The organism is Chryseobacterium sp. LJ668 (assembly GCF_019613955.1).
Lineage (GTDB): Bacteria > Bacteroidota > Bacteroidia > Flavobacteriales > Weeksellaceae > Chryseobacterium.
In genome coordinates, this window is record NZ_CP080443.1 from 2674045 (window position 1) to 2731715 (window position 57671).

The window sequence follows — 57671 nt, forward strand, 5'->3', positions numbered from 1 at the left end:
TGGTTTAAATACCGATGCTTCTTTCAGGTTTGAAAGAGGCGTAGACCCGAATATTACAAGAACTGCCATTACTCATGCGATCAAAATGATCCTGGATCTGGCGGAGGGTAACCTTGTAGGAGAACTTTTGGAAGAATATCCTAAGAAGATTGAAGACAATTATGTGATCATCAGATTTTCAAAAATCGAACAGATTTTAGGCACAAAAATTCACAAAGAAAAAGTAAAAGAAATTTTAAAAGCCCTTGAAATTCAGGTCCTTAATGAAATTCAAAATGGTTTTGAAGTTTCCGTTCCTGCGTACAGAGCCGATGTGACAAGAGAAATCGACGTTATTGAAGAGATTTTAAGAATCTACGGATATAATAAAATTGAGGCCCCACAAAAGTTTTCCTTTACCCCTGTAAAACTAAGCTCAAACGATCAGGATGAGCTGGAAAACAACTGGGCAAGGACTTTACAGAGCTTAGGTTTCAATGAAGTGATGAACAATTCATTAACTTCTGTAAAAGATGAAACGGATACCGTGAAATTACTGAATCCTTTGAGCAATGATTTAGCCTTCATGAGAAAGTCTTTACTGGAAGGACTTTTACAGAATGCGATTTATAACATCAACAGAAAAAATCAGGATATTAGATTTTTCGAATTTGGAAAAATTTATCATAAAAGAGAGAAGTATGAAGAGAGAAAACAGCTAGCTCTGTTGGTAAGCGGTAGAAATGTTGCTGAAAACTGGCTGCAGCCAAAATCTACAACAGATTTTTATCATTTAAAAGCTTTTGTGAAAGTTCTGCTAGAAAAATTAGCAGTCGATTATAAAGAAGTTGCTTTGTCTGACGGCCGTTTTTCAGATGCTCTGGCTTATGAATCTAGAGGTGAAACTCTGGTAAGAATAGGAAAAGTTGCTCCTCAAATGCTGAAAGATTTTGATATTGATCAGGATTGTTTTTATGCAGAAATCGAATTGGAATTGGCCCAAAAATTACGTGCTGAGAATGAATTGAAATTTAAAGATATTCCAAAATTTAATAAAATCAGAAGAGATCTGGCTTTGTTGATTGATAAAAATATCACCTACCAGGAATTGTATCAGACAGCGAAAAAGAATAAATCACCTTTCATTAAAAATATCAATTTATTTGATGTGTACGAAGGCAAAAATCTTCCCGAAGGTAAGAAGTCTTACGCGATGAGCTTTGAATTGTTAAATGAAGAAAAAACTTTGGAAGAAAAAGAAATTTCTGCAGTGATGGATTCTTTAATTAAATCTTTCCAGAAAGAATTTAATGCAGAGTTGAGATCATAATTTAAAACAAACAGTAATCATAATATAGCGGACTTTTTATAGGTCCGTTTTTATTTTAAATGAATCTTTAAACTTCAGATTGCGATACCTGTTATTTGGTAAGAAATATTTGCAAAAGTTATGAGTCAGATAACAATAAAATCTTCTGAAACCTGTTTAAATAATATAATTTCCTTAAATTTGGTTTAAATCAAAAAGAAAAAAATGAAAAATCTTTTTTTAAGTTTTTGCACAATTGCCGTTTTGGCATCGTGCGGAACGATGTCTAATACTGCATCTTCAAAAGTTGGAAAAGCTCAGCCATCCATCTCAAACTCGAAATGGACTTTAGCTGATAATGTGAAAGGTAAAACACCTACTTTGAATATAGAAGGCACAAAAGTAAACGGTAATGCCGGTTGCAACAGCTACTTTGGAACATTGTCTTCTGACGCTGCTACAGGAACTTTCACGGCTTCTCAATTAGGATCTACCAAAATGGCCTGCGAAAATATGAGTGTTGAGCAGAATTTTATGTCTATGATGCAGAAAGCCAATAAATATGTGGTTTCCGGGAACACTTTAGAATTATATCAGGATAATCTCTTATTGCTGAAATTCAATAAAGCAGAATAAAATAAAAAAGGAACTCAAATTTGAGTTCCTTTTTTTATGAGTAATAAATATTAATTATTCTTCCTCTTCGTCGTCGTATTTTGCCAATTCTTCATCACACCATTTGAATGCAGCTTCCACAACTTTTGTAGCTTCATCTGCCATAGTTTCTTCATCGTCGCCCTCTAGATCATCTAACCATTCAACTTCTTCTTCCTCAACATTCAATATGAATCTTGGATATTCTGTATGAACTACAAATAAATCTTCAGGAAATTCCGAATTGTCCGCTAATAAAAACTTTGGTAATTTCATTTTTTTAATGTTTAAACTTTCTCAAAGATAAATAAAATTATTGGTATTTGTTCTTGTCAATTTTAATTTTTTGTAAAACTTTATGCACCGTAAGCGTCGTTTTTTGCAGGGTGTCGGAAGGTTTGATGGTCAACGAAATATCAGAATTTACTGTACTTATGATCTCGGCAATTTGTACTTTTTCGAGATCTTTTTCTTCAATGATATAAAATTTTAATGATGCTTTATCCAGTTTCTCATTCTTTAGAAAATCCGCTGCATTTTTTCTGTTTTCAAGATAATTTCCTCTGGAAAGCCATGTAAAAAGCATTCCCGAACATAAACTTAATATACCAATCAGATACACTTTTGTATCGAAAATTTTAAATAATTTATTAAAATAAACCAGCCATAATCCTAAGATAAATGGAGCTAATAGTCTGTAATCTAAAGCATTTACAGGATAAAAGTACTGAACAAAATAGGAGCAGATAATCCCCGAAATTCCAAGAACGGTGTAATAAATTTCAGTATCGTTGAGTTTATTCTTTATCAAAACATACACCATCATCATCATATTTAAAAAGCCAATTCCATAAATGGCATAATTAATTTTTCCGCCATTAGGATCGGCGATATGGATAAAAGGATTAAAACTCGTCATTAATCCCTGAAAAAGTTCCGGTAAAAGCTTAGAAGTAGGATACAGACCGATGATTAACGAATCTTTAAGGTAATCTTCATTAAAGTAATCAATGTAAATTATTCTAAATAAAACGACAAATGCCAAACCGATTGCTCCGGAAAATATAAAAGCCGATCCGTATTTTTTTCTCCGGAAAATGAGACCGAAAAGTCCCGTCCCGCCAATAATGAATAATGAACTGTATCGTATATTGTATAATAAAATCAGGGTGAGCGAAATATAAAAAACGGCCTTCCACTTTGGTAATTTTTCCGTAATCGTTAAGTGGGCAACATACAGTAAAATCATCACAAATGGCAGTATAAGCGCCTCACTCATCGTAAACGAGAAGATAGAAAGAAAACTAAACAGAGAGCATATAATTATAGATTCTTTCAGGTAAAAATTCTTTTTCCAGGCAAAGAAAACGATAAAAAGAAGAGCAAAAATACCGACAGCTTTACTGCTCCAGAACTCATCAAGACCAAAATAGGTCAAAAGTTTGATGCTAACAGGATATCCTGCAGGAGTAGTAGTGTTGTCAATGACCGGAAATACATGAGCGAATCTCATATAGTTAATAGAATCAGGATTTACACGGCCTTTCTCATTGAGTAAAAAACGCAAAATGGTCATCACTACAGTAATGATGACCAATGATATCTGAATATATTTTTCTTTAAGTTTCATTTAGGCTGCAGGTATAGATCGCAGCCAAAATTAACCTATAATTCATAATTCTGAAACTATTTGGCAAACATTTTTGCCACTTTTTCAGCTTTTTTACTTTCTGAATAATCATAAAATCCTTCGCCGGACTTTACTCCCAGTTTTCCTGCCATTACCATGTTGACCAATAAAGGATTTGGAGCATATTTAGGATTTTTGAAGCCATCATACATTACATTTAAAATGGCCAAACAAACATCAAGACCGATAAAATCAGCCAACTGCAGTGGCCCCATCGGATGAGCCATACCTAACTTCATTACTGTGTCAATCTCTTCAACTCCGGCAACTCCGTTGTAAAGCGTTTCGATCGATTCATTAATCATCGGCATCAAGATTCTGTTAGCAACGAATCCAGGATAATCATTCACCTCTACAGGAACTTTTCCTAAATTTTTACTCATTTCGTAGATAGCATCAAATGTTTCTTTAGAAGTAGAGTATCCTTTGATGATCTCAACCAGCTTCATAATCGGAACAGGATTCATAAAATGCATTCCTATTACTTTGTCTGCTCTCTTGGTTGCGGCAGCGATTTTAGTAATAGAAATTGAAGAGGTATTGGTTGATAAAATACAGTTTTCCGGAGCAAATTCATCCATTTGAGCAAAGATTTTCAGCTTCAGATCCTGATTTTCGGTTGCTGCTTCCACTACTAAATCTGCATTGGTGACTGCATCTTTCAGCGTTGTAAAAGTCTTGATATTTCCCAAAGTCTCCGTTTTCTGTTCTTCAGTAAGGTTTCCCTTTGTAATTATTCTGTCAAGATTGGTAGTGATGGTTTTCAATCCTCTGTCTAATGCATCCTGTGATACGTCAACTAAGTTTACACTAAAACCGCTTTGTGCGAAAGTATGTGCAATGCCATTTCCCATGGTTCCTGCGCCAATAACTACAATGTTTTTGATCATTTTTTTATCTGTTAAATTATTTTTTATAAACTGTAAGGTTTTTGATTGAGGCTAAATCTGACTTGGTGACGGTTTTCGAAGATTCAAAATACACAATGCCATCACTGTTTTCATTTCTCTTTGTATTTTGTGACAAAATAGCGCTCTTAAGCCCTTTCATAAAATTGGTTTTCTGTGTTTTAGAAAGTTTATCAATACCAATATAGAGATTAAATTCTCCCTCTCTTCCTAATCCTGGTTGTTTGAGAATTTCAAAAGCCTTTGTTTTATTCTTCTTTTGAAATTGTGAGAGATAATTGATCACAGGATCTGTTGAAGGGGTACCACAGCAAATGCTTGAGTAACTTATCTCAAGATAATTTTGATTTTTTTGTGAGAAAAACAACCCGAAAGTAAATAGGGCAGCTGTTATTATAATTTTTTTCATTTTAATGGTTTAAAATTAAGGTTAAATTTTTACTTATTAAAATGATCCCAGACTGTTTTTGATATATCCGAAATCATCTTACAGTTTACCTCAGCCGTTTCTGTTGAGTTACTGACGAATACAGATATTGCATAATGCTTGCCATTCGGTAAAGTGACAATTGCGATTTCGTTTTCAGCGCCTGTAAAACCCGCATCATTTTTCCCCGAAGATCCTGTTTTTCTGGCTACAGGTGTGCCTTTTGGAAGCTGCTCTATTAATTTATTCATACCTGTTGATGTAGAAAGCATTACTTTCATCAGATAACCGGTCGATTTTTTTGTTAATAATTTTCCGTCATAGAATTTTTTCAGAACGTCAACTGCAGATTGGGTGGTACTGTAATTTTCATATTGCACATTCCAGTCTTTGTGCATTTCAGCTTCGTTGTATTTAATCTGAAAACCTTTAACTCCCTTAGAATCCATATATTTTTGAACTGCTTTAGGGCCGCCAAGCAAGTTCAGCATAATGTCACAGCCATTGTTATCACTTTTTGCAACGGTTAATTCCAAAATTTCACTCAAAGGAACTCCTGTATCCCCGTTTGGATATTTGTCACGCAGCGGCGACCAGGTATTTTCCAGTAAATTAGATTTATTCAACACAATTTTTTGATCCAGTGAAAGTTTTCTTTTATCAACAAAATCTAAAACCGCAGCAGCAATATGAAATTTAAATACGCTCTGCATCGGAAGTTTTTTGTCAGCATTTTTATTGTATGTAAAGCCGTTTTCAAATCCTAAGACGGAAATCCCGACGGTTGCTTTTTTGTCTTTTATAATCGAATTGATTTTCTGCTCTAAAACTGATTGCTGAGCGTTCCCGAACACTGAAATCAAAAGAAAAAATAAGATTATTTTTTTCATAATATTTTGGTTAAAATAAATCCCTTTTAGATTCTAAAAGGGATGTGCAATTTAAGATTTTTCTTATCTCAATTCAAAATAATTTAAATTGATAGCGTCATTTTCAAAATAAATCCGGATTTTATTTTCACCTTTTTTAAAGCTGATTTCTTTTGTAGAAATGGTTTTCCAGTTTTCATTTCCGCCGGTGGGATTCAGTGAGATGTTGGTCAATAGTATTCCGGAAGCATCTTCAATCCTGATTTTTCCGCTCTTATTGCTTGCATAGTTGATGTCGAAAGTATACGCTTTATCCGTTTTTGAATGAATAGTATATTGTAGCCATTCCCCTTTGTCAGTTTTTCCGACATAATATTGTTTGTCTTTTGATTGATAAATATCAACCCCATCATTTCTCAGCTGATTTCCAGAATTCCACTCTGATCTTTTTGCCGGGTCGCTCACCCACAAATTAATAAAATCTTGATCATTGTACGCAAAATCCATTCGTCCTAAATCATAATCTGTTGCAAAAATTTTCCCCGGAGCCTGATGGTTTTTAAATGGTTTTGTAGAGTTGTCTTTTGTTTGTCTGAACATCGCATCAATTACATCGTTTTTTATTTCAACTTGAGAAAATTTATAATGATCAGCAATTGCCATCAAAGCTTTTGTAGCAAACTCCTTCGAAGGTTTTTCGCCATCGTTTTTCCAGTAATCCAAAAGCTTCTGATATTCAGGAGTGATTTTCACATTGGTAATTCCGGCGATATTATCAATTTTTTTCATTGGCCAGAATGCATATCCGATATTGTGTTTATCTAAAAGCTGAATCAGCTCTGTAAACCAAACATTTGAATTTTCTCCCGTTTCACCCAGCCAGATCGGCATATTGTATTTTTCACGCAGATCTAAAGCAAACTTGATAGTTTCTTCGTTGTTGTAGTTCCAGTATTTATGAAAACTGAACGCCATATTGTTGTCCCAGATCGGTATCAGTCCGTTATAATTATTTCCCCAGCCGTTTCCTTCGATAATGATCATGTGATTTTTATCAACCTCACGAATCGCTTCTGTAATGTCTTTTTGTAATTTCCATAGGGGAGCATTTGACATTTCATCTGTTCCATTAGGATTTTTTCCTGTGAAATTGATGTTCGGCTCGTTAATCAGATCATAACCTCCCATCCACGGTTCGTCTTTGTACCTTTCAGCTAATTTTTTCCACAGTGCAATAGTTTTCTTTTGATTTTCTTCGCTTTCCCAAAGTGAAGGTTTAGACTTGTCATTATCAGAAATATTAGCATCATTACCCTGTCCTCCCGGAGCAGCATGGAGATCTAATATCAGGTAAATTTTATTGTCTTTACACCATTTCAGTAAATCATCTGTCATTTTAAAACCTTCTTCCAGCCATGTATTTTGACCATTTATAGCTTCTTTTTCAATCGGCAATGTATACAAATTATAGTGCATCGGAAGTCTAATCGAATTGAATCCTGCCTTTTTCAGGAAATCAATATCCTGCTTTGTGACTCCGTTTTTCAGATAGGCTTTGTAAAAGTTGTTCATTCCGTCTTCACCGACTAATTCTGCAATTTTTTCTTTGATTTTAAATTGAGGACCGGCAAAATCTCCGGTTTTCAACATGTAACCTTCCTGCAGCATCCAACCGCCTAAGCCCAGACCTCTTAACTGGATATTTTCATCTCTATCATTGACGATTTTTTGCCCGCTCGTCTTTAATAGTTGTGATGTCCCAAATTGAGACAATAAAAGTGCGGAGATTAGGATGGATCTTTTCATGGTTTTAATTTTTAAAATAGATGGGAGCTTTTGATTGAATTTTAATGTATAAACAAATATATTCAAAAATAGTTGAATGATAATTATTTTAGCTCTAATATCATTAGATAACGACATTGATTTATAATGTAATTTGGGCTAGAGCCAATTAATTTAAATATAAAAAACGGACTAAAGCCCGTTTGCAGTTATCAATATTTCGAATTAATTTTTATAATCAAGAAATCAATTTCATAATCTCCAAGGCCACTTTCAATGCTTCAGTTCCGTCTTCCAAAGAAACTTCTACATTTTTATCCTCGAGAATGGCATCTGCAAAAGAATTTAATTCGTCTAAAATGGCATTATTCGGTTGAATGTTGGGATATTCAAATAAAATCTGGTTTTTTTCGCCTTCCGCATTTTCAATGATCATATCAAATGGAGTCGGGTTTTCGGGCGCATCTTTCATTCTTATTACTTCTGCTTTTTTTTCTAAAAAATCAACCGAAATATAAGCGTCTTTCTGGAAAAATCTGCTTTTTCGCATGCCTTTCATCGAGATTCTTGAGGTAGTCAGATTGGCAACACATCCGTTTTCAAATTCAATTCTTGCATTGGCAATATCCGGGCTTTTACTAACCACACAAACACCGCTTGCATGAATTTTTTTTACCTTAGATTTTACCACATTTAACAAAATATCCAGATCGTGAATCATCAAATCTAAAACCACGGAAACATCTGTTCCGCGAGGATTAAATTCTGCCAGACGGTGAATTTCGATAAACATCGGATTCTGAATATAATCTTTTGCCCCGATAAACGCTGGGTTGTATCTTTCGACATGCCCAACCTGCGCTTTGATTCCGTATTCTCTGCATTTGTAAAGAATTTCTTCAGCTTGTTGAAGCGTTTGTGTGATCGGTTTTTCAATAAAAAAATGAAGCCCTTTATTGATGGCTTTCAAAGCATAATCGTAATGATATAGAGTGGGTGTTACAATATCCAGCATCTCGATCTGATTTAATAATTCATCAAGATTTTCAAAATATTTATAACCGAATTCTGCTTCCAGTTTTTTACCGTTTTCTTCATCTTTATCGTGGAAACCAATAAATTCATATTTATCAGACTGATTCAGAAGTCTCAAATGTATTTTTCCCAAATGTCCGGCGCCTACCAAACCTGCTTTCAACATAGCTTTTAATTTTTGTAAATATAGTAATTTTAGGTAGTAAGAAACAGATGATAGGTTTTAGGTTGATAAATAGTGATTCTTTTTGTTATTTTTGTGAGAACTCAATTATCTAAAATTACTGATCAATAATGCAGGATTCATTCGCACATAAAGGAAAAAGAAAAATTTTGGTTGAATATCTCCGGAAAAAGATCGGGATTTCTGATGAAAATGTACTATCGGCAATGAACGAAGTGCCAAGACATCTTTTTATTGAAAGTATTTTTGAAGATTTTGCTTATGAAGATCGTGCATTTCCTATTTTGGCGCATCAGACGATTTCACATCCTTCAACGGTTGCCGAACAGTCTGAACTTTTGCAATTAAAAGCAGGTGAAAAAGTACTGGAAATTGGTACAGGTTGTGGATATCAAACCGCTGTTCTGTTGGCAATGAAAGGTTTGGTATATACGGTTGAAAGGCAAAAGGATTTATTTGATCATTCCAAAAAAAAATTCAGACAACTGCATTTATATCCAAAGTTTCAGAGTTTTGGAGATGGGTTTGCGGGTTTGCCGACCTTCGCTCCTTTCGATAAAATTATTGTGACATGCGGAGCTGCGGTTTTGCCGACAGAATTATTAAAACAGTTAAAAGTAGGCGGAAAAATGGTCATTCCGTTAGGTCCGACTGACGAACAGGTTTTATACAGGTTTACAAAAGTTTCATTAACAGAGATAGAAAAGGAAGAATTTGGAGCTTACAAATTTGTTCCGATGCTCAATAACACAAACCAATAATTATGATAAATCCCGACATTCTTGATTATAATCAATCTCAAACTGATTCAGATAAAGAAATCTGCAATCTGCTATCTGAAATTATTGACGCAGAATTAAATGATTCAGAAAATAAAATCTGGCATAGTCATCCGGTTTGGTTTTTGGAAGGAAACCCAATTGTAGGTTATAGCAAACAGAAAAAAGGCATCCGTCTTATGTTTTGGAGCGGTCAATCATTTAATGAAGACAAACTGAATGTTGAAGGCGAAAAATTTCAGGATGCTTCTGTATTTTTTAATGATAAAAATGAAATAGCTAAAGCGGATTTAAAGAGGTGGATGGCAAAATCTGTAGAAATTCAATGGGATTACAAAAATATTGTTAAAAGGAAAGGCGAATTGTTGAGGCTCAAATAATTTTTTCGGAACGAAAATTGAACTTTAATCTAAATGAAAATTTAAAATAATCAACATAAGCCTCACTTGTAAAAAATGTGAGGCTTTTTATTTTATTGTAATCTAAGTTAAAACAAATCTAATGAAAGTATTCATCAATAAAAGAATTCCGGAGATCGGTATAAATATGCTGGAAGAAGCAGGTCTGGAAATAGTAATTCCAGAAAATGAAAACATATCTCATGAGGAATGGCTGAAATATTGCCAGAATGCAGATGTAATCCTGAATGTGGGGCAAAATAAGTATGAAAAAGAATTTTTTGAACAGTGTCCGAATGTGAAAGCCATTGCTTTATATTCTGTCGGTTTTGATCATGTCGATATTCCCGAAGCCAATAAAAGGAGCATTCCGGTGGGTAATACGCCGGACGTTTTAAGCAGGGCAACTTCTGATATTGCATTTTTATTAATGCAATCGGTTGCAAGAAGGGCAAGCTATAATTTTCAAAAGGTTAAAGAAAACAACTGGGGAGATTTTGATCCTTTGCACGCTTTAGGTCAAGAATTGTATGGTAAAACACTGGGTATTTTCGGATTAGGAAGAATTGGTTATGAAATGGCTGAAAAATGCCGAAAAGCTTTCGATATGAAGATCATTTATCATAACCGAAACCATAACCGAGAAGCTGAAATAAAGCTTGATGCAAAGTATGTTTCATTTGATGAGCTGATTTTACAATCAGATGTTTTGAGCATTCATGCAAATTTTAAAGATGAGCAAGCCGATCTTTTTAACCAATCCGTATTTGAAAAAATGAAGACAGATGCAGTTTTCATAAACACTGCGAGAGGTGGCTTCCACAATCAGAAAGATTTATACCATGCGCTGGCTGAAAAAAAAATCTGGGGTGCAGGTCTTGATGTTACCAATCCTGAACCAATTTTGCAAGATGATCCTATTCTGGACTTGTCAAATGTCTGCATTTTACCGCATATTGGTTCGGCAACTGTTGAAGCTAGGAACGGAATGGCAAAACTGGCGGCAAAAAATATCATTGCATTTTCAAATGGTGAAAAAATGCCATATTGCGCTAATCCTGAAGTTTATGAATAATTATCGAAGGTTGGAATCATTTTTGTCTTATCATTAACAACACTAAATACTAACATTATGATAGCAGAAGATAACACCAACGAGCAGGAAAGAAAATTGCAGGAAATGGATTACAATCCTGGCGAAGATATTTTCAATAAAGAAGAGCATATTCCTCTGGATGGGGATGGAAACCCAATCATCAATCCCGGTCATGTAAACGATGGGATGCCTTATGGTCTCGATATTCCCGGAGCTGAAGATGATGATAATTTCGAACAGATTACAGATCAGCTTCCCGATGAAGAAAATGATTTCTATAACGAGCTTGATGACGAGGACGAAGAAGAAGAAAATGATGAAGACCCGGTAAGCTAAAAAAAATAAGTTTATAAGCAAAAAAGCTATCTCATAACGAGATAGCTTTTTTTTATTAATAAAATATTAAATATAGGTAAATAAATATTTATGTTTGATTATTTTACATTTAAAAAGTGTTATTTTTGAATAGAATTTATTACTAAATGATTATGGTTTAATTTAAAATTAAATTTAATGAAAAAATATTTATCTGTTTTATTAATACTTATTGGTTTTTTAGCTTTTTCTCAAGCACCGCTTCAGGTTAAAATAAAAGACGTGCTGGGAAACGAAAATTTCCACGTCAGTTGTACCAATGATCTGGATGCTGCAGGATGTCTCCAGCTTCATGTAGAATATCCTGTTTTGAAAGAAACCACAACGTATGCGGTAACGCAGGAAGTTTATAATCCTGCTGTACCATTAAATCAGGGTACGTCATTAAATGCGAATTTTGATGATCTTTTTGCGGTGAAATTAGATCTGCCGTTTTCGTTTTGCTTCTTTAATCAGAATTTTAGTTCATTAGTTGTCGGTTCAAACGGAATGGTGACTTTTGATCTGAGTCAGCTAGGAAACATCAATTATCCCAATGTTTTTTGGGAAAATCCGAATGCAAGTCTCCCAAAAAACTCAATTTTTGGAGTTTATCATGACATGGTATTTTCTGCAGGAGATTCTTCTGAAATTTATTATTCGACGATAGGCACTGCTCCTTACAGAAAATTTGTGATTAATTTTTTTGACGGGAGGGTAGCCGGCTGTACAGACCGATCTTCATCACAGATTGTTTTGCACGAGACAACCAACATTGTTGAAGTTTTTGTTGATAAAAAACTGACTCCATGTCCTACAAGAAAGTTTGAAAATGCATTGATCGGGATCATGAATAATGATGGAAGCTTAGGGTATTCTCCCTTGTCAAGAAACACCGGGAACTGGCAGGCACTACAGGAGGCGTACAGATTTACACCATCCGGAGCAGCAGTTCAGCCGGTGGTAACTTGGACGAATTCTGCCGGACAGGTTGTTGGAAATGGGGTACAGACCAATATTTGTCCTACACAAAATGATACTTTTACAGCGACTGTTCAGTTTAATGTCTGTGGAAGCAGTTTCCTGAATTTTACGGATGATTTTATTATTGATTTTGACGCAACATATCCCGTTGCAAAAAATTATTCTCAGAATTTTTGCGGTAATGCTCCGATTAATATCAATCTGAATAGTTTTAAACCAAATCTTACCTCTCAAAACCCTTCAAACTTCAATTTCAGTTTTCATTCTACGATGCAGGATGCGCAATCGGGTCAAAATCCCTTATCCACAACTTACAACTTAACCTCTAATACTGTCTTTTATGTAAGAATTCAGAATCCGAATGTTCCTGCTTGCTTCAGAATTGCAGTTCTTACCCTTAATTTTCTAGGTAAAAACCTGCTCACTGATACCATTTCCATTTGTGATACCAATAATAATGGTATTGAAAACGGATATGATCTTACCCTTTTAAACAATCAGATTCTTCCGCCAGGAACAACCGGGATTACCTACCATACTACTCAAAGTAATGCTCAAAGCAATACCAATCCCATTGTTGCAGCAGACATTACAGTGACAACAAAAATTTGGGTAAGACTACAGGACGCAAATTGTGTATATGTTTTGGGGCCTTTGAATTTTAGTTTAAAACCAGGAGTCAATGCCAATTCTATCGGTCTTTATAACTACACAATCTGCGATATCAATGATAATAATTCTGAGCCCTTTGATTTTGCACTCAATATTGGACCATTACTTTCAAGTCAGACGGGAGCTGCTTTTTCTGCTTTTACGACATACGCCGGAGCATACAGCGGAACTGGTACGGCTGTTGGAACAATAAAGAATGGTTTACAGACTGTCTTTATCAGGATAGACATTCCGGGTGGATGTTTTACAGTCATTCAGGTTGATATGAATGTAACTTTCACTCAGATTAAGGCAAATGAAAAAAATGAATATATCTGTTTTAATGGAACTCAGGATATCAGTTTCAATTTACAGGCACTTTCTGCAAACATGCTTATATCACCTGCTACGGTTCCGGTAACAGCTTTTTATGCAACGAATGACGATGCTGAAGCTGAGAATAATCCAATTTTGCCTAACCAAACCATAACCACTGACGGTGATTTTGTATCTCAGACCTATTATGTGCGCTTTGAACAGTCTGATGATTGTTACACAATCAGAGCCATCAATGTTTATCTGGTTCATCCCGTGATAGTCAGTTCAAATTTCAGTATTTGCGATTTTAATAATGATAATTCGGAAGTGGTTGCATTAACACCTTTTTCGGCAGCAATCATTGGTACTCAGAATGCGAGTGTATTGTTTTATCTGAATTCTGCCGATGCACAGTCCGGGAATAATGCTGTTACAAGCGCTACAATTAATGGTAGTACCCAGATTTTTGTAAAAATCACTTCTTACAGCTGTACACAGATCTATCCGGTAAATTTCTCTCTGGTTTCTACACCGGCTGTAAACCCGTTAGTAAATATTGCTTTAAATAATATCTGCGACAATAATAATGACGGTATTGAAGCGTACAATCTTACTCTTGCACAACCACAGATTTACAATGGATCTTCAGCCGTTACCTTTACTTACTATACAGCTTACAACGCTGTAACTCATACATTTTCTGGTGAAATTACCAATCCAACGCAATTTTCAGTACAGGGAAGTGCAACAGTTTATGTAAAAGTGAAATTCAATAACAGTGAATGCTTTTCGGCCTCTCAGCTGAATATACAACTTACTTTTTTACCAGTAGTCGTTCTGGCAAATGCTGTTTTGAATACCTGTGATGAAGATTTTAATTTAAGTGAAACCTTCCAGTTGAATGATGCGATACCGCAGATGTTTTTACCATCTCAGAATACGTATGCGCTTTCAGATATTGATATCTCATATTATCTTACCTCCGCCGAAGCCAATGCCGGAAATGCAGCCAGCCAGATTGGGAACACTTACACGACGAATATTTCTTCTGTACAGATTTGGGCAAGATATCAGTCGAAAACTACAGGATGTTTTTCGGTAGCGGCGATCCAGCTCAATACGTATTTTCCGCCAAAGGCAATCAACTCAAGCATAACTATTTGTGATGAGAACTTAGATGGAACATATGAAGTCAATTTGATGAATTTTACCAATTTGTATGTGGATATTCCGAATCCCATGAATACTTTCAGTTTTTATCTGACTCAGCAGGATGCTCAAAATGGCGTGAATGCCATTGCGAATCCTACCAATTTTACTGCACAACCATTTCCAAATCAGATTTGGGTTAAAATTCAGAATATTCCAGGGTGCGATGATATCGCAAGCATTAATTTTATCGTGGGAACTAAAGTCGTTCTTCAAAATGCCGGACCTTTCAATTTAGACAATGTCTGTGATAATGGAAATGACGGAATTGAAAGTGTGAATTTAACACAGTTTCAGCAGCAGATCTATTCCGGGTCTAATGCAGTATTTACCTATTATCCGTCTTTGGCGGCCCTGAATTCGGGAACGAATACAATCACAAACCCTGCAAACTATCAGTTTAATCAAATTTCAGGTTCAAATATTGTTTATGTAAAAGTAAGCGTTCCGGGATTCTGTCCTGAAATAGCGAGCATTAAAATTTCACTGAAGAAAGTACCGATTTTTGAAATTCCGACCCAGTATTTCTGCCCTGACGGAACTTTTACCTATACTTTGAAAGTGGAAGGTCACACGATTATAAGTTATGTCTGGACAAATCCTTCAGGACAAGTCGTATCAACCACCGACACGGTTACAGGAATGAACGCTGTCGGAACTTATTCTGTAACAGTCACATCAAATAATGGATGTTCTTACACGGCAACATTCGAGGCTAAATATTATGATGTTCCTGTTATTCAGCAAATGGTGGCCAGCGGAAATACGTACACGATCACAGCAACAGGCTCACAACCGATCGTCTATTCAATTGACGGAATTACATGGCAGTCGAGTAATGTTTTCTACAATTTACCAACCGGAATTATTACATTCTATGTTAAATATGTTGAAGGAAAATGTATTGTAAAGCAGGATGGAGTAATTTTAGATATTAAAAATGCCATTACACCAAACGGAGACGGTGCAAATGACAAATGGATCATCCGAAACCTGCATGTTTTCGGAAGTAAAATGACCAACGTAAAAGTATTTGACCGTTATCAATATTTGATTTTTGAACAGAATACCAATACTCAGATCATCTGGGACGGTACAATTTCAGGAAGACCAATCCCGACCTCAAGTTATTGGTACGTGATCACACTTCCGGACGGCAGAACATTTACCGGCTGGATTCTCGTAAAAAACACGAATTAAATCCTTTTAAATAATTGATAAAAAACCTCATTGATTTTCAGTGAGGTTTTTTATATGCAAATAAATTATTAGCAGCATACAATTCCCCTCCTCTGGAGGGGTGGATTCGGCCGCAGGTCGAATACGGGGTGGTTATAAAGCAGAATTAAATTTCAAGATTTTACTGTCACACATTCTCAAACCACCCTGTCAAAAATTCTTTCGAATTTTCGCCACCCTTCCAGAGGAGGGGAATTTGTGCGGAAGAAACAATTCCAGTAGACCGTATATTTTCACACATTAGTTGCAGGAATTTTCTAATTTGAATATCTTTAAAACCACAAAATTCAATAACTATCAACCAACAACAATCAAGTATAAATGACTTTCCAGGAACACATACAACAGGGAATCCCATCACAATTACCTCAGCCAAAACCATACGAAACCCACATCAACCACGCTCCGAAACGTAAAGAAATCTTGTCAGACGAAGAAAAAAAACTTGCTCTGAAAAACGCTTTACGCTACTTCGAACCAAAATTCCACGCAGAATTGTTGCCGGAATTTAGAGATGAATTAGAGAAATACGGTAGAATCTATATGTATCGTTTCCGTCCGGATTATGAGATGAAAGCGAGAGACATTGCAGAATATCCCGGGAAATCTGAGCAGGCAAAAGCCATTATGCTGATGATTCAGAACAATCTGGATTATGCCGTAGCACAACATCCGCACGAACTGATTACGTACGGTGGAAACGGTGCGGTGTTCAGCAATTGGGCGCAGTATCTTCTGACGATGAAATATCTGTCTGAAATGACAGATGATCAAACGTTGACCATGTATTCCGGTCATCCGATGGGACTGTATCCTTCGCACAAAGATGCGCCGAGAGTAGTGGTGACGAATGGAATGATGATTCCAAATTATTCCAAGCCGGATGATTGGGAAAAATTCAATGCGCTGGGTGTTTCACAGTACGGACAGATGACGGCTGGATCTTATATGTATATTGGTCCACAAGGAATTGTGCACGGAACAACGATTACCGTTTTGAATGCTTTTAGAAAAATCAATAAAGAACCAAAAGGCGGATTATTCGTCACTTCAGGTTTGGGCGGAATGTCCGGAGCTCAGCCAAAAGCCGGAAATATCGCAGGTTGCATTACGGTGATTGCGGAAGTGAATCCAAAGATTACCAAAATCCGTCACGAACAGAAATGGGTGAATGAAATCCACGAAAATCTGGATGAAATGGTGGCAAGAGTAAGAAAAGCTCAGGAAAATCAGGAAACGGTTTCTTTGGCTTACCTTGGAAACATCGTCGATATCTGGGAGAAATTTGATGAAGAAAATTTAAGAATCGATATCGGTTCAGACCAGACTTCGCTTCACAATCCCTGGGCGGGAGGTTATTATCCGGTCGGACAAACCTTTGAAGAATCCAATACCATGATAGCAGAAAACCCTGAATTATTCAAAGAAAAAGTTCAGGAAACCTTGAGAAGACACGCTTCCGCCATCAACAGACATACCGCAAAAGGAACTTATTTCTTCGATTACGGAAATGCGTTTTTACTTGAAGCTTCCAGAGCCGGAGCCGATGTAATTTCGGAAAATCCTACGATTGGAAGGGAGTTTAAATACCCTTCGTACGTTCAGGATATTATGGGACCGATGTGTTTTGATTATGGTTTCGGGCCGTTCCGTTGGGTTTGTACCAGCGGAAAACCTGAAGATTTGCAGAAAACCGATGATATTGCGTGTGCCGTTTTAGAGGAAATGATTAAAACGTCGCCCGAAGAAATTCAACAGCAGATGAAAGACAATATCACGTGGATCAAAGGCGCTCAGGAAAACAATCTGGTCGTTGGTTCGCAGGCGAGAATTCTCTACGCCGATGCCGAAGGAAGAATGAAAATCGCTGAAGCCTTCAACAAAGCCATTGCCAACGGAGAAATCGGAGCGGTGGTGTTGGGAAGAGACCATCACGATGTTTCAGGGACGGATTCGCCGTACAGAGAGACTTCCAACATTTATGACGGCTCGAGATTTACGGCAGATATGGCGATTCAGAATGTGATTGGCGACAGTTTCCGTGGGGCGACCTGGGTGAGCATCCACAACGGTGGTGGCGTTGGCTGGGGCGAAGTGATCAACGGTGGTTTCGGGATGTTGCTCGATGGAAGCGATGATGCCGACAGAAGATTAAAATCGATGCTCTTCTGGGACGTCAACAACGGAATTTCCCGAAGAAGCTGGGCAAGAAATGAAGGGGCTGTTTTCGCCATTAAAAGAGCAATGGAAGCCGAACCGAATTTGAAAGTGACGTTGCCAAATTTTGTGGATGAGGGTTTGTTTTAAAACTTTTTAGATATGGAAAAAACCTGCTGTGAGGCAGGTTTTTTGTGTTTTGTCATTAATTAATTATTTATTACGAACTAATTTAAAGTTCATATTTTATGTTTTTTCTCTATATACAAAATCACATCTTTAGTTACTAATCTATGAATTGCCGAAATTATTGTTTCCATAATTTCATAATCTGGCTTTTGTCCTTTTACTGGAATTGAAATATTTAATGCGTCAGCATCTTTAGCATAAAAATTTCTTCCATAATTAAATTGTCCGTTGTAAGAAGATTTGTGGATTGCAGAGGTTATAAAAAGTGATGTAAATTTTGGAGATTTTTCTGTATGAATTACTGCAATATGATCATCTGCACCGTATCTATAATTTCTATATTTAGCTGAGCCAAACATATCAATTGTTATACTGTTTTCTGAAAATACAGTTACTTCATTTCCAATAAAATCAGAAACTCCTTCATTAGTTTCTCCTGCCGTAACAAATGGTAAAGTACCTGACACTCGATCTGCACTTCTTAGTCTTTTCCCACGTGTAGATTTTCCAAATAATTTTTCAAGATTAAAATTTTGCCATTCTAAGTTTTTATAATCTTCTAAAGCATGTTTTTCTTTTTCGGTCAGGTTATAATCATTTAATCCGTTTTTTGATAGATATGTGTTTAGTTTTTCAATTCGTTCTGCTTCCAGCTCTGCAACAAAGCTTTCCATAAAATCAATCTATAATATTATTTTTTATAGGCAATTGAACCTTTTCATCTTGTATTTTTGGCCATGTACACATGTTTTGATATCCAAATTTTTTTTTCAAAAAATTGAATGAATTAGCTAGAAATAAGCCTTGGTTATCAGTTATTTTAAATGTAGTTTTTAATGAAAAGACTCTAGCATGGGTTACCATTTTATATGAAAATCGACGATAAAAGGCTAAGCCAAACATATCAATTGTTATTGTACTTTTATCGAAAATATTTGCAATCACATCAGTTTTTCCTAAAACTCCATTATTTGTCAATCCAGCAGTTATTACATAGTTACCTTTCCCATTAATGTGTGTCTTCTGAATATCAAAATTACCACTTGAGCTGATAAATAATTTGTTCAATTCAAACTCACCCCACTTAACATTTTTTAATTTCTCATTAAGTGGGGTATTTACTTTCCCAAAGTTTCATCATTACTATTTTGTTTTAAAAGTGTACTGATTTCCCAAGCCAAATAGTCACTTACTGTTTTTTTGAAGTCTTGTAAAGTAGGCTTTGTGTCTATTATTGACGATTGATTCCAATCCGCGCCATTATTTGGATCAATAGTCCATTCATGATATTCTCTTTCAGTAAAAATATCGAGCTTGTTTTTTCCAAAACGCACTAAATTTACTAATTCATCATATCTTTCTTTCGCTCGATCATTATCTTTTAAATTGCTACTTGCTTTTTTACGATTAGTTCTTATGTATCCATCATTAGTGAAGTCAATGAATTTTACAATGTCATCAGTATGATGTTTTTCATTTACCTTAAAAACATAAATATTTGTTTGTACACTTGCTTTACCAATAAATATATCAACTGGCATTTTAATACTTGCTAAGAGAGTGTGTTTTTTTAATATTCTTTTATTGTATTCTTTAGCTTTTCCAGAACCAGCGGAGTTTTGAATAATAATAGCTGCATAGCCCTTATTCATCATATTGAGAGCTTTTTCTACGAAGTTCATTCCATTACCATTAGCAGAATAAGGTGGATTTAATATAAAAGCATCCGCCGGGAACGTCTTATCCTTCTTTCCATAACCATATTTACCATCAAAATCTTTTATGGAGTCAATATTTAAAATGTTTGAACTACCGTCACCCATTAAAATCATATTGAGAATAGCCAACATGTATACACTTGAAAGCAATTCTAAACCAAGAAGTTGCTCTGCTTTTATTTTAATTTCTTTTTGTATAAGTTCTTGAGGCGATTTAATAGTGTTTTTGGCATCATTGAGCATTTCATTCATCGCTGCTACCAACAAACCCGCTGAACCAGTTGCAAAATCCCATACGTAAGAATCTTTATCTATTCTTGCCAATCTCACCAAAAGAGAAGCGACATAGGATGGCGTAAGCACAACATCATTTAACTTATCTTGAGAGAAGCCTAACCAGCCATACATCTCATTAAATAGTTTGCCTGTAAAATCAGTTGTTAAGCCAATTTTATAATATATGCCCAAATCATCTACAATTTTAGTAAAAACTCTTTTCAACTGGCTTTCTCCATTTTCAACTTTGTTGATGTTTTCTGTAGTTAAGGTATTTTCTAAAGTTCTTAAAATTAAATTCTTCTTTTCTATTGGTATATCTTTTTCATCTAAAAAAGCTTTGATCTTTCTTACAATTATATCTCCGTCTTTGTTACCATTCTCATTTGACGATTTTAAATCAGATTTTTCAAGCGGTGTAACTTTTTCCGGTATTCCAAGAGTAGCAATTATTGACGCAGCAACAAGATAAACACGATCACTTTCTGCTAGTCCTTTTTCATTTTGGTAAATATCATTGTTAAGTTTTGCTAAACTCAAGTCTATCTCTTTTTCTCGTTGTTCTTTTAGTTTATCAAGTTCTTCTTGAGATAATTGTAAAGTTTTTATTTTGTTAATGAAATCATCAAAATTTGCTGGTAATAAAAAGGAAAAATCTGTGTAGTCACCAATTTTTTGTCCTGCTCCAAGATTGCTTCTTGACACGTAATAAACTCCTATTTCATGTTGTATTTGCCCCATTTCATCCTTATAACCAGTCATTCCGATGGCAATAATATCGGTGTAACTCGTGTGATGAAGCAAAGCGTTTGCATAATGCACCGCTCCATTTACAGCAAAAGAGTTAATGTTTTTAAAATTTGGTTCGTTTTTAGTCGTTCTATTTTCAACTTGACCATAACTATCCAGTTTTACAAGTTTATCTTTATAACCTTTATATTCTATGAGAATAGGAAAAGGATTTTTGTATTTATCATAACCTATTAATTTTACATCTGGACGATTTCCACCAGCTCCACCGTTTTTAGTATAATAGTCAAAAAGTGCTTTATCTATTTCAGAGTTTAGAGGTTCTTGCTCTAATTTATAAGGGAGTTTGAATGCTTTAAGCCATCCATTTGCTAAGTCGGCTATATTAGGTTCTATAGATTGTACAAATTTTTTTACTTTCATTATTTTAAGTTCCAAACTTTTAATCTGCAAAGTTAATGTTATCTTAGAAAAACGACCTAATTAGTCATAAAATATAATTGATAATAAATTAAAGTATTAGAATATTAAATAGAAAAAATGAGTACTATTTATTATTTTAATTTTCGGTGAAACAACCATAAAGTAAACTTCCCAACACCTCCGTTTATTTAAAATAACCCTGTTTATAACTTCCGTAGTCCTCCGGAAGTCTCCTAGCAAGTTGTGGGAAACCTTCGGAGGACTTCTTTGGTTTAAAACAAGATGGTTTGCTACCACAGAAGTTTTTTTATATTTGAATTTAATTTATTAATCAAAAAACGCAAACAGATGAAAATTGCACTCACTAAGTTGAGCACTAAAGACCTTGCGACTTTGGCTCAGAGTATTCTTCACAAACGGCTCAGATGAAAAAACTGATCGAAGAATTGGAAATCCCTCAAAACAGGCAGAAAATTACGGTTCTTTCTCTTGATCCGGCTTTTACCGAACTAAAATCCAAACATGAATTTTTTGAAACTCAATTTGCAGATCAGGCAGAAGCGAATGCAGACCTCCGACAGATGACGAGTGCGAGCGCCATTCGGAAAGATCTTGAGAAAAACTTGAAAACGTACATCAATCTCCTGACCGCAATGAAAGATGTTCAGGATTGGGAGCTTCTATACAACGATACCAACGAGCTGGTAAAAGCAGCTAAAAATTCTGAAGTAAATAGGAAAGAAGAAAAACCGGAATAAAACAGAAAGACTCAGCGGAAAGCTGAGTTTTTTGTTTAAATAATCTAAAGTCCAACTACCGTTAGTTCGAGTAGGGTTTTTGAAGAAAACCGTATCGAGAACTTTTTGAATGACAGACAAATTTTGTTTTTAAGCTCACTGGTTCTCGATACATTTTTCTCCGCTTTGCTGCGAGAAACGAAATCGAACCGACAGTCCTTTTTCTCTGCAGATTAAATGAATTACAGTAATGAATGTTGGTATTAAATTAATATTTTTGGTACATGAAATTACTAACCGTTAAACGAACAAAAAATTCATTGCAGCTAATTGATGAAAATAAATCTCTGATTGGAGAGCGTTTATCGGGACTTTTTGCAGGAGCAAATGAGCGATTAAAAATAAATGACACCATTTACAAAATAAGACATTCAGGCTTTTTGTACCGTAGTACTAAATTTTTTGACAGCAGCGGAAAATTAGTTGTCATGATTGATTTCGAGAAAGACAGGTTATTTTATTACGGTCAACCCTATACTGAAATTTACATTTTAAAATCTAACGGTTGGTTGAATGGCTCACAATCATTATATAATTTTTATAACGACGAACTCGTCATGAGATTTGATTGCAAAAGGTCATTTTTCAAATCACGATATGAAATTCAAATCAAAGAAGATTTTACCAATTCGATCATAATTCTGGCTTTTTTACAGTCCAATATAAAAGACCTGGAAGACTAATTAAATAAAAGAACATGAAAAAACTAGGAATCATCGGCTGCGGCTGGCTTGGAAGTCAGATTGCACAACGGCTATCAGATCAATATAAAATCTTTGCAACGACAACTACAGAATCGAAAGTCGGCGATTTAGAATCTAAAGGCTATCAGACAACATTGGTGAGTTTTCCAAATGAATTGGATCCTGAGATGAAAGAGTGGGAAAATGCAAAAGATTTAGATGCGATTATTATCAGCGTTCCGTTCTCCGGAATCCGGGGCGCAAAAATTCCTATGAATGAAAAACGTGAAAACCTATTGAATTTCATTGGAAATTACCAAGGTCAGTTGTTTCTGATGAGCTCGACCGGAGTGTATGCTCAGGAAGAAAAAGAATTCACAGAAGAAGATCAGCCTGCGGAAAATGTAGAGAGCGAAAGTTTTATCCTGGAAAAATTTCCACAGACCAATATTTTAAGATTGGGAGGATTAATGGGAGATCAGCGGCTTTTAAAGAATTACCATATTTCAAATCTCGATCAGCTGGTGAATCATATTCATTACGCAGATATTGTTTCGGTCATTGAAAAAATGCTTGAAAATCATTCTGAATCTAAGGTTTATAATGTTGTTGCCCCAATTCATCCAAATAAAGAAGAGGTGATCAATGCACAGAAAGATTTACCTTATGACGGAGAAAGAACCACGGTTGGTAGAACGATTTCTCCAGAGAAATTGAGTAAAGAATTGAACTTTGAATTTCAATATCCTGATCCGAGGTATTTTCATTTGTGAATGTTTTGATTAATAATTATGTTAAGAAGATGATGTTGATCTTCCGACCTTCCTCCACAGTTTAAAAAATCAAATACAAAACTCAGCAATTCACTGAGTTTTTTTTGCTTAAAAGTATATTAAATTTAATTCAAACACCCATTAATAGAGCAAATCTATGACTTCACTATTTCGAAAGTCAATCTTTAGTTCTAACTTTATTCTTTCAAATTTCAAATTATTAAAAAAGAATATTTATGAGTTCAGCAAATACAGAATCATTTAAGGAAATTTTTAAAAGTGAAAGCGACATCCCGGAAGAATACAAAGTTCAGGAAATTCATCAGAGAGTTTATCTTTTAAACGGCGAACTGGTGGAGTGGAAGGGAGAAGTCACAGAAATCTACTCTCCGGTCTGCATACGTACAGAGAAAGGCTTGGAAAGAAAATTATTGGGAAGCATTCCCAATATAGGTCCTGATGAAGCAATGGATGTACTTGATGCCTCTGTAAAAGCTTACAATAACGGTCTTGGTGAGTGGCCAACGATGTCTGTGGAAGGCCGCATCAAATGCATGCAGAAGTTTGTGTACCTGATGATCAAAGAACGAGATCTCGTCATTAAATTATTGATGTGGGAAATCGGAAAAACCTTGACTGATTCTACAAAAGAATTTGACAGAACCGTTGATTACATCAACCAAACCATCGATGCTTTAAAAGATCTTGACCGTGAATCATCCCGTTTCCAACAGGCGGAAGGAACGATTGCGCAGATCAGAAGAGCGCCGCTTGGTGTGGTTCTCAGTATGGGGCCTTTCAATTATCCGTTAAACGAAATTTTCACAACGCTGATTCCTGCTTTAATCATGGGCAATACAATTCTTTTTAAACTTCCCAAGCATGGTGTTTTAGCACATTATCCGTTGTTGAATGCCTTCAAAGAAGCTTTCCCGAAAGGAACGGTCAATACATTATACGGTAAAGGTTCGGAAATTATCACCCCGATTATGGAAAGCGGTAAAGTGAATGTTCTGGCTTTTATCGGTTCAAGTAAAGTGGCCAATGGTCTGAAAAAACTACATCCGAAAGTGAATCGTTTAAGAGCGATTTTAAGCTTAGATGCAAAAAATGCAGCTATTGTTACTAAAAATGCTAACCTCGATATTGCTGTAAGCGAAATTATTCTCGGCGCACTTTCTTTCAACGGACAGCGATGTACTGCACTTAAATTAATCTTTGTGCAGAAAGATGTAGCCGAAGAATTTACCCGAAAATTAACAGCTGCAGTTTCTGCTTTGAAAGCAGGGCTTCCTTGGGAAAAAGATGTGAAAATCACTCCGCTCCCTGAAATTAACAAGCCGCCTTATCTTCAGGAATGTATTGAAGATGCCTTAGCAAAAGGTGGAAAAGTGCTTAATGAAAATGGAGGTTATAATGAAGAGTCCTTTGTTTTTCCAGCCGTAGTTTATCCGGTAAATAGTGAAATGAAGCTCTATCACGAAGAGCAGTTTGGTCCTATCATCCCCGTTGTTCCATTTGATACGATTGAGGAGCCTATTGATTATCAGGTCAACGCTTCACATGGAATGCAGGTAAGTATTTTCAGTGAAGATGCACAGGAAGTTTCTAAACTGATCGATCCGTTTGTGAACTTGGTGAGCCGTGTAAATATCAACTGTCAGGCACAACGTGGCCCAGATGTTTTTCCGTTTACGGGAAGAAAAGACTCTGCGGAAGGTACACTTTCCGTATTCGATGCACTTCGTTCGTTTTCTATAAGATCATTGGTTGCTGCAAAATCTACAGAATCCAACAAAAATCTTCTCAATACGATTGTAAGAGATCACGATTCTAATTTTTTGAGTACAGATTATTTGTTTTAAGAATGATTCTTTAAAATTAAAACCTGCTGTGAGGCAGGTTTTTTTGTTTTCTAATCAGTAATTCTTAGTGTTGCGATATATATGTTCTTTCCAAAATCTATTATTGCTTTTATGAGAAGCTATAAAATTTTTTGTGAACCTTTAATTTTAACAACAAATAAAATAAAATTGTAACATTTGTTTTTAAATACTACTAACTCTATAGAGTTGAAACCATGACCTCATTAGAACAGGAATTTTTAAGTAAAATCGAAAAACATAAAGGAATCATTTTTAAGATTTCTAAAATGTATATGGATGATAAAGATGACCGGGACGACCTCTTTCAGGAAATCACGTATCAGGTCTGGAAAGCCTATTCAAGTTTCAGAGGGGAGAGTGAATTTTCAACCTGGCTGTACAGAATCGCATTGAATACAGCAATCGTTTTTTTAAAATCAGAGAAAAAAAGAAGTTTTATAGCCAATGAAGATTTTACGGATTACAAAATTATTCAGGATGAATATGACCTCGAGAAGGAAGAAAAACTGTCTGAAATGTACCAAGCAATCCAACAATTAAATCCCATCGATAAAGCTTTTATTTTTTATTATCTGGAAGATTTCTCGGGAAGGGAAATTGCCGATCAGATGGGAATCTCCGAAGGAAATGTAAGGGTAAAAATGAATCGTGCCAAAAACAAACTAAAAGAAATCTTAAACGTGAATAAGTAATCACTAAAAATAATAAAATGAATATAGATGACCTTAAAAATACATGGAATAACGACGTTTCAGACGAAACACCCAAAATCAGTATCGAACAAAAAAACAAAATCAATCTTCCATTAGAAAAGATCAGAAAAAATATGAGAATGGAATTTTGGTCAACCGTTGCCATATTGCTTTTTGGTTTTGCTGTTGTCTGGATCCCTGTTCCGGAAGCGCCATTTAAATTCAAATTTTATCTGACGGTATTGCTGTTTTCGATGGTGATTGTTGTATCGTTTTTCTTCAGTAAGTTTTTTAAACTATATAAAGACATCAGCAGCCCGATGATGAAAACCTATGATTCTCTGAAGGATATAATGTATCAGTTTGAACTGAATAAGCAATATTATCTTTCATTTATTCTGTCGTTTGTACCTTTTTTAGTATGTGAACTGATTATTGTGATCGAATTCCTTCCGCATCGTAGACCTTTAAGTGATGTGGAGATAGCAACAACAATTATTTCTATGCTCGCACTCGGACTATTTGGGCTTTTCTTGCTCGGAAAGTATTGGTACAGGATTTTTTATGGAAAATATGTTCAGCAGATTGAAAATCTTTTAACTGAACTTAAAAATTAGCTTAAATTCATTGAAGATAATAAGCCGGAAATTCTCTCATAACCGAATACAAATCACGCCATTCAAAATATCTTGGACTTACACTTTTTATATCCTGAAATCCACGTTCTTTAAATAGTTTTTTTGTACGCGTCACATGAAAATACTGAGAAACAACAATACTGCTTTTGAATGGATATTTCTTTTGAAACTCCAAAGTGTTTTCTACAGTCAGTCTCGTATTATTTCCTTTATTATCTACTAAAATAACAGAATCAGAAATTCCTTTAGTGATGAGAAATTCTTTCATTTTATCTCCCTCATAAAAACCTTCTTTTCCCAACCCGCCGCTTACAAGAATCATTTTCACACGCTGTTTCTTGTAAAGATTTGCTCCGGTTTCCAAACGCTCTTTTAATCTTTCAGACAATGAACCGTCTTCATTCACTTTGCTTCCGAGAATTATGGCTAAATCCGCTTTTTGACCGTCATCAGATAATCCATCAATAATAATGTAAACAGTATGAATCAGAAACCAGGCAATCAAGCAAAATAAAATAATTTTAAAAGCTTTAAGGACAAATTTCATCTGATTAATTTTGAATTTTATTTGCTTTATTTTGGGTAATATCATTTTTAATCCAGTCGAGCTGCACATCTTTCCGGTTGAGTATATCCTGCATATTTTCAGAGATCTCAACATCAGGAATTACACCCTTTTTAGTATTGGTAAAATCAATATTCGGCTGTATAAGAAGCAGGCCAATCGGAAAATCTATTTTTGAGTTCGGAAGCTTCTGATAAGAATAAAATCCGGCAACCGTTCCGTCATTGGCTCCGCCGGTTTCTTCTCCTACCAATGTAGCTCTTTTGTCATATTGTAGTTTTGAAGAAATAACAGAAGATGCCGAAAAGCTACCACCGTTGATTAACATATATACCTTACCTTTAAAAACATTTTTCTTAGGTTTTGTAGGCTTATTTTCTTTCATTCTGTAATAGACCATGCCGTCTTTTCCTTTATAAACACTGAATATCTGAGAAAAAACATAACCCGGATATAATAAACCCTTAAGGATGTATTGCAACAGATTTGATTTTCGAAAATAATTGGTTTTTAAAGGGGTAAATTTCGAGGTAAGCTGTGAAGGTTTAACCAAAACAAAAGGTTCAGGAGCGAGATAAGAGTAGAGATTGTTGATTTCATAGAGCGAACCGCCATAGTTGTTTCTGATATCAATGATCAGATATGATGATCCGGCTTTATTTATTTTTGAAAAAGATTCTTTATAAAAGCGATCAGAAAATGTTCTCGAAAAGCTCTGGATTTTCATGTAAGCAATCATACTATCTTTATCCAAAAGTTTAAAAATTCTATTATAAGAGCTTGTTGAGGCAACATAATCGTTTACTTTCTTTTCTTCAGTTCTTTTTTTCTCCATTTGATCTTTTTCCAGATCTTCCTTGTTTTTAGATTCACGTCTAAGTTTTACGATTCTTTTTTGATTTTGATAAGACGTCTCGATGTTTGCGCTATCCAAAATTCCTTTTTCAGCGACATAGAAATTGAAAAATACATCTTTTAGATAATAATTCTGAAAAGTTGTATTATAACCATCACTGCTTATTAATTCACGGTATTTTTTAAGATAATCAGAAACTGGGATTTTATTGATGCTTAAAATTTCGGTTCCTGGTATTATATTTTCTACGGAATCTTTATTTTTGATGATATATAGATGATCTTTTTCTACATGATATTCAAATCTTCCGAAAAGTCCTTTTTTATTCTTCAGCACTTTAATTTCTTTTCTGCTGAATTTTTTCATCGGAATTTTTAAAGACAGATGACCTTCTCGGATCTTTGCAATAACCGGTTGAAGTTTAAAATAAAATTGAATTGGAGTGAGAGGTCTTTTAATCGTTTTCTTTAGGCTGTCAAATTTAAAATAGAGTTCTTTTTCAGATATATACCAATTGAGTTTAGGGTGCATTTCCTGAAGCTTGCGATAAGCAAAATCTACATCCTGATGAAGTTTTTCCGGTGAAATGGTTGATTGGGTATGTTTATTTTCCTTTTTTATGGATGCACACGAAGTAACAAGCAGTATAAAGATCAGGAATAGTAAATGTTTCAATTTGATCGCTTTTTTAAAGATTAAATTTAAAAAGTTTAAGATAGTTAAATTTAAAAAAAAAGTAAAAAAATATTTCAAACGTCCTAATAGTATTCTGTCATATGAAATGTGCAGAAAGTTATATATTTAAAGCTTACATTAAATTAAAATGATTTATTTAATTGTCATCACAGCAATTGTTATTGCATTATATTTCATCATCACATCACAGCAGGTTTTTGGCGCAGAACCCAAAGGAAAACGTCTTGAAAGAATGCATCGTTCCGAACATTATAAAAACAATCAATTCCAGAATTTGAGCTTTACACCTTCTCTTGCTGAAGGTTACAGCATGCCGAAAGTAATGTATGATTTTCTTTTTGGCAAAAAAGATCCTTTGCTTAAGCCTTCTCATGATGTTCCTGCGATTCATACCGATTTAAAAAATATTCCTAAAAACGAAGACGTTTTTATTTGGTTGGGGCATTCGTCTTATCTTATTCAGATTGATGGAGTTTCATTTTTAATAGATCCTGTTTTGAGTAGTTATGGTTCACCGTTTAAGTTTTTTAATAAAGCTTTTGCGGGTTCAGATCTCTTTAAACCAGATGATATTCCGAATATTGATTATTTGGTCATAACACATGATCATTACGATCACCTGGACTATCCGACTGTAAAAGGCATCCGTTCAAAAGTTGAAAAAGTGATTCTGCCTTTAGGAGTCGGGGCGCATTTTGAACGATGGGGCTACAATGAGAATCAGCTTTTGGAAGAAGAGTGGGGTGCTGTTCTTGACCTGAAAAATAACATTAAAATTACTTTTACACCGGCAAGACATTTCTCCGGAAGAAAATTTCATAGAAACAATACACTCTGGACTTCTTATGTTCTGGAAACTTCCGCAAAAAAGATTTTTCTGGGAGGCGACAGTGGTTATGATACACATTTTAAAATGATTGGCGAAAAGTATGGGCCGCTCGATTACGCTATTTTAGAAAACGGGCAGTACAATGCAGCCTGGAAATACATTCATGCATTGCCGGAAGACGTTATTCAGGCGAGTATAGATATCACTGCGAAAAATATTATACCGGTTCATTCCGGGAAATTTGCATTAGCACTTCACCCATGGAACGAACCTTTACAGAAAGTGACAACTTTGGGGAAAGAAAAAAACCAGCATATTCTCACTCCGAAAATCGGTGAGGTTCTGGATTTAAATAAAGAAAATCAGGAGTTTATGGCTTGGTGGCAAGACTGATTTATTCATGCCATATCCCCCGATATCTTTTCGGATGATTTTCTAGTTGCTGACGTACAAAATCACATTCAGGATCAATCATCAGATCTTTTTCTTCGGCGTAGCTGACCAATTGATCAAGCAAAAGTTTCGCATAGCCGTGGCCTTCAAGATTTTCGTCAATTTTTGTATAGTAAACATTGAGTAGTCTTCCGTCAACCGAAATCGACATATAGCCCACTTTTTTATCGTCTAATAATATCTGCAGCTCATCCTGATAAGGTGATATTTCAAATTTTATATTTTCCATAATCCATCGTTTTTGGTTGATCTAATTTTATGTAAATAGAATATTCTCTTCTTTAAAATTACAAATAAATGGCAAGATGTAAACATTTTTATTAAGCCTCATAGTAATTTAGATTAGTTTAAACTGAAAATTGCAGCATATATCTAGCATCTGGCTTTATTTTTAAAATAATCAAAATAGCATTTATTTCTTAAAAATTTTATTAATATTCTAAAAACGATCCCATGAGTTTAGTTGTTTTAACAAATTTTGTGAATATTGATTTTTGATTTGGCATCTATATTGCGACTGTATACATATTAACCTTTAAAATTAACAAAATGAAAAAAATATTAATAACAGCATTATTCATCGGAACTTTTAGCCTGGGATATGCGCAGTCAGATTATTACAATGATTATAGAAGAAGTGTGACAGATGTCAATTGGCAGACCGTAGTTTCTGATCTTCTACTTTCTTCTACACAAGCCAATCAGTTAACTGCATTAAACAACAGATATTCAGATTACAACGGCTGGAACCGTGTTTATGCAAACAACCCTGACAGATGGTCGACCGACCGTTATTCTGAATTGGAAAGAATTATGGGAAGAGACAAATATGTAAAATTTAAAACTAAATATTACAAAGGACAAAATCCTGTGGCTGTCTACAACCGTAACAAAAACAATGATAAAAGATACAAGCATATGGATAAAAAGGCAAAATCCTATAAATCTCACAACGGTAAGGCCCATAAAAATAAATAAAATCAATACCATATAAATATTTTCAAAAATGAATGACTGTTCGAAAGTTCAGTCATTTTTTGTTTTTTATGTTAAGTTATCATTTTACCTTTGCGGTGATAAAATCAGCCTATTAAATTGGCATTCTTACCATGAAAAGTCTTCAGTCAAAAAATCAGTTTATTGCTACAATATTAGCTTTTGCCGTTATTCCGATGTCGGGTTTGGCAACCGATATTTATCTTCCCTCAATGCCAAGTATGGCCATAGAACTTCGACAACCTGAAAGCAGCATTCAGCTTACCCTTTCTATTTTTCTCATCAGTTACGGTCTTACTCAGTTTTTTGCAGGAAGTATTGTAGATTCTTTCGGAAGGTTTCGGGTTTCAGCAATTTCTTTGGCACTGTTTGTAGTCAGTTTTCTGATTACAGCCTTAACGAAGGATATTATGGTTATTTACGCGATGCGTGTTTTACAGGGCGTTTTGTCTGGCTTCGCAGTCGTTGCAAAGCGTGCATTTTTTGTCGATGTGTATGAAGGTGAAAAGCGTAAGCATTATCTCAGTATTATGACCATCGTCTGGTCGGTGGGTCCTATTATTGCGCCTTTTATTGGCGGATATCTTCAGAAATTATTTGGATGGCAGTCTAATTTCTATGTATTGGCGGGTTACAGTTTGGTTTTGCTAATTTTAGAGTTGATCTTTTCCGGTGAAACTTTGAAAATTAAAAAAACCTTCAACTTTAATTTTGTACTTAAAGAATACGACCTGATGTTCCGGAGTAAAGATTTTTTCTACGGAATGCTGATGTGCGGAGTGAGCTATGCAATGGTGATTTTCTTCAATTTATGCGGCGCATTTATTATTGAGCACAAAATGGGATATTCTGAAGTGATTGCAGGTTACGTTTCACTTATTCTGGGTTTTGCCTGGATGACGGGTGGCTTTTTGGGTAAAGCTTTAATAAAAAAAGCATTTCTTCCTAAGATTCGCTATGCCAATTTCATTCAGATATTTTTAATTTTGCTGATGATTTTCTGTTCATATTTTATCAATAATATTTACACATTGGTTGCTTTTGCATTTGTCATTCATGTGACAGCAGGCTTCATTTTTAATAATTATTTTGCCTATTGTCTTGGCAGATTTCCAGATTCTGCCGGTGTTGCAGGTGGTTTAACAGGCGGTGTTGCATTTATTATTACTTCGACCATCAGCTACGGAATCGTGTTTATCATTAAACCAGAAATTCAGCTTCACGTAGCAGAGGGGTATCTCGTTTTGGGAATGTTAGGACTGTTTATTTTAAGTATGATTAAAGTCAGAAAAGCACATATTTAATTTTATTTAAGGATTAAGAAATTTTACTGTACGAGCTTAATTTTTATATGTGAGAATGACAATTGAAGAGTCAGCAGCTGGATGGAAGTGGGATGTTATTCCTAAATACACTAACGTCCAGCTCCCATCATCTAGCTTTCATCCAAAAATTTAAACCTCTCTATAACACCATTCCGCCGTCAATCAGAATTTCTGTTCCGGTCATAAAACTGGCAATCTTATTATCAGATAAATAAATAACTGCTTTAGCTACGTCTTCTGCTGTCCCCATTTTTTTCAGAGGAATCACGTTGATTAACCAATCATTAAGTCCTTCCAGAGTATCTCTATCTAATCCAGCCTTTGTCATAATTTCGGTTTTTGTAGGTCCCGGACTTACTAGGTTTACCCTAATTTTTCTTGGTGCCAATTCTGCTGCCGCTGTTTTTGCAATAGAGTTTAAAGCTGCTTTACTAGCCTGATAAACTGAACTGTTGGGTTTGTAAGTCGTTGCCACATTAGAAGATAAGAATACAACCGACGCACCATCATTTAATAAAGGTGTAAATTTGCTTAAAGTAAAATAAGCTCCTTTGAAATTAATATTCATCACCTGATCAAAATTTTCGGCACTCATGTTTTCTATAGAACTTAGAGTTCCTGTAATTCCTGCATTAATAAAAAGAATATCGACTTTTCCGTATTGTTTTTCAACTTCATTTTTTAATGAATCAAGATCATTAAGATTTCCCTGATCTGCCACAAACGGGATCGCTCCCAATTCTTTCGCAGCTTTTTCTATGGCATCTTTTCGTCTTCCCGTTATGATTACTTTTGCACCTTCTGCTACTAATTCTTTTGCGGTTGCATACCCGATTCCGCTGTTTCCACCAGTTACGATGGCTAGCTTGTTGTTAAATTTATTCATTTCTTAAAAATTTTTGACAAAGTTATTTCAAATTGATATACTTTTGTAACCAGTATCACAGAGTATACCAGTATCATTCAGTATATCATTTAACTTTGCAAACATGGAAAGAGATCAAACCGAAGAGCTGAGAGCACTGCAGGACACCCTTTATTTTATTGGTGGAAAGTGGAGAATACCTATTATTAATGCCATTTGTAACGGCAACAGACGTTTTCGTGAGATCGAAAGAAGCATCCCCGGAATTACCACAAGAATGCTTTCTAAAGAATTAAAAGACATGGAAATGAACAAACTGGTTAAACGAATAGTTTATCCCGATACTCCTGTTTTAATTGAATATGAACCGACAGAATATTGCAGAACTTTTGGAAATATTATTGCTGAAATGATTAGTTGGGGAAGGAAACATCGGAAAGTGATTGTGGAGGATAAAATTTAGTTTTATAGACAAATGCTTAATAATGGTCTTATTGATAATGAATTTAAATATCAATGATTCTTCCTTCGTTAGAATGACAAACAGGAGATTTAAGAATTAATACTAAAAAAGCTCCTTTAAGAAAGGAGCTTTTCATTTATATTAAATCCGAAATTAAATTCCGTCAATAATTTCATTTAAAACTGTGCTTGGCCTCATTGCTTCATACGTTTTGTATGTGTCAGTTTTGTAGTAACCGTCTATATTTTGAGGCTTACCTTGAGCACCAATTAATTCAGAATTAATAACTTCTTCGCTTTCCTGCAATGCTTCTGCAACCGGAGCAAATTGATTTGCCAATTCTGCATCGACACTTTGGTTCGCCAAAGCTTCCGCCCAATACATCGCCAGATAGAAGTGAGAACCTCTGTTATCGATTTGTCCGACTTTTCTTGCAGGAGATTTATCAGTAGCTAAAAATTTAGCATTTGCTTCGTCTAATGCATCCGCAAGAACCTGAGCTTTCGTATTATTCTGAGTTTGTGCTAAATGCTCTAAAGAAGCTTGTAAAGCTAAAAATTCACCTAAAGAATCCCATCTTAAATAACCTTCTTCTATAAATTGCTCAACATGTTTTGGAGCAGAACCTCCTGCACCAGTTTCAAACAATCCACCACCATTCATTAACGGAACGATAGAAAGCATTTTAGCAGAAGTTCCAAGCTCAAGAATCGGGAAAAGATCTGTTAAATAATCTCTCAATACGTTTCCTGAAACAGAAATCGTGTCTTTTCCTTCTCGTGCTCTCTTCAACGTTTCCGTCATTGCGTCTTTTACATCAAGGATTTTAATATCCAATCCGTTGGTATCATGATCAGCCAAATATTTTTCAACTTTTTTGATCATTTCTCTGTCGTGAGCTCTTCCTTTATCTAACCAGAAAATAGCAGGCGTGTCAGAAAGTCTTGCTCTGTTTACTGCTAATTTTACCCAGTCCTGAATCGGAGCATCTTTCGTCTGACACATTCTGAAAATATCATTCTTTTCTACTTTTTGAGAAAGAAGAACGCTTCCTGTTTCGTCCTGAACTTCAACAGTTCCTTCTGCTGTAGCCTGGAAAGTTTTATCATGTGATCCGTATTCTTCAGCTTTTTGAGCCATCAAACCAACGTTCGGAACAGAACCCATTGTAGTAGGATCTAATTTTCCGTGAGCTTTCATATCATCAATTACAGACTGATAGAAACCTGCATAAGAACGGTCCGGAATGATACAGATTGTATCTTCTTCTTTTCCTTCATTATTCCACATTTTTCCGCCTCCTCTTACCAAAGCAGCCATCGATGCATCAACGATGATGTCAGAAGGAACATGGAAATTGGTGATTCCTTTGTCAGAATTTACCATCGCTACTCTTGGCCCGTTGGCCAAAGCAGCTTCAATATCACCTTTGATGTTGGCTTCCTGAATATTTCCTTTTATTTTGTCAAACAGATCTGCAAGACCGTTATTTGGATTAACATCCAAATCATTAAAAGTCTCAGCATATTTAGTAAAAACTTCTTTAAAATAAGTCTCAACGATAGCTCCAAAAACAATGGGATCAGAGATTTTCATCATTGTAGCCTTAAGATGTGCAGAAAGAAGTACGTTTTTATTTTTTGCCTCGTCGATCACTTGCTGAACGAAAGATTTCAGAGCACTCAAATTCATTACAGAAGAATCAATCACTTCACCTGCCTGAAGATTGGCAAAATCTTTTAATAAAGTTTCAGTACCGTCATTTCCTTTGAAAACAATCTTGTATTTTGCCGCATTTTCCAGGGTTGTAGAAGTTTCTGTTCCGTAGAAATCTCCAGTATTCATATGAGCAACATCCGTTTTGCTGTCAGAAGCCCAGTCACCCATTTTGTGAGGGTTTGCTTTTGCGTAGTTTTTAACGGCTTTCGGAGCACGTCTGTCAGAATTTCCTTCTCTTAAGACAGGATTTACAGCACTTCCCAATACTTTAGCATATTTAGCTTTGATGACTTTTTCCTCATCATTTTTTGGTTCAGCAGGATAATTGGGAACCGCGAAACCTTTAGACTGCAATTCAGCAACAGCCGCATCCAATTGTGGAGCGGAAGCAGAAATATTAGGTAATTTGATAATGTTTGCGTCAGGTTGAGTTGCCAATTCGCCCAATTGAGCTAAAGCGTCATCAATTTTCTGATCATCTTTCAAAAACTCAGGAAAGTTTGCCAAAATTCTGCCTGCCAAAGAAATATCCGGAACTGCGATCTCAATGTTTGCTGCTTTTGTAAACGCTTTTACAATTGGTAAAAACGAGTGTGTTGCCAACATGGGAGCCTCATCTGTAAGTGTGTAATAGATTTTTGATTTTTCTGACATTATACTGTTATTTATTATTTTAAAGTTTTAGTTTCACAAATTTAGTAATTATCATTGTTTTATTTGGGTGTTTGCATAAAAAAAGAGGCTATAGCCTCTTTTTAATTTATTGTTTATTTTAATCTTATTTACCTGTAGAAATGATACCTTTGGTAGGAGATGTAAATGTAACTCCAGTACTTGTCCAACTTCCCGAATTGGTCGTATTTGGATTTAAATAATAGCCATATGCTTCACTGTCAGAATATATAACAATACTTCCTCCAGATGCCATCCCACCTTTTACTGGTGAAGAGAATGTTATTGAATTGCTTGTCCAGCTTCCTGAGTTTGTTCCGTTTGGATTTAAGTAATAACCTTTTGCTTCGCTGTCAGAATAAATGACAATCGTATTATTTGATGAAACAGCACCTTTGATTTGTGATGAAAAAGTTACAGAAGTACTATTCCAATTTCCTGAGTTTGTTCCGTTTGGATTTAAGTAGTAGGATTTTGCTTCATTGTTAGAATAAACAACTATTGCATTGTTTGAAGCAATAGATCCTTTAATAGGAGATGAAAAAATGACAGGTGTACTACTCCAACCTCCTGAATTTGTTCCATTTGGATTCAGATAATAGCCTTTCGCTTCGTTATCGGAGTAAACAACGATTGTATTATTAGAAGCTACAGCACCTTTAACAGGGGAAGAAAAAGTCACATTGCTGCTATTCCAGCTTCCTGAGTTTGTTCCATTTGGATTTAAATAATATGCTTTGGCTTCGTTATCAGAATAGACAATGATACATCCGTTTCCAGTATTATTTTTTAAAGAAACAGTTTGTGTGTAGTGTTTGATGATGTTGATAAAACACTTCCCGCAACCAAAGCATAAGGCACACTCATCAACTGATTGACTCCAACATTTGTATAATTGGTCCCACCTGCAGGATCCATTTCCACTTTTACAAATTTTGTATTTGTTCCCCAGTTGATTGCTCCGAAACTTCCTGTTGTAGGAGTTCCCTGTCCGATATTTAAATTAACTAAACCTTTAGAGTTGGTTGTTTTTGTATGAGTTTCTGTGTATAAAACTGTTCCGGTAGCAGAGTTTTCCAAAATACTTATTTTTAATGCAACGTTTCCGTTTGCAATTGGAGCTCCTGCTGCGCTGAATGCGATTGTCTGATAACTAAAAGCTTGTGGAACTTGTGCACTTAATAATGTTGCTAAAAATAGCCCTATAGTAACGTATAATTTTTTCATGTTTAAATAGTTAAGGTTTTTTAATAATTTTGATAGGTTTAAGGTCAGGGTTTTTAAAAATGATCATGTAAACACCTTGGTTTAAGCTTCTTAAATCCAGTTGGTCTGACTGTAATTTTGTCTTTAAAATAAGTCTACCTGCAAGATCAAATATTTCAACCTCGTCGATTTTTGATTTTGAATTTAATTTGACATATATAAAATCAGCAGTTGGATTGGGATAGATTTTTACAGTTTCTTTTTCCAGTTCACTTACACCTAAAACCTGTAATAAGGTTTGATATAGCATTCCCATTGTCCCCGAATTGTTCTGGTCAGGATCAGTCGGGATCACGTAAATTTCTCCGACGGAATGCGTGAAGTTATCTGCAGAAACAGCCCCGGAATTGATATTCCCAATCACAGACTGGGCAAATCCAAAGAATGGCACTGCAAATAAAAGCATAGTAGTTTTTTTTCGCATAGTTATCTATTTTTAGCGCGTAAATGTAATCAAATTATGATATTGTAAATATGATTGAAATTATAAGTTTTTTTATTTTCATTTTAAGAATTATTTAACCTTTATTTCAAACAAATTCGTCTGAAATTGAATAAATTTGATACAACTTAAAAAATAATCAGTTTATGTCAAGTATCACATTAAAAGGAAACGAAGTAAACACATTGGGAAATCTTCCTGAAGTAGGATTTACAGTAAAAGATTTTGCACTGGTAGATTCTGGTCTGAATGTAAAAACATTACAAAGCTTTGAGGGTAAGAAAAAGGTTTTCAACATCTTCCCAAGTATTGATACGCCAACTTGTGCATCTTCGGCCAGAAAATTTAATGAAGAAGCCAATAATTTAGAAAATACCGTGGTTATCAATGTTTCTAAAGATCTTCCTTTTGCGCTGACAAGATTTTGTGCAGCAGAAGGTTTGAATAATGTAGAGACTCTTTCAGATTTCAGAGGAACTTTTGGTGATGATTATGAAGTAACGATCACAGATTCTCCAATGAAAGGTCTTTTGAGCCGTGCTGTTATCGTAACTGACGAAAATAATAAAGTAGTTTATACTGAGCAGGTGTCAGAAATCGCTGACGAGCCCAATTATAGTGCAGCAATAGAAGCACTAAAATAATTACACAACAAATTTTTACAAACAGCCTTGTGAAAATTATTCACAAGGCTGTTATTTTTACAAAGAATCCCTAAATCAATACTAAAAGTGAAACGTTCAGGAACTGCTACCTTGCCACTTCATCACGGAAAAGTTCCGCCTTGGCTGTACGAGCGCATGGCCCTGCTCGGGCGTTCTGTTGTCGAAGTTATCTTAGCAGATTACGGTAAAGATGAGGTATTGCGAAGATTGGCAGATCCGTTTTGGTTTCAGAGTTTTGGTGCAGTGATGGGTATGGATTGGCATTCGTCAGGAATTACCACTTCTGTAATGGGAGCTCTAAAACGCAGTATTAATCCACATTCTAAAGAATTGGGAATTTACATTTGTGGCGGAAAAGGCAGATTTTCAAAAGATACGCCTAATGAACTTTTGGTCATTGCTGACAAAACCGGGCTTGATGGAAACGAACTGATTCGTGCCAGCAAATTGTCGGCAAAAGTAGACAATACTGCAATTCAGGATGGTTATCAGCTTTATCTTCACAATTTTATTCTTTCAGATGAAGGAAATTGGTCAGTTGTACAACAGGGAATGAATGATGCAGACGGAACTGCGCGCCGTTATCATTGGCATTCTGAAAATATGAAATCTTTTGTCGATGAACCACATAAAGGAATTCAGGGAATTAACCGCGGCGAAATTCTCAATCTAACGGCAAATGCCGCTCAGGAAAGCAGAAAAGGTATATTGGAAATTTCACATACCAATTCAGAAAAAATCATGCAGGATTTTGCCAATTTGATTTTACCGGCTCATCACGATGTCCGGGCTTCAGATGTTGATTTAAAAAAGCTGGGAACACTTTTATACATGACGAGAGAAAACCAACCTGAAAATTTTGAAGAATTACTTTTGTTAAGAGGAGTAGGCCCAAGAACTTTGCAAAGTCTGGCTTTGGTAAGTGAGGTCATTCACGGGTCGCCCTCAAGATTCAGAGATCCTGCGAGATTTTCTTTTGCACACGGCGGAAAAGACGGTCATCCGTTTCCCGTTCCGATTAAAGTTTATGATGAAACGATCGGAATTTTACAAAAAGGAATCGAAAAATCTAAACTGGGTAATTCTGATAAATTGCAATCGATCAATAAGCTTCACACCATCATTTCAGATGCCGAGAAAAATTTTACTCCAAATTTTGACATCAATGAAGTGATTGAAGAAGAGCGTCAAAATTCCTGGCGCTTTGGAGGAAAGACAGTGTTTGGTGATGCGGAAAAGCCTACAAAACAAAAACCGATACAGCTCTCGTTATTTTAATATTACTACAAATTGAAGATTTTATAAAATTTTCATTATTCATCATTAAGCTTCTCCTTAATTAAATAAAAAATTATGTCAATATTCCAATAAAAATTTTAATTTTAAAATCTTAAAAACATTAATTGGATGACAAAGAAAGCTTTCGAAGTTTATTACGATTTCCCATTTTTTCTCCCGGAAGAGCTTGATGAGATCATTCAGGCTCATGAGAAAGTAATTTTTCAAAAGGGTGACTATATCCTTGAAGAGGGAAAAACCGCCAACGAGTATTATATTTTGGATAAAGGTCTGGCCCGCTCATTTGTTAATGACTTCAATGGAAACGAAGTCACCACACACTTTTTCACAGAAAATGACATCATTATTGATGTTTCATCATTATTTCAGAGGATTCCTACCCAAGAAAATATCATTTGCATTGCAGATTGCGAATGCTGGAAAATGAATTTTGATATTTTTCAGGAATTATTTCATAAAATACCCAACCTCAGAGAATGGGGAAGAGCCTGGATGTCGCAGCAGCTTTTTTTATATAAGCAGCGTTCGGTAGAGATGTTTACACTTTCTGCAACGAAACGGTATCTCCATTTGTTGGAGCAGAAATCTCAAGTAATACAGTTTGCTCCTTTAAAGCAAATTGCTTCGTATTTAGGTGTTACGGATACTTCATTAAGCAGAATTCGCAAAGAATTGGTTTCTCATCCCAAAAAAAATTAAATCTTGTCTTATGGCAAGTTGGTTTTCATTGTGACTAGGTAATTTTGGTTAAAAGTTTAACCTAGATAATTACAAAAATGCAAATCAACCAAATTTATGTCAATCTTCCAGTAAAAGATGTTCAGAAAACAAGAAAATTTTGGACAGAGCTCGGCTTTTCTATCAACGAACAATTTTCAGATGAAAATGCGATTTGTGTAATCATGAAAGAAGATCACATCTACACCATGTTTCTTAAAGAAGAATTTTTTAAAACCTTTACAGACAGGCCTATCGCCGATGGTAAAACTACTCAGACTCTTCTTGCAATTGGTGTCGAGAGTCGTCAAGAGGTAGATGATATGGTAAATACAGCTGTTCAAAACGGAGGTTCCACATACAGTGAGCCACGAGATCACGGCTGGATGTATCAGAGCGCTTTTTCAGATGCAGACGGTCATCAGTGGGAAGTAATGTATGCAGACATCTCTCTGCTCCCGACAGAATAATATAATAATTACAATATGAAAATCAATCAAATTTATGTCAACCTTCCGGTAAAAGACATTCAAAAAACAAAAGAATTCTGGATGAAACTAGGGTTTTCTATCAACGAGCAGATTTCAGATGAAAAGACAGTCTGTGTGATCTTAAATGAAAATATATTTGCGATGTTCATTACAGAAGAATATTTCCAGACTTTTTCAGAAAGACCTGTTCCAAAAGGAGATACTACACAGGTTTTAGTTGCGATCGGTCTAGACAGCCGAGAAGATGTAGATCAGGTAGTAAATGCTGCTGTTGAAAACGGAGCGACACAATATGAAGAGCCACAGGATTACGGATGGATGTATCATAATTCTTTCTGGGATATCAACGGACACGGCTGGAATGTCACTTTCGCAGATCTCTCGCAAATGCCTTCGCAACATTAAATCTAGAACTAAATATCAAATTTTACATTTTAAAAACTAAAAATTATGGACACACCTAAATCATCAAAATTAGAAATCATTATTCCTGCATTTCGTGGGCATAGCCAGAATCTTATGATGGTTCTTGACGGAATTTCCGAAGAACATGCACTGAAAAGAATTGAAGGCAGAACCAACCATATCGTTTGGATGGTGGGTAATTTTCTCGATATGCGTTACGCAATGGGAACTGTATTGGGACTAAAAGAAGAGTTTGAATTTAAAGATTTTTTCTTCCAGGGAAAAGCACTGGATGAGAGTTTAAAATATCCGACTTTACAAGAGCTGAAAGAAAGCTTTCACAAAATATCACCTTTGGTTTATAAAAGATTATTAGAAACAACGGATGAAGAACTTGATAAAGATTTCCCAATGGGAATGAATATCGAATTTTTTCCGGAAAACGTTCTTAATTTCATCGGGATGTGCATCGGAAGGGAAGATTACCTCTCAGGACAAATCGGATTGATGCGCAGAATCCTCAATTACGAAGGGATGAAATATGACTTTGACGAGAATATGAAGTATTAATAAATTAGAAATTAGAAATTAGAAATTAGAAATTAGAAATTAATTTCAACTAAACAACTAACTAAATCAATATATCATGGCAAAACTAAATCCATACCTCAATTTTGATGGTAAAGCAGAAGAAGCTTTTACATTCTATAAGTCTGTTTTTGGTGGCGAGTTTCTTGGCGAAATTCACAAAATGGGCAACGCACCCGGAACCGAAAATTTATCAGATGAAGAGAAAAACCGTGTAATGCATATTGCACTTCCTGTAGGGGGTGATCTTCTGATGGCTTCAGATATTGTACCGTCATTCGGACAAACGCTCACGGTCGGAAACAATAATTATGTTTCGATTTTCCCGGATTCAAGAGAAGATGCAGAAAGGATTTTTAAAGGACTTTCGGAAGACGGAAATATAGAGATGCCCCTTGAAGATCAGTTTTGGGGAGATTACTTCGGGAGCTTCCAAGATAAATATGGTGTTCACTGGATGATCAACTATAACGAAGAATATTTAAAATAATTTTAATAATTAAAGGGTGAGTGATTAAGTTGCCCTTGTTTTTCAAATAAAATAAATATGGATCCAATTAAAATAGATATTACAATATTAGCGCCGGTAGAGAAGGTTTGGGATTATTTCAATACTCCGAAACATATCATGAATTGGAATTTTGCTCACGAAAGCTGGCAATGTCCAAGTTCAGAAAATGATCTGAGAATCGGTGGAAAATTCAATAACAGGATGGAAGCCAAAGACGGCAGTTTCGGGTTTGATTTTGAAGGAACTTATGATGACATTATTCCACATGAAAAAATACAATATCACATTGCAGACGGCCGTAATGTAGAAGTGATTTTTGAAAGGATAGACGATAACGCCACGAAAGTTGCTCAGATCTTTGAGCCTGAAAAACAAAATTCTGTCGAGATGCAGCGCGACGGTTGGTACGCAATACTCAATAATTTCCACAAATATGTGGAAAATAACTGAAAATATTATACTCATGATCAATCTGGTAATAATGGCAAGATGTTTAAAGCCCATTTGTACTGATCATCACGCTATACAAGATAATTTTTTACACGGAATACTTGCAATGCCCGCTAAGAGAGCCTTGGAAAAGGAAAAAATAGATTCTTTAGAAAAGCTTTCAGGTTACACTGAAAATGAAATACTGCAGCTGCATGGTTTCAGTAAAAATACCATGGTAAAACTAAAAGCATATATGCAGGAAAATCACTTTTCTTTTAAACAACATTTTAATTAAATTATATGAACAACAATATCTTCCCATGTCTCTGGTACGACGGCGATGGCAAAGAATCAGCTGAATTTTATTGTAAAGTATTCAAGGGAACCATTACAGCAGATACTCCCGTTGTTTTGAATATTGAACTTTTTGGTCAGAAACTGATGCTTCTTAACGGCGGTCCTCAGTTCAAAAAAAATGCTTCTGTTTCATTCACAGTTATCTGTGATACTGAAGATGAGGTTCAGAACTATTGGGATCAGCTATTAGATGGTGGAATAGCTCTAATGCCTTTAGATTCTTATCCGTGGAGTAAAAAATACGGTTGGATTCGTGATAAATTCGGAGTGACCTGGCAAATTTATTTGGGTGATCAACAAAGTGACCAGAAAATTATTCCGACCCTGATGTTCATCCATCAAAATAACGGACGAGCCATGGAAGCCATGGAATTTTACACTGATATTTTTCCAAATTCAAAAATTGGCAGCGTACTAAAATACGGAGATGGAGTAGGTGACGAAACCCACGAATTACCGGAAAATGTACAACATGCACATTTTGAAATTAACGGCTATTCTTTCTTTTGCATGGATAATTCGCACGACCATCAATTTGATTTTAATGAAGGCATTTCAATCGTTGTTATGACTGATGACCAGGAAGAGACAGATCATCTTTGGAATTCTTTGACGCAAAACGGAGGCAGAGAAAGTATGTGCGGCTGGCTGAAAGATAAGTTCGGATTCAGCTGGCAAATCGTTCCAAAAAAACTTATTCAACTGATGAGTGGCCAGGATCAGGAAAGGGCTCAGAAAGTAGTACAGGCAATGATGAAAATGCAGAAAATAGTGATCGAAGATTTAGAAAATGCCTATAATTCGTAGTTTTTAGATCAACTGAAAGATAAAGGTTGAAAAGTAATTTAAAGTAGGATTCTAACATCTAACCTCCAGCTATCATCATCTGCCTTTTTTATTCTTCGGCTTGTTGTTTGATGTTATGTTGCCAAAAGATTTGCTTATGAAAACGCAGAACAAGTCAAAATCACTTTCAAAAGTCCCAAAGGAGGGATTATATCCTGAGATTATTAGGAAAAATTATCTGGGAAGTAATAAATTGCTCAATAAAAAAGCAATTATTTCTGGCGGCGACAGCGGCATCGGTCAGGCAGTTGCTGTACACTTTGCCCGTGAAGGAGCTGATGTCGCGATCATTTATCAGGAAAATGATAAAGATGCTAAAGAAACTTTAAAGCTGGTTGAAAAAGAAGGCCGGAAATGTATTTTGTTAAAAGGTGATATTTCCAAAAAAGCTTTTAGAAAAAATTGTCTTGAAAAATTTAAAAAAGAATGGAAAACGCTTGATGTTCTTATAAATAACGCAGGAATTCAGTTTCCGGAAAGTGAAGTTGAAAAAATTTCAGATGATCAGATCACTGAGACCTTCAATGTCAACATTATTTCGATGATATCTTTTACCAGAGACTGTTTACAGTTGATGAACAAAAATGGAAGGATAATCTGCACAACATCAGTCACTGCATACCGTGGAAGTAATCACCTGATCGATTATTCGTCTACAAAAGGGGCGATTGCAACCTTTGTAAGGTCTTTATCTGCCAATTTAGCTGAAAAGAAAATCCTTGTGAACGGTGTTGCACCAGGACCAATCTGGACGCCACTGGTCAAAGAAACTTTTGAAGATATTGCGTCTTTTGGAAAAGATACGCCTTTAAAAAGGGCAGGTCAGCCATCAGAAGTTGCACCCGCCTATGTTTTTTTAGCCTCAGAAGATTCCAGTTTTATTACTGGAGAGATTATCCACATTAACGGTGGTGATTTTGTTGGAGGATAAATTTTTACCTAAACCTAACCTAGAAAAATTATATGGAAATTTTAGAATATACAATTGAAATCGATGCAGCTCCCGAAAAAGTATGGACCGTACTCTGGGATGATACCAGCTACAGACAATGGACGTCCGCATTCTGCACAGGATCCTTTTACATCGGGACTTGGGAAGAAAACAGCATGATGAAATTTTTTGATCCCAACAACAACGGAATGTACAGCCGCGTCCTGAAAAACGATCCTAATAAAGAAATGGTTTTCATTCATTTAGGAGAAATTTATGATGGTGTGGAAGTGCCAAAAGATTGGGGTGATGCTACAGAATCTTATTTTCTGGAAGAAACTGAAAACGGAACCAAACTAACCGCAAAAATCAAAGCATCTGAAGAATTCAAAGGTTTTTTTGAAGACAAATTTCCGGTGGCTCTTCAAAACGTTAAACATTTATCAGAAAATCAATTATAATCAACACGAAATGAAATGCACAAATTTTCATTAAATAATTGGGTAAGTATCAATGTTATTGGTGAAAATATTTGTGGCGTTTGTATTTAAAAAATAAAAAAAATTAAAATATGGAAACATTATCATACGAAAAGATCATTGATGCTCCAAAACAGAAGGTATGGGACGTTCTTTGGGGAGAAAATACCTATAGCGAATGGACACAGTTTTTCAGTCCGGGTTCCCAAATGAAATCCGACTGGAAAGTCAATGGAAAAACCTATTTCGTTAATCAGGAAGGAGCAGGAATGGTTTCAACGATCGACAGTTTGGAGCAGCCCGACCAGATCATTTTTAAGCACCTCGGAATGGTGGATGAAAATGGAGTGGAAGACACCGAAAGCATGGAAGTGAAGCAGTGGAGCGGTTGTTTTGAGAAATATATTCTTATAGATTATGATGGCAGAACAAAACTTCATGTCGAGGTTCAGACCGAAAAAAACTGGGAAGAGCATATGAATGATGGCTTTACGAAAGGTTTGGAAGTTGTGAAAAATTTGGCGGAGTTTAAGTAGAATTAAATTAATTTATTTCTAAAAAACGAAAAGTATATCTGCTTTTCGTTTTTTTTGTTTAAAAATATATCAGACTTTAGCCCGGATAGAAACGGCTACCCCATAGCAAGCAATGGAAATGCCAAGGAGCGAGGAGTAAAAGTACATAGCCGGATTAACTCCTGAAAAATAAATTACGACTAACAAAGGAAAAATTGAAATGTCGAAAAAAATCTTTACATTCATTAAAGTAAAACAAAAAGTACAATCGTCATAGCAATATGGAGATTGCCGAGAAAATAACAATGCCACAGAAGGAAAAGGAAAACATTATTTCGCAGACTGTATCAAACTACGGCGGAAAACTGATGTCTTTTATTCGCCCGAAAGTGAAAAATACCGAAGATGCGGAAGATATTCTGCAGGAGGTGTGGTATCAGTTCAGTAGTTTGACCAATCTTTCGGAAATTGTAAATGTCGGTGGATGGTTATACCGGGTGACATCCAACAAAATCATCGATAAATACCGAAAAAAGAAAACCGAAAATCTTGAAGATTTTGTGTACGAAGATGAAGACGGATCGTTTTCAATAAAGGATATTCTGTTGCTTGACGACAGCGCCGGACCCGATGTGAAAATGTTTCAGGATGAGATTTGGAAAAAACTGTTTGAAGCTCTAGAAGAACTTCCCGAAAAACAGAAATTGGTTTACATGGAAAATGAACTGAATGATAAAACTCTACAGGAAATTGCCGATGAGCAGGGTGAAAATATTAAAACCATCATCAGTAGAAAAAATTATGCAGTGAAGCATTTGAGAAACAGATTGAGACAGTTGTACGAAGATTTAAATAATTAGAAATAAATAAAATGAACAATAAATATAAAAAAAGCTGGGCACTTTTAATTTTATGTCCGCCTTTGATTTTCCTTGCCGTTGCGCTGATCGTGATGTGGCTTTGGAACTGCATTTTGCCGGAAGTTATCGGTGTAAAAACAATTAATTACTGGCAGGCGATGGGGATTTTGGTGTTGAGTAAAATTCTTTTCGGAGGTTTTCACGGGAAATTCGGAAGAGGAATGAGAGATATGAAAGAGAAACACCTGAAGCATAAAATGGAAGGAATGTCTGAGGAAGAAAAAGAAAAATTCAAAGAAGTGTGGAAACAGAAATGTTCAAGCGGATTTTTCAACAGAAACAACGAATAGTTTAAAATTTTTGAAGTAGTAAAGTGAAAATCAAAACGAATTCGTCTCTATAAAAAACAAGAAGTAGTAAAATTTAAAATTTAAGAAATGAAAAATTCAGTATTAAAAGGTGTTCTTGGAGCACTAGCTGTTGCCGGAGTTGCAATGGTTGCCAAAAAAGTAATTGAAAGAAAAAGATTTGTAAGAGGTATTTTTAACGAATACGGAATCAAAGAAAAATCTCCTTTCGGATTGGCAGACAAAATCAGAGAAATGGATGAAGAAAAATATCAGGAACTGAAAGAAAAGTTCAAGAAAGAGTTTTCTTCGAGATGTTGTCGAACAGATGCGAAAAAGGAGGTTTTCGCAGAAGCGTAAAATAGAAAGTAGCTAAATTGAAATTGTTTAATTCCGATACAGATGTGTGTCGGAATTTTTTTTTGTGAATGGTTTTGCCACGAATGCATAAATTTCCTTAAATTAAAATCAACACAAAGATTGTCATTCAGGAGGAAACTCTGCAACGAATCTGAAAAATAGTTAGATTCCTGCGGAATGACAAACACGGTGATTATTCAGACACAAAAATCAAAATAATACTGCTATCATTTGTTGAGTAGAGCGCCTTTGCGATCGAAAAATATACGCAAATAATTAAAAAATATCCTACCGACCTTTGCGCTAAAAAAGAGATTGCTACATTTGGGTTACATCAACAAAATCCTTATTTTTGTTAGCCTAAATGAAAGACTACTATTATTTTCTTGGGATTTCTCGTGATGCTTCGGATGAAGACATCAAAAAATCGTACAGAAAACTTTCATTAAAATACCATCCCGATAAAAACCAGAACGACGTTTTTTTTGCTGAACGTTTTAAAGAAATTCAGGAGGCGTATGAGACTTTAAGTGATAAAGGAAGAAGAATTACGTATGACCAGAATTTAGAAAGTCAGCAGAAAAGTTTTAGGTATACCGTTCCGCCTTCTATTAAGACCTTTTCGGCAAATAAAATTCATGCGAAAAAAGGAGAGGAGATTATTATCACATGGCAAACCCAGAATGCTGATGTAGTCAAAGTTTTACCGTTCGGGTTGGAGAAAGCTTTTGGCGAAAGAGTTTTTAAAATCACAGAATTTAAAAACGGAAAATTCCAGTTGTTGTTGCATGCAACCAATTCGCTTTTGCACAAAACAGTCGTTCAGGGAATTACAATAACAGAGGTTTTTGAATCTGACGGCGAAAAATTCAGGGATAGAGCAGAAGAACTTTTTAAATCGCAGCCACGAACTGTCGCAAATCCTAAAGGTCAGCCAAAAATTTTCAGATTAATTTTTGGATTATTGATTTTAGCTTTAGCAATATATTTTTTAATCAGCAGTATAACTAACTAAGCCAATTTCTTATTTCCCGGGCACTTTTTGCAACGTTTTCCTTTCTTAAATTTTTTACAGCAAGATTTTTTGTCGCCACAGAACATTTCTTCATTCTTGAAAGAAAATACCGGTGTCTATGGCGGAACTTTAAAAGGAGTAATGATATTCATACTGCAAATATATTAATTTAGAATAAATATAATTAATAAATTTCAAATTTTTTAAAATATTGATTAGCAGATTATTTGTAGTGCTATTTTAAAGCTGCTGTAAGAATCTCCATCCAAATCTTGCTGATAGAAGATTTAAATAAATTCTATATAATGCGTGTAATCACATTTTGTCAAGTTTTAAAACAACTTTTTTAAAGCCAATTGCAAAAAGCCAATCACAAGCATCTACTGAGGTTGTGAAATCATTTTAAAAATCGTAATTTTACGAATCTTTTTTTTCAAACAAAATCTAATATATAAAAATGAATACAGAGCAGTTTGTGAGCCGTCACATTTCCTTAAACGAAGCCGATAAGCAGGCAATGTTGGAAAAAGTTGGCGTTTCAAGTATCGAAGAATTGATTTCTCAAACCATTCCATCATCTATCCGTTTAGAAAATGATCTGAACATTTCAGAACCGCTTTCAGAGTATGAAATGCTGAATCATTCAAAAGAATTGGCATCTAAAAACACTGATTATACAAGCTATATCGGTTTCGGATATCACAACACCTTATTGCCATCGGCGATTCAGAGAAATATCTTTGAAAACCCAAGCTGGTACACAGCGTACACGCCTTACCAGGCAGAGATCGCTCAGGGAAGATTAGAAGCTCTGCTTAATTATCAGACTGTTGTGTGTGATTTGACAGGTTTTGCTTTGGCAAACGCATCTTTGCTGGATGAATCTACGGCTGCTGCAGAAGCAATGCACATGTTCTTCAACAACAGAACGAAAGATCAGAAAAAAGCAGGAGCCAACAAGTTCTTTATCTCTGATTTGGTTTTACCTCAAACCGTTTCTGTTTTAAAAACAAAAGCTGAAGGTTTAGAGATCGAAATCGTAGAAGGTGACCACAAAACGCACCAGTTCGACGAATCTTACTACGGAGTTTTATTGCAGTATCCAGGTAAAAACGGAATCGTTTTAGACTACACTGAAGATATTGTAGAATACAAAAAATTAGATTTGCAGGTTGTTGTAGCTTGTGATCCTATGGCTTTGGTTAAACTGAAATCTCCTGCATCAATGGGCGCTGACTGTGCCGTTGGTACTTCACAGAGATTTGGTATTCCATTGGGTTACGGAGGTCCTCACGCAGCATTTTTCTCTTGTAAGGAAGATTATAAAAGAGATATTCCTGGAAGAATTATCGGGGTTTCTCAGGATATGTACGGAAAACGTGCATTGAGAATGGCTTTGCAAACAAGAGAGCAGCACATCAAAAGAGAAAGAGCAACTTCAAACATCTGTACGGCTCAGGTTCTTTTAGCGGTTATGGCCGGAATGTACGCTGTTTATCACGGTCCCAATGGATTAAATTATATTGCCGATCAAATTCACTTTAAAGCAAATGCTTTGAAAGGCGGATTGAAAGCCTTAGGATATCAGACGGTTGAAGAGCCGATTTTTGATACCGTTAAAATCATGATGTCTGAAAATGAGAAGACGAGATTGATGAGAATGATGCTTGATCACAGATTAAACCTGAACTACTTCACTGAAGGAGTTGTGAGCATTGCAATCAACGAAAGTACCACGCTTGAAAAACTGAATGTTTTGATGGCTTCTTTCGCTCAGTTTAAAGACAAGCAGACCTTTAAATTAGAAATAAAAGAAGGATACAGTATTCCTGAAGAAAATCTTAGAAAAGATGAAATTTTGACTGAGGAAGTATTCAACAAATACCATACGGAGACAGAATTGATGCGTTACATTAAACGTCTTGAAAGAAAAGATTTATCATTAACACATTCTATGATCTCTCTTGGTTCTTGTACCATGAAGCTGAATGCTGCAACTCAGATGTTGCCACTTTCTTGGGACAATTGGGGAGCTGTTCACCCATTTGTACCGGTAAATCAGGCAGCAGGTTATCAGGAAATGATCAAAGAACTAGAAAAGGATCTTTCTGAAATCACAGGTTTTGCTGGAACTTCACTTCAGCCAAATTCAGGAGCTCAAGGAGAATATGCAGGTTTGATGGTGATCAGAGAATATCACATCTCAAGAGGTGAAGGTCACAGAAATGTGGTGTTGATTCCTCAGTCTGCACACGGAACAAACCCGGCTTCTGCAGCAATGGCAGGAATGAAAATTGTTGTCGTTAAAAACCTTGAAAGCGGAGAAATTGATTTCGAAGATTTCAAAGCTAAAACAGAGCAGTATTCTGAAAACCTTTCTTGTGTAATGATCACGTATCCGTCAACTTACGGATTCTTTGATGCGAACATTAAAGAAATTACCCAGTTGGTTCACGATCACGGCGGACAGGTTTATATGGATGGAGCGAACATGAACGCTCAGGTTGGATATACAAGTCCAGGAAACATCGGAGCAGACGTTTGTCACCTGAATCTTCACAAAACTTTCGCTATTCCTCACGGAGGTGGAGGTCCTGGTGTTGGTCCGATCTGTGTTGCCAAACATTTAGTTCCTTTCCTGCCAACGAATGCTAATATTAAAGTAGGTTCAAAAGAAGCGATTGAAGGAATTTCTGCAGCGCCTTACGGTTCCGGACTGATCCTAAATATTTCTTACGCTTACATCAAAATGTTGGGAACTTCAGGTTTGAAAAAAGCAACTGAGCACGCAATCTTAAATGCAAATTATTTAAAAGAAATCTTAGCAGAGCATTTCCCTATTTTATATTCAAATACTGAAGGTAGAGTAGCGCATGAGTGTATCGTAGATTTCCGTCAGTTCAAATCTTTGGGAATTGAAGTGGCTGATGTTGCGAAAAGATTGATGGATTATGGTTTCCACGCACCTACGGTTTCTTTCCCGGTTGCAGGGACATTGATGATTGAGCCTACAGAATCTGAAAGCAAATCTGAAATCGACCGTTTTGCAGAAGCTCTAATCGCAATCAAACAAGAGATTGATGAGATCGCTAACGGTGAAGCAGATCAGGCAAATAATGTATTGAAGAATGCTCCTCACACCGAGCAATTGGTCATTTCCGATTCTTGGGATAAACCATATAGCAGAGAAAAGGCAGCTTACCCTTTGGATTGGGTAAGAGAGCACAAATTTTTTGCAACGGTTGCAAGAGTAGATGAAGCTTACGGAGACAGAAACTTAGTTTGTACTTGTGAGCCGATTGAAGCTTATATGTAATTAAAAGTTTTTAGATAAAAAAAATCCCTTTCAGTAATGAGAGGGATTTTTTATTTTGAGTGAAGAATCTGTTTAAATCTGAGCTTTAAATCTTTATTCTCATTTATGCTAAATCTAATGACGATACGAAGCACCAACGAAATAATTTTTTTCCGCATGATGCTGTATCCCGTAATTAACCCCTGCATCAAGTTTGAAATCTTTCGCAACTTCTATCTGAATAGCAGCATTTAAATAATTAGACAACTCATGAGCTTTAAGATCATAAGTATAATAAGTTTCTACTATCCCGTCTATATTTTTTATTAATTGGTGGCTAAGAGCCAATGTCTGCAGAAATTCAGTATGCATCGATTGTTGATCTTTATCTTTTAGTCTGTCAACTTCAACCTGAAATCCTAGATTCCATTCTCCTGGCAATTTATAGAGCATCGGAACAATTAAACCACCTTCAAGACGGCTGGTCACATCATATGTTGAGGTTGGAAGCTTTATATAAGGTAATAATGCCAAAGCAAAATTTCCTTGATCATTTCCTATCAAATTTTGTTTGATTCTTAAAGTCACGTCACCAAAACCATGTGTTGTCTCGGTACTTCCGGAAACAATGTCTGTTTCCTTTTGTCTTCCATAAGTCTGGAAACCAATCTGTATAGCGGTGCTTTTGGTAAGTCCGATCTTTATGTTTGCCTGGTTGAGCAATAATGTATTGGTTTTCTGTTCTTCAGATTTTTCTTTTACCAGCCTTACAAAATCAGTTTCATACTGGAAATGTCCCGCATCTACTGTATACGGTGATTCTGTAACATCAGGTCTGTCGGTTTCCATTTCCCTCATAAGAGAATGGGGAACAGGATTGAACAGGGAATAATTTTGTGCTTCTTGTTGACCATAGCATACAACCGGCATAACCAATACGCCAAAAATGACCTTAAAAAGCTTGTGATTATTTTTCATGGTTATAGTTTATGTTGGTGAAGGATGCGGCTAAAAGCTAAAAATTTACTCTTATATCTTGCGGACTTTCCAGAATGATTTTTATCTGTTTAAGATCATCGATGATTTCTGCGTCAATTTTGGCAAGAGAACCATCATCCTGTTTCTTTTGTAACCTGACATCTCCAAAACCTATCTCGTCTTTTGGAATTTCAAGAGAATAGTTGCCGGTTTTTTCATCGTGAATAAAATGTTCTTTTTTGAATTCAATAAATTGCATAATGATATTTTTTAGTGTTATACATTATATAGCAAATTCTATTTTAGTGGTAATCACTTTGACGTTGATCTTAAATTTAAAATGCTATATTTTTCGTAACGCAATAACGAAGCCACAGAGCAAAAATTCAAAAAATAAGAAGTCATGTAAGCTGGATTATTGTATTCGGCTCAGCAATCTAAAATAAATAACATTTCCGTTTCCATCATCTAATGTCATCATTAAACGGCCTTTTTTAAAAAGATCATTGATGTCGGTTGCGAATAAATTTACTCCCCAAAGTTCTTGATAGTTTTTAATATCTTTATTATCAATAGTCAGAAATTGTCCGTCTAATTGATAGTTTGGAGTTTTTTCGGCTGGCAAACTTGCAAATATTTCCTTTAAATCTTTTGATGAATAATCTGCATCATCATCAGACATCATTGAATATACTTTACCATTATTGTAAAACGCAAACCATTGAAACTTTTGAGGCCAGGGATTGTATTTGTTAAATTCTTCTTCATTCGGAAGCTCTACTTTTTTCCAAAATCCTAGAAGTTCAGCGATTTTTGGAGGTCCGCCTGCTTCCGACTCTATTTCCTGTCCGAAAACTGTAAAAGAAAAGAATACCAATAGAAATAAGATTGTGTTTTTTAAGGTCATATTGAATTATTTGTTTTATTATTTATTTGAAATTTTTTGGGATTTCTAAACGTCAATTAAAGTTATATTTCTCTAAAATTAAATAAATGTCACCAGCAAAACAATTATAAATTCAAACTCACAATATAACACATTTAAAGTTTTAGAGTAAAAGAAGAAAAATTTTTCTCATTTCAAATTTTCATTTTCAGTATGTTAAAATTGGTTTACTCAGCATATTAGTAATGATTTTAATTGTAAATGTTTGATTTTTAGAAAGTAGCAGGATGGGACAGGATGCTCATATTTGCGTTTGTGGGTAGATTGGTTAACACAAAATTAATACTTATGAAAAATAAAACTTTACTATTTAAGCACACTCTAAAATCTTTATTGTTCTGTGGATTGACCTTATCCACCATTGATTTGGGTGCCCAAACTTTGGCATTTCCTGAAGCTACCGGTTTTGGCAGATATACCACCGGAGCGAGAGGTGCTGCAACTCCTCAAATATATCTGGTAACTAATTTGAACGACAGCGGGCCGGGTTCGTTCCGTGATGCCGTAAGCCAGCCGGGTAGATTTGTGATTTTTAAAGTGGGAGGAATAATCAATTTACAGTCTGTAGTTGCTGTACCAAGCAATACCACGATTGCGGGACAAACAGCTCCGGGAGAAGGAATCGTATTTTTAGGAGCTAGAGTCTCATATTCAGGGGCTAATAACACCATTTCCAGATACGTTCGTCACCGTTATGGCGGAACATCTCAAAACCAGGATGCATCAGGAATTGCCAATGGTGCCAACATTATCTTAGATCACCTTACTTTTACCTGGGGTACAGATGAAGTATTCTCCGTGAACTGGGATAATAACGGAGTAAGTCCGGATAACATTACGATTCAGAATTCTATTATCGGACAGGGAATGCACCGCCACAATCACTCTGCAGGTGGTTTAATGCAACCGCCACCGGGAGGAAAGATCAGTTTAATAGGGAATTTATACATCTGTAATAAAACCCGTAATAATAAAATTAAAGGAATCAACGAGTTTGTAAATAATGTAGTCTATAACTGGGGAAATTACGGAAACACCTATGGACATACCCAATCTGGTGAGGCTTACATTATGGGAGGGGATTCTGCAGGGAGCTCTTTTGCCAATATCATCAACAATTATTTCATTGGAGGCCCGAATACGAGTCCTACAGTTTCTACTCCTTTCAGTGTAGGAAATGCGAATTTCAATTTATACGGTCCCGGAAATTATTTTGATAACAATAAAAACGGAATTCTGGATGGAACTTTGGTCCCACAGGATTTAACAGGATTTCCTACAGGAGATGCTGCATCAATATTATCTGTACCGTATGATTATCCTGTGAAAAACCCAGTACTTACTGCTCAAGGTGCATATGACAAAATAATTACCGGCGCAGGTGCATCTTATCCGAGACGTGATCAGGTAGATCAACTGATGATTTCAGATCTGATGTCAAAAGGAACAACTGCTACTTATGTTTATGTACAGACAGATTTAACGACTCAATTTGGTTTCACCAATGGTGGTGCAGGGCACGTTTACGGTGCTCCGGCTCCTTTGGATACGGATAATGACGGTATGCCCGATGCTTGGGAAACTGCAAACGGACTGAATCCGAATGTTTTTGACGCTTTGGCAGTAAGCAGTACGAATGCACCTTATTTAAATATTGAGGTATATATCAATAATTTGCCTAATACCGTTCCGCCGGATTTTATTATTCCGCCATCGAATCTGAATTTTACCAATGCGCTCACAGGAGGTACTCCTGCAGCCAGTTCTTTAACGGTTAACTGGAGTGAGAATGCTGCCAACGAAACCAATTATGTACTAGAACGTTCTCCAAACGGAACTGCTTTTACCGTAGTAGCAACGCTTCCTGCGAACACAACAAGCTATAATGAAACAGGTTTAACGCCAAACACTCAGTATTATTATAGAGTTAAGGCTGTAAATGCTGCAGATTCTTCGGTGTATACCGCAAATGCTACGGTCACTACACCGCCGGTTCCTTCAGCACCGACACAGGCGACAAGTCCTAATCCTTCCAATGGAAATGTTAATGTCCAGTTGGATAATGGTAACCTTCTTTTAAAATGGACAGGCAGTGCCAATACGACAAGTTATACCGTTCATTTTGGAACAAATCCTTTAAATTTAAATAATGTTGCAACGGTACCTTATTCTGCAACACCATCATATCAGATTAGCAATTTAAATACGGCGACTAACTACTATTGGAGAATTGATGCTACTAATGCTTTGGGAACTACTACAGGAGTTGTTTGGAATTTTAAAGCAATAACCCCAACGCTTGTAGGAAGCTGGCCATTCGCAGAAGCTCCTTTATCAGGAACACAGATTGCGGATGTTACCCCTTATGCGAATCATGGTGTTTTAAATGCTGCATACGACAACGCAAGTGTAAGAGTACCGGGTAAAGAAAACAACGCGCTTGATCTGGCAACTTCGCCTAATACTCCTTATATAGCAAGTATTCCGCATCAGGATCAGATATTATTTAATAACAACTCATTCACCGTTTCTTATTGGATGAAAGCTCCTGTAAGCATGATCCCATCGTCATCGGCTACCAGTCTGTATGTATTGTGTAAAGGTTCATTTACTGCTAATACAGTGACTGGTGCTACCGGTAAACGTTTTAACATAGAAATCAAAGGTGGCCAGTTGAGATATGCGATCGATGATGATGTTACGAAAAAGGAAATCACCTCGCCAATTGCCAATTATTTTACGAATAACTGGGTGCATGTGGTGATCCAACGAGATATTATTGCCCATAAAATGAGAATTTACACCAACGGAGTTTTGAGTACTGAAGGAGATGAAACTGCTGTTACGGGTATTGGTGAGGCAAGTGATCTAATTATCGGAAACATCGGTGAGCTGGAATTTTTAGCAACTACCAATGCTCCGGCTCCTTATAAAGGTGCATTTGACGAGCTGAAAATGTACAATTATGCATTATCTCCAACGGAAATATCTGCTCTATACAACCAGGCGGTTTTGGGGAATGCAGAATTCAGCATCAGCAAAAATGTAGGATCAGTATATCCGAATCCTGTAAAAGACCAGCTGTACATCAAGCTTCCGGAATATAAAAAATCAACCTTAACGGCGACTGTAATGGATATGACCGGGAAAGTGATTATTAAGGAAACTTTAAAGTCTAACGGAAACGGAACTTTTAATCTGAATATAAGCGGAAGAAAAGTATCCGGAAACTATATTCTGAATGTTTCAGGAGACAACCTGAACAGTAATTTTAAGATTATTGTTGAGTAAAAAAAGAGCACACTTAGTTAATTTCATATTCATCAGAAGAATCCTTTCAATTTTTTGAAAGGATTTTTCTTCGCTTAATACCCAATCATCTTCCTCTTAATTCCCCTCCTCTGGAGGGGTGGCGAAAATTCGTAAGAATTTTTGACGAGGTGGTTTTCATGGTGACAATTATAATTTTTTCACTCTTGTTACTTTTTTGCTTATTAAACCACCCCGTCTTTTTCCTGTCGGAAAAATCCACCCCTCCGGAGGAGGAGAATTTTCTCATTGATTGTCAATGAATAATGTCGCATAAAGCAAAATCCCTCTTAAACTAAGAGGGATTTCATTGAAACTATTTATAATG

The 57671-nt window shown here is 35.7% G+C and carries 59 protein-coding genes (2 of these 59 only partly in view); 37 read left to right on the plus strand and 22 right to left on the minus strand.

Annotation, left to right across the window (positions count from 1 at the left end):
• Together pheT and K0U91_RS12510 are read left to right on the plus strand one after the other, a co-directional pair.
• Nucleotides 1–1309, plus strand: partial view of a phenylalanine--tRNA ligase subunit beta gene (gene pheT, locus K0U91_RS12505; protein ID WP_220179882.1) — the 3' portion only. The gene continues 1094 nt to the left of window position 1, outside the view; the window shows 1309 of its 2403 coding nt (coding positions 1095–2403); the start codon falls outside the window, past its left edge; it ends in the stop codon at nt 1307–1309.
• 204 nt (nt 1310–1513) lie between these two features.
• Entirely contained in the window at nt 1514–1924 is a 411-nt protein-coding gene (locus K0U91_RS12510; protein WP_220179883.1) for an META domain-containing protein, read from the plus strand.
• Nucleotides 1925–1978: 54 nt separating this feature from the next.
• Here the strand turns inward: K0U91_RS12510 and K0U91_RS12515 are convergent, their stop codons facing one another.
• The 7 genes from K0U91_RS12515 to K0U91_RS12545 form a co-directional block, all read right to left on the minus strand.
• Nucleotides 1979–2218, minus strand: a complete 240-nt coding sequence (locus tag K0U91_RS12515; protein ID WP_027380779.1) for a hypothetical protein — start codon at nt 2216–2218, stop codon at nt 1979–1981.
• Nucleotides 2219–2255: 37 nt separating this feature from the next.
• Entirely contained in the window at nt 2256–3572 is a 1317-nt protein-coding gene (locus K0U91_RS12520) for a hypothetical protein (protein ID WP_220179884.1), read from the minus strand.
• 56 nt (nt 3573–3628) lie between these two features.
• Complete coding sequence (locus K0U91_RS12525; RefSeq protein ID WP_219969607.1) at nt 3629–4519, minus strand: 3-hydroxybutyryl-CoA dehydrogenase; 891 nt, start codon at nt 4517–4519, stop codon at nt 3629–3631.
• 19 nt (nt 4520–4538) lie between these two features.
• Nucleotides 4539–4949, minus strand: coding sequence for a hypothetical protein (locus tag K0U91_RS12530; protein WP_220179885.1), 411 nt, complete (start codon nt 4947–4949; stop codon nt 4539–4541).
• A gap of 29 nt (nt 4950–4978) precedes the next feature.
• Entirely contained in the window at nt 4979–5857 is an 879-nt protein-coding gene (gene bla-A / locus K0U91_RS12535) for a CGA/CIA family class A beta-lactamase (RefSeq protein ID WP_220179886.1), read from the minus strand.
• Nucleotides 5858–5920: 63 nt separating this feature from the next.
• The gene (locus K0U91_RS12540; protein ID WP_220179887.1) at nt 5921–7642 is read right to left on the minus strand and encodes a cellulase family glycosylhydrolase; all 1722 of its coding nucleotides are present in this window, start codon (nt 7640–7642) and stop codon (nt 5921–5923) included.
• A 217-nt stretch (nt 7643–7859) separates the two neighbouring features.
• Nucleotides 7860–8822 (minus strand): Gfo/Idh/MocA family protein, encoded by a 963-nt coding sequence (locus K0U91_RS12545; protein ID WP_220179888.1) that lies wholly within the window; start codon nt 8820–8822, stop codon nt 7860–7862.
• A gap of 128 nt (nt 8823–8950) precedes the next feature.
• On the opposite strand from K0U91_RS12545, the gene K0U91_RS12550 reads away from it, so the two are divergent.
• The 6 genes from K0U91_RS12550 (at nt 8951) to K0U91_RS12575 (ending at nt 18175) form a co-directional block, all read left to right on the plus strand.
• Nucleotides 8951–9601 (plus strand): protein-L-isoaspartate(D-aspartate) O-methyltransferase, encoded by a 651-nt coding sequence (locus tag K0U91_RS12550; protein ID WP_220179889.1) that lies wholly within the window; start codon nt 8951–8953, stop codon nt 9599–9601.
• A gap of 2 nt (nt 9602–9603) precedes the next feature.
• Entirely contained in the window at nt 9604–9999 is a 396-nt protein-coding gene (locus tag K0U91_RS12555; protein WP_219969385.1) for a DUF1801 domain-containing protein, read from the plus strand.
• 121 nt (nt 10000–10120) lie between these two features.
• Nucleotides 10121–11092 carry a 2-hydroxyacid dehydrogenase gene (locus K0U91_RS12560; protein ID WP_220179890.1) on the plus strand — a complete coding sequence of 324 codons (972 nt, stop codon included), beginning with the start codon at nt 10121–10123 and terminating at the stop codon, nt 11090–11092.
• A 57-nt stretch (nt 11093–11149) separates the two neighbouring features.
• Entirely contained in the window at nt 11150–11449 is a 300-nt protein-coding gene (locus K0U91_RS12565; protein WP_219969383.1) for a hypothetical protein, read from the plus strand.
• Between the two features lie 177 nt (nt 11450–11626).
• Nucleotides 11627–15829, plus strand: coding sequence for a T9SS type B sorting domain-containing protein (locus K0U91_RS12570; protein ID WP_220179891.1), 4203 nt, complete (start codon nt 11627–11629; stop codon nt 15827–15829).
• Between the two features lie 360 nt (nt 15830–16189).
• Nucleotides 16190–18175, plus strand: a complete 1986-nt coding sequence (locus tag K0U91_RS12575) for a urocanate hydratase (protein WP_220179892.1) — start codon at nt 16190–16192, stop codon at nt 18173–18175.
• Nucleotides 18176–18264: 89 nt separating this feature from the next.
• Here the strand turns inward: K0U91_RS12575 and K0U91_RS12580 are convergent, their stop codons facing one another.
• Genes K0U91_RS12580 through K0U91_RS12590 form a run of 3 tightly spaced genes read right to left on the minus strand, consistent with a single transcriptional unit; the run spans nt 18265 to nt 21381 of the window.
• Nucleotides 18265–18888 carry a restriction endonuclease subunit S gene (locus tag K0U91_RS12580; RefSeq protein WP_220179893.1) on the minus strand — a complete coding sequence of 208 codons (624 nt, stop codon included), beginning with the start codon at nt 18886–18888 and terminating at the stop codon, nt 18265–18267.
• A 4-nt stretch (nt 18889–18892) separates the two neighbouring features.
• A complete protein-coding gene (locus tag K0U91_RS12585; RefSeq protein WP_220179894.1) occupies nt 18893–19282 on the minus strand; it encodes a restriction endonuclease subunit S in 390 nt (129 codons plus the stop codon).
• Between the two features lie 50 nt (nt 19283–19332).
• A complete protein-coding gene (locus K0U91_RS12590; RefSeq protein WP_220179895.1) occupies nt 19333–21381 on the minus strand; it encodes an HsdM family class I SAM-dependent methyltransferase in 2049 nt (682 codons plus the stop codon).
• 425 nt (nt 21382–21806) lie between these two features.
• On the opposite strand from K0U91_RS12590, the gene K0U91_RS12595 reads away from it, so the two are divergent.
• The 6 genes from K0U91_RS12595 (at nt 21807) to K0U91_RS12620 (ending at nt 26829) form a co-directional block, all read left to right on the plus strand.
• Nucleotides 21807–22139: a DUF6261 family protein gene (locus K0U91_RS12595; protein WP_220179896.1), complete on the plus strand. Its 333-nt coding sequence runs from the start codon at nt 21807–21809 to the stop codon at nt 22137–22139.
• A 263-nt stretch (nt 22140–22402) separates the two neighbouring features.
• Nucleotides 22403–22861, plus strand: a complete 459-nt coding sequence (locus K0U91_RS12600; protein ID WP_220179897.1) for a hypothetical protein — start codon at nt 22403–22405, stop codon at nt 22859–22861.
• Nucleotides 22862–22875: 14 nt separating this feature from the next.
• Nucleotides 22876–23634 (plus strand): Rossmann-fold NAD(P)-binding domain-containing protein, encoded by a 759-nt coding sequence (locus tag K0U91_RS12605; RefSeq protein ID WP_220179898.1) that lies wholly within the window; start codon nt 22876–22878, stop codon nt 23632–23634.
• 236 nt (nt 23635–23870) lie between these two features.
• Complete coding sequence (locus tag K0U91_RS12610) at nt 23871–25499, plus strand: NADP-dependent glyceraldehyde-3-phosphate dehydrogenase (RefSeq protein WP_220179899.1); 1629 nt, start codon at nt 23871–23873, stop codon at nt 25497–25499.
• 215 nt (nt 25500–25714) lie between these two features.
• Nucleotides 25715–26212 carry an RNA polymerase sigma factor gene (locus tag K0U91_RS12615; protein ID WP_219969374.1) on the plus strand — a complete coding sequence of 166 codons (498 nt, stop codon included), beginning with the start codon at nt 25715–25717 and terminating at the stop codon, nt 26210–26212.
• A 17-nt stretch (nt 26213–26229) separates the two neighbouring features.
• Nucleotides 26230–26829, plus strand: a complete 600-nt coding sequence (locus tag K0U91_RS12620; RefSeq protein WP_220179900.1) for a hypothetical protein — start codon at nt 26230–26232, stop codon at nt 26827–26829.
• A gap of 7 nt (nt 26830–26836) precedes the next feature.
• Here the strand turns inward: K0U91_RS12620 and K0U91_RS12625 are convergent, their stop codons facing one another.
• Nucleotides 26837–27397 (minus strand): YdcF family protein, encoded by a 561-nt coding sequence (locus tag K0U91_RS12625; RefSeq protein ID WP_220179901.1) that lies wholly within the window; start codon nt 27395–27397, stop codon nt 26837–26839.
• A gap of 4 nt (nt 27398–27401) precedes the next feature.
• Nucleotides 27402–28946, minus strand: a complete 1545-nt coding sequence (locus K0U91_RS12630) for a S41 family peptidase (protein WP_220179902.1) — start codon at nt 28944–28946, stop codon at nt 27402–27404.
• 148 nt (nt 28947–29094) lie between these two features.
• Here K0U91_RS12630 and K0U91_RS12635 point away from each other — a divergent pair, with 148 nt between their 5' ends.
• Entirely contained in the window at nt 29095–30189 is a 1095-nt protein-coding gene (locus tag K0U91_RS12635; protein WP_220179903.1) for an MBL fold metallo-hydrolase, read from the plus strand.
• 1 nt (nt 30190) lies between these two features.
• Here the strand turns inward: K0U91_RS12635 and K0U91_RS12640 are convergent, their stop codons facing one another.
• The gene (locus K0U91_RS12640; protein WP_219969369.1) at nt 30191–30478 is read right to left on the minus strand and encodes a GNAT family N-acetyltransferase; all 288 of its coding nucleotides are present in this window, start codon (nt 30476–30478) and stop codon (nt 30191–30193) included.
• 320 nt (nt 30479–30798) lie between these two features.
• On the opposite strand from K0U91_RS12640, the gene K0U91_RS12645 reads away from it, so the two are divergent.
• Complete coding sequence (locus K0U91_RS12645) at nt 30799–31227, plus strand: hypothetical protein (RefSeq protein WP_219969368.1); 429 nt, start codon at nt 30799–30801, stop codon at nt 31225–31227.
• A 131-nt stretch (nt 31228–31358) separates the two neighbouring features.
• Complete coding sequence (locus tag K0U91_RS12650; RefSeq protein ID WP_220179904.1) at nt 31359–32549, plus strand: MFS transporter; 1191 nt, start codon at nt 31359–31361, stop codon at nt 32547–32549.
• Between the two features lie 160 nt (nt 32550–32709).
• Here the strand turns inward: K0U91_RS12650 and K0U91_RS12655 are convergent, their stop codons facing one another.
• The gene (locus K0U91_RS12655) at nt 32710–33456 is read right to left on the minus strand and encodes an SDR family oxidoreductase (protein WP_220179905.1); all 747 of its coding nucleotides are present in this window, start codon (nt 33454–33456) and stop codon (nt 32710–32712) included.
• 103 nt (nt 33457–33559) lie between these two features.
• Between K0U91_RS12655 and K0U91_RS12660 the strand changes: the two genes are divergently transcribed.
• Nucleotides 33560–33898: a winged helix-turn-helix transcriptional regulator gene (locus K0U91_RS12660; protein WP_220179906.1), complete on the plus strand. Its 339-nt coding sequence runs from the start codon at nt 33560–33562 to the stop codon at nt 33896–33898.
• A gap of 153 nt (nt 33899–34051) precedes the next feature.
• Here K0U91_RS12660 and K0U91_RS12665 read toward each other — a convergent pair whose 3' ends face one another.
• From K0U91_RS12665 to K0U91_RS12680, 4 genes are all read right to left on the minus strand, one after another.
• Nucleotides 34052–36271, minus strand: coding sequence for an NADP-dependent isocitrate dehydrogenase (locus K0U91_RS12665; protein ID WP_220179907.1), 2220 nt, complete (start codon nt 36269–36271; stop codon nt 34052–34054).
• Between the two features lie 124 nt (nt 36272–36395).
• A complete protein-coding gene (locus K0U91_RS12670; RefSeq protein ID WP_220179908.1) occupies nt 36396–36971 on the minus strand; it encodes a hypothetical protein in 576 nt (191 codons plus the stop codon).
• Nucleotides 36972–37078: 107 nt separating this feature from the next.
• Complete coding sequence (locus K0U91_RS12675; RefSeq protein WP_220179909.1) at nt 37079–37516, minus strand: hypothetical protein; 438 nt, start codon at nt 37514–37516, stop codon at nt 37079–37081.
• Nucleotides 37517–37526: 10 nt separating this feature from the next.
• Nucleotides 37527–37979 carry a T9SS type A sorting domain-containing protein gene (locus tag K0U91_RS12680; protein ID WP_220571807.1) on the minus strand — a complete coding sequence of 151 codons (453 nt, stop codon included), beginning with the start codon at nt 37977–37979 and terminating at the stop codon, nt 37527–37529.
• A 164-nt stretch (nt 37980–38143) separates the two neighbouring features.
• Here K0U91_RS12680 and tpx point away from each other — a divergent pair, with 164 nt between their 5' ends.
• The 18 genes from tpx to gcvP all read left to right on the plus strand — a co-directional run bounded on the left by tpx (nt 38144) and on the right by gcvP (nt 52131).
• Complete coding sequence (gene tpx / locus K0U91_RS12685; protein WP_219969361.1) at nt 38144–38641, plus strand: thiol peroxidase; 498 nt, start codon at nt 38144–38146, stop codon at nt 38639–38641.
• Nucleotides 38642–38728: 87 nt separating this feature from the next.
• Entirely contained in the window at nt 38729–39940 is a 1212-nt protein-coding gene (locus K0U91_RS12690) for a DUF763 domain-containing protein (RefSeq protein WP_220179911.1), read from the plus strand.
• 129 nt (nt 39941–40069) lie between these two features.
• Nucleotides 40070–40660 (plus strand): Crp/Fnr family transcriptional regulator, encoded by a 591-nt coding sequence (locus K0U91_RS12695; RefSeq protein WP_220179912.1) that lies wholly within the window; start codon nt 40070–40072, stop codon nt 40658–40660.
• 77 nt (nt 40661–40737) lie between these two features.
• Nucleotides 40738–41148 (plus strand): VOC family protein, encoded by a 411-nt coding sequence (locus K0U91_RS12700; RefSeq protein WP_220179913.1) that lies wholly within the window; start codon nt 40738–40740, stop codon nt 41146–41148.
• A gap of 15 nt (nt 41149–41163) precedes the next feature.
• On the plus strand, nt 41164–41574 hold the full coding sequence (locus K0U91_RS12705) for a VOC family protein (protein ID WP_220179914.1): 411 nt from the start codon (nt 41164–41166) through the stop codon (nt 41572–41574).
• A gap of 45 nt (nt 41575–41619) precedes the next feature.
• Complete coding sequence (locus K0U91_RS12710; RefSeq protein WP_220179915.1) at nt 41620–42144, plus strand: DinB family protein; 525 nt, start codon at nt 41620–41622, stop codon at nt 42142–42144.
• A 76-nt stretch (nt 42145–42220) separates the two neighbouring features.
• Nucleotides 42221–42652 carry a VOC family protein gene (locus K0U91_RS12715; RefSeq protein ID WP_220179916.1) on the plus strand — a complete coding sequence of 144 codons (432 nt, stop codon included), beginning with the start codon at nt 42221–42223 and terminating at the stop codon, nt 42650–42652.
• A 57-nt stretch (nt 42653–42709) separates the two neighbouring features.
• The gene (locus K0U91_RS12720) at nt 42710–43123 is read left to right on the plus strand and encodes an SRPBCC family protein (protein ID WP_219969354.1); all 414 of its coding nucleotides are present in this window, start codon (nt 42710–42712) and stop codon (nt 43121–43123) included.
• A 13-nt stretch (nt 43124–43136) separates the two neighbouring features.
• A complete protein-coding gene (locus tag K0U91_RS12725) occupies nt 43137–43400 on the plus strand; it encodes a helix-hairpin-helix domain-containing protein (RefSeq protein ID WP_220179917.1) in 264 nt (87 codons plus the stop codon).
• 5 nt (nt 43401–43405) lie between these two features.
• A complete protein-coding gene (locus K0U91_RS12730) occupies nt 43406–44269 on the plus strand; it encodes a VOC family protein (RefSeq protein WP_220179918.1) in 864 nt (287 codons plus the stop codon).
• Between the two features lie 136 nt (nt 44270–44405).
• Nucleotides 44406–45239, plus strand: a complete 834-nt coding sequence (locus K0U91_RS12735; RefSeq protein ID WP_220179919.1) for an SDR family oxidoreductase — start codon at nt 44406–44408, stop codon at nt 45237–45239.
• A 32-nt stretch (nt 45240–45271) separates the two neighbouring features.
• Nucleotides 45272–45700, plus strand: coding sequence for an SRPBCC family protein (locus tag K0U91_RS12740; RefSeq protein ID WP_219969350.1), 429 nt, complete (start codon nt 45272–45274; stop codon nt 45698–45700).
• Nucleotides 45701–45810: 110 nt separating this feature from the next.
• Nucleotides 45811–46254 carry an SRPBCC family protein gene (locus tag K0U91_RS12745; protein WP_219969349.1) on the plus strand — a complete coding sequence of 148 codons (444 nt, stop codon included), beginning with the start codon at nt 45811–45813 and terminating at the stop codon, nt 46252–46254.
• A 284-nt stretch (nt 46255–46538) separates the two neighbouring features.
• Nucleotides 46539–47093 carry an RNA polymerase sigma factor gene (locus K0U91_RS12750; RefSeq protein ID WP_128414330.1) on the plus strand — a complete coding sequence of 185 codons (555 nt, stop codon included), beginning with the start codon at nt 46539–46541 and terminating at the stop codon, nt 47091–47093.
• A gap of 11 nt (nt 47094–47104) precedes the next feature.
• A complete protein-coding gene (locus K0U91_RS12755) occupies nt 47105–47443 on the plus strand; it encodes a hypothetical protein (RefSeq protein WP_219969347.1) in 339 nt (112 codons plus the stop codon).
• A gap of 87 nt (nt 47444–47530) precedes the next feature.
• Complete coding sequence (locus K0U91_RS12760; RefSeq protein WP_219969346.1) at nt 47531–47800, plus strand: hypothetical protein; 270 nt, start codon at nt 47531–47533, stop codon at nt 47798–47800.
• Between the two features lie 364 nt (nt 47801–48164).
• The gene (locus K0U91_RS12765; protein WP_220179920.1) at nt 48165–48815 is read left to right on the plus strand and encodes a J domain-containing protein; all 651 of its coding nucleotides are present in this window, start codon (nt 48165–48167) and stop codon (nt 48813–48815) included.
• Nucleotides 48816–49272: 457 nt separating this feature from the next.
• Nucleotides 49273–52131, plus strand: a complete 2859-nt coding sequence (gene gcvP / locus K0U91_RS12770; protein WP_220179921.1) for an aminomethyl-transferring glycine dehydrogenase — start codon at nt 49273–49275, stop codon at nt 52129–52131.
• Between the two features lie 114 nt (nt 52132–52245).
• Here gcvP and K0U91_RS12775 read toward each other — a convergent pair whose 3' ends face one another.
• The 3 genes from K0U91_RS12775 to K0U91_RS12785 all read right to left on the minus strand — a co-directional run bounded on the left by K0U91_RS12775 (nt 52246) and on the right by K0U91_RS12785 (nt 53995).
• The gene (locus K0U91_RS12775) at nt 52246–53088 is read right to left on the minus strand and encodes a transporter (protein ID WP_220179922.1); all 843 of its coding nucleotides are present in this window, start codon (nt 53086–53088) and stop codon (nt 52246–52248) included.
• A 37-nt stretch (nt 53089–53125) separates the two neighbouring features.
• Entirely contained in the window at nt 53126–53347 is a 222-nt protein-coding gene (locus K0U91_RS12780; protein ID WP_219969342.1) for a hypothetical protein, read from the minus strand.
• A gap of 156 nt (nt 53348–53503) precedes the next feature.
• Nucleotides 53504–53995 (minus strand): hypothetical protein, encoded by a 492-nt coding sequence (locus K0U91_RS12785; protein WP_220179923.1) that lies wholly within the window; start codon nt 53993–53995, stop codon nt 53504–53506.
• 327 nt (nt 53996–54322) lie between these two features.
• On the opposite strand from K0U91_RS12785, the gene K0U91_RS12790 reads away from it, so the two are divergent.
• Nucleotides 54323–57325, plus strand: a complete 3003-nt coding sequence (locus K0U91_RS12790) for a LamG-like jellyroll fold domain-containing protein (protein WP_220179924.1) — start codon at nt 54323–54325, stop codon at nt 57323–57325.
• Between the two features lie 338 nt (nt 57326–57663).
• Here K0U91_RS12790 and K0U91_RS12795 read toward each other — a convergent pair whose 3' ends face one another.
• Nucleotides 57664–57671: the 3' portion of a hypothetical protein gene (locus K0U91_RS12795; protein WP_220179925.1), read on the minus strand. Its footprint extends 685 nt past the window's final position; only the last 8 of its 693 coding nucleotides appear in the window; its start codon lies off the right edge, out of view; it ends in the stop codon at nt 57664–57666.

What these genes read in the sequence shown, in the direction of transcription:
- K0U91_RS12510 (WP_220179883.1), top strand. Translation starts at nt 1,514, where the DNA reads ATGAAAAATCTTTTTTTAAGTTTTTGCACAATTGCCGTTTTGGCATCG.
- K0U91_RS12515 (WP_027380779.1), bottom strand. Translation starts at nt 2,218, where the DNA reads ATGAAATTACCAAAGTTTTTATTAGCGGACAATTCGGAATTTCCTGAA.
- K0U91_RS12520 (WP_220179884.1), bottom strand. Translation starts at nt 3,572, where the DNA reads ATGAAACTTAAAGAAAAATATATTCAGATATCATTGGTCATCATTACT.
- K0U91_RS12530 (WP_220179885.1), bottom strand. Translation starts at nt 4,949, where the DNA reads ATGAAAAAAATTATAATAACAGCTGCCCTATTTACTTTCGGGTTGTTT.
- bla-A (WP_220179886.1), bottom strand. Translation starts at nt 5,857, where the DNA reads ATGAAAAAAATAATCTTATTTTTTCTTTTGATTTCAGTGTTCGGGAAC.
- K0U91_RS12540 (WP_220179887.1), bottom strand. Translation starts at nt 7,642, where the DNA reads ATGAAAAGATCCATCCTAATCTCCGCACTTTTATTGTCTCAATTTGGG.
- K0U91_RS12545 (WP_220179888.1), bottom strand. Translation starts at nt 8,822, where the DNA reads ATGTTGAAAGCAGGTTTGGTAGGCGCCGGACATTTGGGAAAAATACAT.
- K0U91_RS12550 (WP_220179889.1), top strand. Translation starts at nt 8,951, where the DNA reads ATGCAGGATTCATTCGCACATAAAGGAAAAAGAAAAATTTTGGTTGAA.
- K0U91_RS12555 (WP_219969385.1), top strand. Translation starts at nt 9,604, where the DNA reads ATGATAAATCCCGACATTCTTGATTATAATCAATCTCAAACTGATTCA.
- K0U91_RS12560 (WP_220179890.1), top strand. Translation starts at nt 10,121, where the DNA reads ATGAAAGTATTCATCAATAAAAGAATTCCGGAGATCGGTATAAATATG.
- K0U91_RS12565 (WP_219969383.1), top strand. Translation starts at nt 11,150, where the DNA reads ATGATAGCAGAAGATAACACCAACGAGCAGGAAAGAAAATTGCAGGAA.
- K0U91_RS12570 (WP_220179891.1), top strand. Translation starts at nt 11,627, where the DNA reads ATGAAAAAATATTTATCTGTTTTATTAATACTTATTGGTTTTTTAGCT.
- K0U91_RS12575 (WP_220179892.1), top strand. Translation starts at nt 16,190, where the DNA reads ATGACTTTCCAGGAACACATACAACAGGGAATCCCATCACAATTACCT.
- K0U91_RS12580 (WP_220179893.1), bottom strand. Translation starts at nt 18,888, where the DNA reads ATGGAAAGCTTTGTTGCAGAGCTGGAAGCAGAACGAATTGAAAAACTA.
- K0U91_RS12590 (WP_220179895.1), bottom strand. Translation starts at nt 21,381, where the DNA reads ATGAAAGTAAAAAAATTTGTACAATCTATAGAACCTAATATAGCCGAC.
- K0U91_RS12595 (WP_220179896.1), top strand. Translation starts at nt 21,807, where the DNA reads ATGAAAAAACTGATCGAAGAATTGGAAATCCCTCAAAACAGGCAGAAA.
- K0U91_RS12600 (WP_220179897.1), top strand. Translation starts at nt 22,403, where the DNA reads ATGAAATTACTAACCGTTAAACGAACAAAAAATTCATTGCAGCTAATT.
- K0U91_RS12605 (WP_220179898.1), top strand. Translation starts at nt 22,876, where the DNA reads ATGAAAAAACTAGGAATCATCGGCTGCGGCTGGCTTGGAAGTCAGATT.
- K0U91_RS12610 (WP_220179899.1), top strand. Translation starts at nt 23,871, where the DNA reads ATGAGTTCAGCAAATACAGAATCATTTAAGGAAATTTTTAAAAGTGAA.
- K0U91_RS12615 (WP_219969374.1), top strand. Translation starts at nt 25,715, where the DNA reads ATGACCTCATTAGAACAGGAATTTTTAAGTAAAATCGAAAAACATAAA.
- K0U91_RS12620 (WP_220179900.1), top strand. Translation starts at nt 26,230, where the DNA reads ATGAATATAGATGACCTTAAAAATACATGGAATAACGACGTTTCAGAC.
- K0U91_RS12625 (WP_220179901.1), bottom strand. Translation starts at nt 27,397, where the DNA reads ATGAAATTTGTCCTTAAAGCTTTTAAAATTATTTTATTTTGCTTGATT.
- K0U91_RS12635 (WP_220179903.1), top strand. Translation starts at nt 29,095, where the DNA reads ATGATTTATTTAATTGTCATCACAGCAATTGTTATTGCATTATATTTC.
- K0U91_RS12640 (WP_219969369.1), bottom strand. Translation starts at nt 30,478, where the DNA reads ATGGAAAATATAAAATTTGAAATATCACCTTATCAGGATGAGCTGCAG.
- K0U91_RS12645 (WP_219969368.1), top strand. Translation starts at nt 30,799, where the DNA reads ATGAAAAAAATATTAATAACAGCATTATTCATCGGAACTTTTAGCCTG.
- K0U91_RS12650 (WP_220179904.1), top strand. Translation starts at nt 31,359, where the DNA reads ATGAAAAGTCTTCAGTCAAAAAATCAGTTTATTGCTACAATATTAGCT.
- K0U91_RS12655 (WP_220179905.1), bottom strand. Translation starts at nt 33,456, where the DNA reads ATGAATAAATTTAACAACAAGCTAGCCATCGTAACTGGTGGAAACAGC.
- K0U91_RS12660 (WP_220179906.1), top strand. Translation starts at nt 33,560, where the DNA reads ATGGAAAGAGATCAAACCGAAGAGCTGAGAGCACTGCAGGACACCCTT.
- K0U91_RS12665 (WP_220179907.1), bottom strand. Translation starts at nt 36,271, where the DNA reads ATGTCAGAAAAATCAAAAATCTATTACACACTTACAGATGAGGCTCCC.
- K0U91_RS12675 (WP_220179909.1), bottom strand. Translation starts at nt 37,516, where the DNA reads ATGAAAAAATTATACGTTACTATAGGGCTATTTTTAGCAACATTATTA.
- K0U91_RS12680 (WP_220571807.1), bottom strand. Translation starts at nt 37,979, where the DNA reads ATGCGAAAAAAAACTACTATGCTTTTATTTGCAGTGCCATTCTTTGGA.
- tpx (WP_219969361.1), top strand. Translation starts at nt 38,144, where the DNA reads ATGTCAAGTATCACATTAAAAGGAAACGAAGTAAACACATTGGGAAAT.
- K0U91_RS12695 (WP_220179912.1), top strand. Translation starts at nt 40,070, where the DNA reads ATGACAAAGAAAGCTTTCGAAGTTTATTACGATTTCCCATTTTTTCTC.
- K0U91_RS12700 (WP_220179913.1), top strand. Translation starts at nt 40,738, where the DNA reads ATGCAAATCAACCAAATTTATGTCAATCTTCCAGTAAAAGATGTTCAG.
- K0U91_RS12705 (WP_220179914.1), top strand. Translation starts at nt 41,164, where the DNA reads ATGAAAATCAATCAAATTTATGTCAACCTTCCGGTAAAAGACATTCAA.
- K0U91_RS12710 (WP_220179915.1), top strand. Translation starts at nt 41,620, where the DNA reads ATGGACACACCTAAATCATCAAAATTAGAAATCATTATTCCTGCATTT.
- K0U91_RS12715 (WP_220179916.1), top strand. Translation starts at nt 42,221, where the DNA reads ATGGCAAAACTAAATCCATACCTCAATTTTGATGGTAAAGCAGAAGAA.
- K0U91_RS12720 (WP_219969354.1), top strand. Translation starts at nt 42,710, where the DNA reads ATGGATCCAATTAAAATAGATATTACAATATTAGCGCCGGTAGAGAAG.
- K0U91_RS12725 (WP_220179917.1), top strand. Translation starts at nt 43,137, where the DNA reads ATGATCAATCTGGTAATAATGGCAAGATGTTTAAAGCCCATTTGTACT.
- K0U91_RS12730 (WP_220179918.1), top strand. Translation starts at nt 43,406, where the DNA reads ATGAACAACAATATCTTCCCATGTCTCTGGTACGACGGCGATGGCAAA.
- K0U91_RS12735 (WP_220179919.1), top strand. Translation starts at nt 44,406, where the DNA reads ATGAAAACGCAGAACAAGTCAAAATCACTTTCAAAAGTCCCAAAGGAG.
- K0U91_RS12740 (WP_219969350.1), top strand. Translation starts at nt 45,272, where the DNA reads ATGGAAATTTTAGAATATACAATTGAAATCGATGCAGCTCCCGAAAAA.
- K0U91_RS12745 (WP_219969349.1), top strand. Translation starts at nt 45,811, where the DNA reads ATGGAAACATTATCATACGAAAAGATCATTGATGCTCCAAAACAGAAG.
- K0U91_RS12750 (WP_128414330.1), top strand. Translation starts at nt 46,539, where the DNA reads ATGCCACAGAAGGAAAAGGAAAACATTATTTCGCAGACTGTATCAAAC.
- K0U91_RS12755 (WP_219969347.1), top strand. Translation starts at nt 47,105, where the DNA reads ATGAACAATAAATATAAAAAAAGCTGGGCACTTTTAATTTTATGTCCG.
- K0U91_RS12760 (WP_219969346.1), top strand. Translation starts at nt 47,531, where the DNA reads ATGAAAAATTCAGTATTAAAAGGTGTTCTTGGAGCACTAGCTGTTGCC.
- K0U91_RS12765 (WP_220179920.1), top strand. Translation starts at nt 48,165, where the DNA reads ATGAAAGACTACTATTATTTTCTTGGGATTTCTCGTGATGCTTCGGAT.
- gcvP (WP_220179921.1), top strand. Translation starts at nt 49,273, where the DNA reads ATGAATACAGAGCAGTTTGTGAGCCGTCACATTTCCTTAAACGAAGCC.
- K0U91_RS12775 (WP_220179922.1), bottom strand. Translation starts at nt 53,088, where the DNA reads ATGAAAAATAATCACAAGCTTTTTAAGGTCATTTTTGGCGTATTGGTT.
- K0U91_RS12780 (WP_219969342.1), bottom strand. Translation starts at nt 53,347, where the DNA reads ATGCAATTTATTGAATTCAAAAAAGAACATTTTATTCACGATGAAAAA.
- K0U91_RS12785 (WP_220179923.1), bottom strand. Translation starts at nt 53,995, where the DNA reads ATGACCTTAAAAAACACAATCTTATTTCTATTGGTATTCTTTTCTTTT.
- K0U91_RS12790 (WP_220179924.1), top strand. Translation starts at nt 54,323, where the DNA reads ATGAAAAATAAAACTTTACTATTTAAGCACACTCTAAAATCTTTATTG.